We start from the raw sequence: 57,671 nt of genomic DNA, 5'->3' as shown, positions 1-57,671 counted from the left end.
AAGCAGTCGGTACGGTATCGAGGCTGCCAGTTGGGGCACCAGAGCGGGTTGGTGTGGCCCGGGGTCGGTGCCGTCTCGTGACATTGCAACAGCGAGGGCGATCAGGCAGTTCTTACTCGCCCACGTACGCCAGCGTGTCGCTCCCTCCGTCGTCCCACTTGATGTTCACGCTGTCTCCCGAACGCTTCAGCGTGGCCGCGAGGTAGTCGTCTTTCTTGGTGCCCTCGGTGCTCATGGGCTTGAGGACCATGCGGAAGGTGCCGTCGCTGCGGTCCATGCCGAGGCCGGTGAGGATGCCCTCGCCGCCGGGGTCGATGTAGGAGAGGGCGTATTTGCCCTTGTAGGAGCCGGAGTTGTACTTCTCGCCGATGGTGAGCGTTTTGTTGGCGTCGTCCTGCCACTGGCCCTGGAAGCCTGTGGCGGGGGCCGTGGCGGTGTCCTCGTCCGAGGAGTCGGAGGAGTCAGAGGGGGTCTCCGAGCTTTGGTCGGGCGCGTCGTCCGTCGGTGTGTCGGTCGCGGTTGCGGACTCGCTTGCCTGGGCCAAGGGCTTGTTGGGCTTGTCTCCGCCGTTTGTGGCGAGGTAGACGCCGCCGCCGATCAGGAGCACGGCCGCCGCGGCGCCGGACACGATGAGGGCCAGTTTCCTCTTGTGGCGGGCGCCGCCTCCGGGAGGTGGCGGTGGGGGTGGATAGGGGCCGTACTGGCCGCCTCCGCCGTACTGGCCCGCGCCGTAGGGTCCGCCGTAAGCGGGCTGTGTCGCGTACGGGTTGGGGACCTGCCCGGGGGCCTGGGCGGGGGGCTGTGGTGAGTACGGCCCCGGGTACGGCTGCTGCGGCGGTGGCCAGCCGGGAGGCTGCGTCATCTGGGAGTGTCACTCCTCGGATCGGGTCGGTCGGTCGGCGGGCGGACACCGGATCACGGGCACCAGCAACCAGCCGAATCCCCCGCCCCACACCCACCAGCTTTCGCCACACCGTCCGCCGCGCGCAAGCGTGTTCCCGTCCCGCTCCGGCCAACTGCCGCCCCGCTTCAGGGCCTTCGCCGAGACCCCGCACGATGCGCACCGTTCGGCCACAACCGAGGAGCCCGCCTCGCCGCGATGTCCTCGATCCAGCCGAGGGCGAGGATGGTCAGGGCGATCAGCGGCCAGACCAGGGCGAACATCCAGAGCATGTACGTGGCGTCCAGTGCCGCCACCGCGTGGTCACTCTGCATGAACGGGAGGTCGTACGCCTGGTCGATGATCGGGACCGTCGCCATGATCAGGAGGTTGTGCCACAGGTAGATGGTGACGGCGCGGTTGTTGGAGAGGGTGACGAGCTTGTCCCAGCGGCGCAGGCGGCCCGGCAGTTCCTGCCAGGACGGGGAGTACTGGAGGAGGACCACTACGAAGCCGAAGGACCAGCTCGCCTGGGCCAGGGGGATGTCGTTGAGGTCCCAGCCGTCCGGGCCCAGGTGGCCCGACGCCCACCACAGGGCGAAGGACATCAGCAGGGCCGAGGCGGAGACGGCCAGGTAGCGGGGAACGCGGCGCAGCACGCCCTCGTGGTGGGCGAAGCCGAGGACCCAGCAGCCGCCGTACACCGCGAAGTCGGTGACCGCGTTGCCCGTTTCGCCGGGGATGGTGAGCAGGCCGGTGCCCAGGACCGCCGTCAGGCCCAGAGGGGCCAGCAGCGTCGGCCACGGTGCCCTGCGGAACGCCCACAGCAGCAGCGGGGACGCCGCCACGAACCACAGGTACGCCCGCAGATACCACAGCGGACCCACCGCCTGCACCGCCCAACTGTCCTCCAGCAGGCCGGACTCGGAACCGATGTGCCAGGGGAAGGGAGGGGCGCCCACGGGGATCACGTAGTCCACCAGGCTCAGTACGCCCCAGGTGCCGCCGTTGTCCGGGTCCTTCACGGGGTTCCAGCCGCCCGCGAACAACAGCGCCAGCGCCAGCGCGCTGAACGCCCACAGCGGCGGGAGCAGTCTCCGTACCCTGTCCCGGATCACCTTCGGCGCCGGGCGGTTCAGGGAGCGGGCCATCAGGGAGCCGGCCAGAGCGAACATCACGCCCATGGAGGGGAACAGGACCGTCAGCCACGCCCATCCGAAGAGGTGGTAGACCACCACGCGGACCAGGGCGATCGAGCGGAGGAGGTCCAGGTAGCGGTCCCGGCCGACGGTCGGTTTCCGGGCGACGGAGGAGGGGGCGACGGCTTCCGTACCGGTCATGCCACCGGCCTCCGATCACTGCTGCTCGTGCCGGGCGTTCGCGGGCCCGGCACCTGGTCGCCTCCCGACGTCCGGCCGTCACCCGACGTCCGGCCGTCACCCGGCACCCGGCCGCCGCTCGGCGCCTCGACGACTCCCGTGCGCCGCAGTTTCTGCCAGCGCAGGCGGCCCCCGGTGAGTGCCGTGATCCAGGACCGGAGGAGTACGACGTACATGAGCTGGCGGTAGAGGATCTGCTGGAGCGGGAGCGAGATCAGGTGGGTGACGCGTTCGCGGTCCAGGCGGAAGGCATACGCGGCGCACACGGCCTGGACCGCCAGGACGCCCAGCCAGGCCGCGATCGTCCTCCGGGTGGGGCCGAAGACGATCCCGTAGAGGAGGAAGACGTCGATCAGGGGGGCCAGCAGCGGGGCGACCACCATGAACAGGGAGACCAGGGGCAGGCCCACCCGGCCGAAGCGACCCGAGGGGCCGCGTTCCAGCAGCGCCCGGCGGTGTTTCCAGATGGCCTGCATCGTGCCGTACGACCAGCGGTAGCGCTGGGACCACAACTGCTGGACGGACTCCGGGGCCTCGGTCCAGGCGCGGGCCTTCTCCGCGTACACCACCCGCCAGCCGTCCCGGTGCAGGGCCATCGTGATGTCGGTGTCCTCGGCGAGCGTGTCGTCGCTCATGCCGCCGACCCGTTCCAGGGCGGACCGGCGGAAGGCTCCGACGGCGCCGGGGATCGTCGGCATGCAGCGCAGGATGTCGTACATCCGGCGGTCGAGGTTGAAGCCCATCACGTACTCGATGTGCTGCCAGGCACCGATGAGCGAGTCCCGGTTGCCGACCTTCGCGTTGCCGGCCACCGCGCCCACCCGTGGGTCGCCGAAGGGCTGCACCAGTTCCCCGACCGTGGACGACTCGAAGACGGTGTCGCCGTCCATCATCACGATCAGGTCGTGACTGGCGTTCGCCAGGCCCCGGTTGAGCGCCGCGGGCTTGCCCGCGTTGCGCTGGCGGATCACCCGGACCCCGGGCAGGTCCATCGCCTCGACGATCCTGGCCGTGCCGTCGGTCGATCCGTCGTCGACGACGACGATCTCCACCGGGTGTTCGCTCGCCGTCAGGGAGCGGACGGTGTTCTCGATGCACTTGGCCTCGTTGTACGCCGGGACCAGCACCGACACCGGTTCGGTGACCGGCGGCCCCCAGCGGAAGCCGCGGCGGCGCACCCGGCGGGCGTGGGCGCCGGAGAGCAGGAACATGAGGACGAAGCGGCCGATGACCAGGGCGCCGACGACCGCGAGGCCGGCCACCATCGCGCCGGTGATGTCGTCGGAGGCCTGGACCAGGAAGATCCACGCCTTGCCCTTCCAGAGGTCGAGGCCGGTGACCGGGGTGTGGGCGCTGGGCGCGTTCAGGGCTTCGGTGAGGTTGTCGAAGGTGTAGCCCTGTTTCTGGAGCAGGGGCAGGAACCGGTCGAGGGCCTGGACCGTCTGGTGACGGTCGCCGCCCGAGTCGTGCATGAGGACGACCGCGCCCTTGCCGTGGTGCGGGGTGGCCCGGCGGATGATCTCCGCGACGCCGGGCTTGCGCCAGTCCTCGCTGTCGGTGTTGTTGACGACCGTGATGTAGCCGCGGGTGCCGATGTACCGGGTCACCGGCCAGGACCTGTCGTCCATGGCGTCGGCGAAGGAGGAGTACGGAGGGCGGAAGAGGGACGTACGGATGTCCGCCGCGCCCGTGATCGCCAGCTGGTTCTGTGACAGCTCCCAGTCGATGCGCTTCCTGGACTGGTAGGCGAGGTCCGGGTGGTTGAAGGTGTGCAGGCCGACCTCGTGGCCCTCGGCGACCATGCGCCGGACGAGGTCCGGGTAGCGGGAGGTCATGGTGCCGGTGACGAAGAAGACCGCGTGCGCGTGGTGCTTCTTCAGCACGTCCAGGACCTGCGGGGTCCAGGTCGGGTCGGGGCCGTCGTCGAAGGTGAGGACCAGGCGGTGGTCGGGGACGCGCAGGCTGGTGGTGCGGCCGCCGCGGGTGTCGATGACCGGGCCGCCGTCGAGGATCTTCTCCGGCACCTTGCCGGTGGAGGCCTCGGGGCGGATGCGGTGGTCGGCGAGGATCTCGCTGTGCACATAGCCGCGCAGCATCAGCATCGCGATCAGGGCGAGGAGCACGAGAAGGGGCAACAGCAGGCGCAGGGGCAGGCGGCGGCGCGGGCGGTCACGAGGGGTGGGCGCGGGTGCGGGTGCGGGTGCGGGCTCGGGCGCGGACTCGGGCGAGGATGCCGATGCGGGCTCGGGCGCGGATGCAGGCTCGGTTCCGGTTCCGGCTCCGGCTCCGGCTTCGGCTCCGGCTTCGGCTCCGGCTCCGGCTCCGGGACGGCGGATGCGGGGTGTCATCAGAGGTGCCGCCCCCGTCACACGGAGGTCGGGGAGGCGGCGGCCGGGGCCGGTCCGACCGGGCCGTCGGCGACCGTGCCCGTTCCGGTTCCGGTGCCTGTTCCGCCGCCCGGTCCCGTACCGATTCCCGTGCCCCCGTCGCCGCCCGTGGACGGCGACGGGCTGACGGAGCCGCCGGCCGGGCCGGTCGGGGTGGGCGGGGTGGTCGAGGGCGTCGGCGCCGTGGGCTCGGGGTCCGGGGAGGAGCCGCCCGCACTGCCCGCACCGGAGGTGGGGTTCGTCGCCGTCGGCTGCGGGTCGGCGGAGGCCCCCGGCTGCCTGGCGGTCCCCGTGGCGCCGGGTGCGGCCGCGCTGCCGCCCGGCGACGGGGCGGCGCCGCCGGGCACCCTCGGGCCCGTAGCGGGCGCGGCGCCGGTGCGGCCGGAGGGCCGGGCGGAGTCGGCGGGCGCAGGGGATATGTCCACCTGGCCGGCCGGCTTGTCCTCGTTCTGGCCGGGCACGGGCAGCCAGGGCGCGTCCGAGCTGCCGGAGAGGAGCGTGGCGACGATGACGACGGCGTAGACCGCGCAGGCGGTGCCGGCGAACATGCCGAGGCGGCGGAAGGTGCGCCTGCGGCGGCCCGACGCGTCGACGAAGACCGGCCCGCCGGAAGGGTCCTGGCCCCCGCCGCGCGGCGCACGTCCGTGCTCGGCGAGGCGTGTACGTTCGTCCGCGATCCGGTCGGCGTCGAGCTGGACGGTCACCTCGAGCGGGTCATGCGCGTGCGGGTCGTGGGCCGACGGCCCGGCCGTTCCGGTGACTCGCACCGCGGGCAGCATTTCGGTCGGCCCCGCGTCGGGCACCGCCCCGCCCGGGAGGACGTCCGTCGTTCCGGTCTCCGGGAAGCTCTGGATGTCGTTCCCGGTCACCGGCAGGCCCTGGGCCCCGAGTTCGGCATCGGGCCATTCCGTCCGGGTGTTTTCCGGCCACTTCTTCGCGCGCACCTGCGTTCCCCCCACGGGAGTGTTTCCGGGTGCGCATACGACTCCGAGCCCGCGCCGTCGGACCCGGCCCCCACCGGTCCGAGCGCCCCCCTGTCTCACCGTGCTCGGCTGTCCCGAACGTAGCGCCGACGCGGGTCGGGGACCTCGGAAGTTTCAATGGTGAACGGAAGTGACCGATTCAGTGATCGATTCATCGATGGCTGGAATCCATGCGCTTTCGGGTCGCCTCAACCACCCCCGTTCGGCGGCCAGTTCCGCCGCGGCCCGTCGAACCGCGTCGAACGCGGGATGCGCGAGCCCTCTGCGCCACACCAGCGACACGGGCGACAGCGGGACGGGGTCGACGAGCGGCCGCACCACCGTGCGCGGCAGGGCGGAGAAGCCGGTCACCGCGAGCACCGGGTTACCGGTCTTCGCCATGAGCCGCTGGAACTCCTCCTCACCCACGGCCAGCGGCGCCGGTGGCGCGACCTCGATGCCGCGTCCGGCGAAGAGGCGGTGGGCCAGGTCGGTCCACTCCGGCGTACGCGCGTTGCCCGCCCCGGCGTACACGGTCTCGCCCGCCAGCGCGTGCAGCGGTACCGCCGCCAGCGGCGCCAGCCGGTGCGCCTCGGGCAGCACGACCGCCATCGGCTCGTACCGTACGAGCTGCTGGTCCAGCCCGGCCCGCAGCGCCGGGTCCAGGCCCGCGAACCGGCCGAACGAGACGTCCAGACGCCCGGCGAGCAGCTCGGCCGCCGCCCCCGTGAGCCCGCTCTCGTAGCGGGCCATCAGCTCGTGGTCGGGGGCGAGTTCCCGCGCCCGGTGCAGCACGCGCCGGCCGGTGTCCAGGTTCGGGGAGTTGAGGTCGACCAGGAGGGGGCGGGCCTGTCCGAAGGCGGCGAGCAGGTCGTCCTGGGCGGCGAGGACCCGCCGGGCGAGCGGCAGCAGGCGCTCGCCGTCGGCGGTCAGCGCGACCTGCCGGGTGGTGCGGACGAACAGCTCGGCGCCCAGCTCCCGTTCGAGGCGCCGCACGTCACGGCTGAGGGCCTGCTGGGCGACGTACAGGCGGGACGCGGCGCGGGTGAAGTGCAGTTCCTCGGCGACGGTGGCGAAGGCGCGCAGGAGGCGGGGGTCGAGGTGGGCGGGAGTGGGCACCGGGCGAACTTACAACAGGGATGCGTGAATCGGTGGCAATCAGGTGTTGGACCCCGTGATCCACTCCGGGCGACGGTTGAGCCATGCCGCAATCAACCATCGAGGAAACCCCCGCGCCCGTCCGCCCCGGCCCCTACCGCCGCCTGTTCACCCACCCCGGCACCCGCGCCTTCACCACCGGCAACCTGATCGCCCGCCTGCCGATGGGCATGTTCGGTGTGAGCGCGGTCGTCATGATCGCCGGGTCACGGGGCTCGTACGCACTCGCCGGCGCCGTCACCGCGACCGGTCTCGCGGCGACCGGGGTGGCCGGGCCCTGGATCGCCCGGCTCGTCGACCGGTACGGGCAGGCCCGGGTCGCCGTGCCGGCCACGGTCACCGCCGTGCTGGGCGGCCTCGCCCTGCTGCTGTGCGTGCGCCTGGACGCACCGGACTGGACCCTGTTCGCCGCGTACGCCGCGACCGCCACCGTCCCCAACATCGGCGGCATGTCCCGGGCGCGCTGGGCCCACCTGCTGCGGGACGACCCCGAGGCCCTGCACACCGCGAACTCCTTCGAGCAGGCCGCCGACGAGCTGTGCTTCATGCTGGGCCCGGTCCTGGCGTCCTTCCTGACCGGCACGTTCTTCCCGGAGGCGGGCACGCTCGTGGGCGGGGGGCTGCTGCTGACCGGAGTGCTGCTGTTCGCGGCGCAGCGGTCGACGGAGCCGCCGCCGCGGGCGCGTACGAAGGCCGCGTCGCCACTGCGCACCCCCGGCATACCGCTGCTGCTGGCGTGCTTCGTGGCCACCGGCGCGGTGTTCGGCTCGATGGAGGTGGTCACGATCGCGTACGCCGACGCCCAGGGCCACCGCTCGGCGGCCGGGGTCGTGCTCGCGCTCCAGGCGGCGGGTTCCTGCGCGGCGGGGCTGCTGTACGGGGCGCGGAAGCCGGGCGGGCCTGCGGAGCGCCGGCTGCCGTGGTGTCTGCTGGCCATGGCCGCGCTGATGTTCCTGCCGCTGCTCGCCGCCCGCACGGCAGGCACGCTTCCGGCGCTCGCGGTGGCCCTGCCGGCGGCGGGCATGGCGACCGCCCCGACGATGGTGACCGCGATGACCCTGGTCCAGGACCGCACCCCCGGGGACCGTCTCAACGAGGGCATGAGCCTGGTCGTCACCGCCCTGCTCACCGGCATAGCCTGCGGCTCGGCGGCCGGGGGCTGGGCTGCCGAGCACACCACTCCGACGGCGGCCTTCGCGGCGCCGGTCGCGGCGGCCGTGACCGCCCTGTTGATCAATGCGGCGGGGAACGCTCTTCGTTCGCTCCGTCGAACCGCTTGCAGCAATTCCCGTCAGACCCATTGACGCTCCCGGAGCCCACACGTACCTTCCCCCGTCGAAGCGCTTCGACGCCACGCACAGAATCGATTCGACGAACCGCCGAGCCGATGAACGCTGCGTGGCACCGGACGACCGCACCCCGGCCGTCCGGCCCCGAGAACCATCCGACTCCGACTCCCCTGGAGGCACTGGATGTTGACGGCACGAAGGCGGGCGGCGGCCGCGGCGGTGGTCCTCTCCGGATCACTGGTCCTGGCCTCCTGCGGCGACTCGGACAGCGGCGCGTCCGACGGCAAGACGCTCCGGCTCTGGCACTACGAGGCGCCCGACAGCGCGATGGGCCAGGCCTGGAACGAGGCCATCAAGGAGTTCGAGGCCAAGCACCCGGGCGTGAAGGTGAAGTTCGAGGAGAAGGGCTTCGAACAGATCCAGAAGACGGCGCCCATGGTCCTGAACTCCTCGGACGCGCCCGACATCATGGAGTACAACAAGGGCAACGCGACCGCGGGCCAGCTGTCGAAGCAGGGCCTGCTGACCGATCTGACCGCCGAGGCCACCAAGCGCGGCTGGGACAAGAAACTCAGCGCCGGTGTGCGCACGACCAGCATGTACGACACCGACGGGGTCATGGGCTCCGGCAAGTGGTACGGCGTGCCGGACTACGCCGAGTACACGATGGTCTACTACGACAAGGACCTCTTCGAGAAGTACAAGATCGCCGAGCCGAAGACGTTCGACGAGCTCACGGCCGCCATGGACGCCTTCGTCAAGAAGGGCGTCACCCCGCTCGCCAACGGCGGCGCCGAGTACATCGCCCAGCAGTACCTCTACCAGCTGGCCCTCTCCAAGGCCGACCGCTCCTGGGTCGACACGTACGAGCTGTACAAGGGCAGGACCGACTTCCATGACGCGGCCTGGACGTACGCGGCGGAGACCTTCGCCGACTGGGTGAAGAAGGGCTACATCAGCGAGAAGTCCACCAGCACCAAGGCCGAGGACGCGGGCGTCTCCTTCATCCAGGGCAAGGCGCCGATCCTGTTCTCCGGCAGCTGGTGGTACGGCCGCTTCCGGACGGAGGCCAAGTTCGACTGGGACAGCACCCTGTGGCCCGGTTCGAACCTGACGCTGGGCTCCGGCGGCAACCTCTGGGTGGTCCCGAAGAACGCCAAGAACAAGGACCTCGCCTACGACTTCATCGACATCACCATGTCGAAGAAGATCCAGAACCTGCTCGGCAACAAGGGCGGCGTCCCGGTCGCGGCCGACACGTCCGCCATCACGGACCCGAAGTCCAAGGAGCTCATCACCGACTTCAACACGCTCAGCCAGAAGGACGGCCTGGCCTTCTACCCGGACTGGCCGGTGAACGGCTTCTACGACGTCCTGGTCTCCGAGACGCAGAAGCTGATGACGGGCAACGAGAAGCCGGACGGCTATCTCGACGCCTTGCAACAGGCGTACGACAAGGGCGCCCCGAAGCAATGACGGTCACCGTCGAACGGGGCACGCGGGCCGTCGGCAAGAGCAAGCACACCCACGCCGGCCCGCGCCGCCCCCGTACCCGCGACTCGTACGCTCTCTTCCTGCTCCCCGGGATCCTCGCCTTCCTAGCGGTCATCGTCGTGCCGTTCCTGATGAACACGGGCGTGAGCTTCACCGACTGGCAGGGCGTCGGCAGCCCGAAGTGGGCCGGGCTCGCCAACTACCGGGAGCTGATGGACGACTCGGAGTTCTGGGCGTCCTTCCGGCACAGCCTGTTCATGGTCGTCGCCATGGCGGCCGTACCGACGGCGCTCGGTCTCGTCCTGGCCGCCGCCCTGTTCGACTACATCGGCAAGCACTTCGGCAGCAAGGTCGCCGCGGTGCTGCGCGCCTGCTTCTACCTTCCGCAGGTGCTGCCCATCGCGGTCGCCGGGATCGTCTGGAGCTGGATCCTCGCCCCCGACAACGGCTCCCTCAACGAACTGCTGAAGGCGGTCGGCCTGGGATCGTGGCAGCAGGACTGGCTCGGCGATCCGGACATCGCGCTGTACAGCGTCATGGGCGTGATGGTGTGGGTGCAGATCGGCTTCCCGCTGGTCGTCTTCATGGCGGGGCTCCAGCGCGTCGACCCGCAGCTGTACGAGGCGGCCGAGCTGGACGGCGCCGGCTGGTGGCGCCGCTTCTGGCACATCACGCTGCCGCAGATCCGCCCGGAGACCTATGTCGTGCTGACCTGGTGCACGATCGCCGCACTGAAGGTGTTCGGCGCGGTGTACGTGCTGACCAAGGGCGGTCCGGGCGGGGCGACGGACGTGCCGTCGTACTTCTCCTTCTCCACCTTCTTCGAGAAGACCCAGGTCGGCTACGGCGCCGCGATCTCCACCGTCCTCACCGTGATCATCCTGGCCCTCTCCCTGATCGGCCTGAGACTCCAGACCCGTGCCGAGGACGCCGAGGAAGGGATCCGCGCATGACCGCCGTCCTACGCCGCTACCCGGTGCTGGTGGCCCTGTGCCTCGCCGCCCTGTTCATGGTGGTGCCGTTCGTGATCGTGGCCGTGAACGCGGTCAAGTCACCGGCCGAGTACTCCGCGCACGGCCCGCTCAGCCTGCCCGACGGCCTCTACCTGGACGGCCTGAAGGACTTCTGGCAGCGGGTCGACTATGGACAGAAGCTGGTCAACTCCGTGCTGATCAGCGGCTCGGTGGCCGTTCTCGCCGCGGTCCTGTCGGTGCTCAACGCGTACGCGATCGGCATCGGCCGGATCAGGGGCCGCACCTGGGTGCTGGCCTTCTTCGTCCTCGCGAACATGCTGCCGCAGGAGGCGCTGGTCTACCCGGTCTACTACCTGAGCAAGCAGATGGGCCTGTACGACACCCGGCTCAGCGTGATCATCGTGTTCACGGTGATCCAGGCGGCCTTCGGCACGTATCTCCTCTCCTCGGTCCTCGGGCAGTTCCCGCGCGAGATCATCGAGGCCGCCCGGATCGACGGCGCGAACAAGTGGCAGGTGCTGTGGCGGATCGTGGTCCCGGTCAGCCGCCCCACCCTCGGGGTCCTGCTGGTGTTCTTCTTCATCTGGACCTGGAACGAGTTCCTGCTCCCCCTGGTCATGCTGATCTCCAACGACAACCAGACCGTGTCGGTGGCGCTCGGCGTGCTCCAGGGCCAGCGCCTGATGGACGCCACGATGACCAACGCGGCGGCCCTGCTGGGCGTGCTGCCCGCGATCGTCTTCTTCCTCGTCTTCCAGCGGACGCTCACCCGCGGCATCGCCGTGGGCGCGGTCAAGTGAAGGCGACCAGCAAAGAGGAGTGCGCGTGAAGTTCACCGACGGCTACTGGCTGCTGCGCGAGGGTGTCACCGCGGCCCACCCGGTCGAGGTCCTCGACGTCACCGCCCCGGACGGCGGGCTGGAGATCCACGCGCCGACCCAGCCCATCCGCCACCGCGGCGACCTGCTGAAGGGACCGGTCGTGACGATCACCGCGCACACGCCGATGCCCGACGTCATCGGCGTGACCCTCACCCACTTCGACGGGGAGCAGCCGCACGGACCCGAGTTCGAGCTCACCGGGACGGAGGTCGCGGCCCACACCGAGTACGACGAGGAGCACGCGACCCTCACCTCCGGCGCGCTGTCGGTCCGGCTGGCCCGCACCGGACCCTGGCACGTCGACTTCCTCGCCCACGGCCGCGTCCTCACCTCCAGCGGCCCCAAGGGCATGGGCATCATGCGGGACGGGACCGGTGCCCACTACCTGCGGGAGCAACTGGGGCTCGGTGTGGGGACGAGTGTGTACGGCCTCGGGGAGCGGTTCGGGCCCCTGGTGAAGAACGGGCAGGTCGTCGACATCTGGAACGCCGACGGCGGCACGGCGACCGAGCAGGCGTACAAGAACGTGCCCTTCTACCTCACGGACGCGGGCTACGGCGTCTTCGTCGACCACCCGGGCAAGGTGTCCTTCGAGGTCGGCTCGGAGGCGGTGTCCAGGGTCCAGTTCAGCGTCGAGTCGCAGCAGTTGACGTACTACGTGATCCACGGGCCGACCCCGAAGGACATCCTGCGCAAGTACACCGCCCTCACCGGGCGCCCGGCTCTGCCGCCCGCGTGGTCCTTCGGGCTGTGGCTGTCGACGTCGTTCACCACGTCGTACGACGAGGAGACGGTGACGTCGTTCATCGACGGCATGCGGGAGCGGGAACTCCCGCTGTCGGTCTTCCACTTCGACTGCTTCTGGATGCGCGAGTTCAACTGGTGCGACTTCCGGTGGGACCCCCGGGTCTTCCCCGACCCCGAGGGGATGCTGGCCCGGCTGAAGGACAAGGGGTTGCGCGTCTGCGTGTGGATCAACCCCTACATCGCCCAGCGCTCCCCGCTGTTCGCCGAGGGCAAGGCGCTCGGGCACCTGCTGCGGCGGCCGGACGGCAGCGTGTGGCAGTGGGACCTGTGGCAGCCGGGCATGGCGCTGGTCGACTTCACCAGCCCGGCCGCACGCGACTGGTACGCGGCGAAGCTGGAGGCGGTGCTCGCGCAGGGCGTCGACTGCTTCAAGACCGACTTCGGCGAGCGGGTCCCGGTCGACGTGGCCTGGTCGGACGGCTCCGACCCGGAGCGGATGCACAACTACTACACCTACCTCTACAACCGCACGGTCTTCGAGGTGCTGCGCAAGCACCGGGGCGAGGGCGAGGCGGTGGTCTTCGCCCGCTCGGCGACCGCGGGCAGCCAGCGGTTCCCCGTGCACTGGGGCGGCGACTGCGAGGCCACGTACGAGTCGATGGCCGAGTCGCTGCGCGGCGGGCTGTCGCTCGGGCTGTCGGGGTTCGGCTACTGGAGCCATGACATCGGCGGCTTCGAGGGCACGCCGACGGCCGCGCTGTTCAAGCGGTGGCTGGCCTTCGGGCTGCTGTCCTCGCACAGCCGGCTGCACGGGTCCTCGTCGTACCGGGTGCCGTGGCTGTTCGACGAGGAGTCCGTGGACGTGCTGCGGCTCTTCACCCGCCTGAAGCTGAGCCTGATGCCCTACCTGTACGAGGCCGCCCGTGCCGCTCATGCCGAGGGCGTGCCGGTGATGCGGGCGATGGTGCTGGAGTTCCCGGACGATCCCGGGTGCGCGCACCTGGAGCGGCAGTACATGCTCGGGCCGGACCTGCTGGTGGCGCCGGTGTTCAGCGACGAGGGGGACGTGACCTACTACGTGCCCGAGGGCACCTGGACCCACTTCCTGAGCGGGCGGACGGTGACCGGGCCGCGCTGGGTGCGCGAGCGGCACGGGTTCTCGAGCGTGCCGCTGCTGGTCCGGCCGGGGGCGGTGATCCCGGTGGGGGCGGTGGCGGACCGGCCCGACTACGACCACGCCGACGGGGTCACGCTGCGGGCGTACGCGCCGGCGCGGGGCGCGCAGGTGACGGTGCCGGTCGGGGACGTGACCTTCACCGTCGTACGCGAAGGGGACACGCTGCGGGCCTCGTGCAGTGATCCGGTGGCGCCGTGGGCGCTGGCGGCCGGGGAGCGGACGGCTCGGGCGCAGGCCGGTACCGGGTTTCTCACGCTGGAGATGGGCTGATGGTGAAGATCACCGATGTGGCGCGGCATGCCGGGGTCTCCCCCAGCACCGTCTCCTACGCGCTCAGCGGCAAGCGCCCCATCTCCGAGGAGACCCGGCAGCGGGTCGAGGCGGCCATCCACGAGCTGGGCTACCGGCCGCACGCGGGCGCCCGGGCCCTGGCCAGCAGCCGGTCGAACGTCCTGGCGCTGGTGATCCCCTTACGGGCCGGCATCCACGTCCCGGTGGTCATGCAGTTCGCGGTGTCCGTGGTGACGACGGCGCGCCGGCACGACCATGACGTGCTGCTCCTCACGCAGGAGGAGGGCGAGGAGGGCCTGCGCAGAGTCGCGGACACGGCTCTTGTCGACGCCCTGATCGTGATGGACGTCCAACTCCACGATCCCCGGCTGCCGTTGCTGCGCTCGCTGGACCGGCCGTCCGTGCTGATCGGGTTCCCCGCCGAGGCGGACGGGCTGACCTGTATCGACCTCGACTTCAAGGCGGCCGGCGAGGCATGCGTGGAGCATCTGGCGCGGCTCGGACACCGGGTGGTGGCGTTGGTGGGGTCGCCGCCGGAGGTGTACGTGCGGGGGACGGCGTTCGCCCAGCGGGTCGTCCAGGGGTTCACGGCCGCCGCCGATCGCGGCGGGCTGTCGAGCTCCGTCCACCCGTGCAAGGCCTCGCCGGCGGCCGCCCGCCTGGTCGCCGAGCAACTGCTGCGGGAGCAGCCCGCGTTGACGGGGGTCGTCGTCCACAACGAGCCGATCCTGGAGCCGCTGATCGACGCCTTCGAGCAACTCGGCCTCCGTGTCCCCGGCGACCTCTCGATCACCGCCATCTGCCCGGACGAACTCGCCGAGTCCGTCCGGGTTCCCGTCACCTCCGTCGCCCTGCCCTCCGCCGAGGTGGGCGAGCGGGCGGTGCGGCTGCTGATGAAGAAGCTGGACGGAACCGCCGTACCCGAGGCGACACTGCTACCGCCCCGGATGACCGACCGGGCGAGCACGGCGCCGCGGGCGCTCGGGTGAAGAGTCGTCGGTCCTTGGTGCCGTCGAGGCGCTCTGTGTGCTGTACTTGGACGCAAGGAGGGCCCCCGCATCGGACCGGTAATCCGCGCGGAGGCCCAAGCTCAGCAGGAGCTTGCCGGATGCCCCCACCCTGTATGGGGACATCCGGCTACTTGCTGAGCCACCAGAGCAGCCACCTCCTCACGTGCCTTGCCGCCCGCTCCGGCAGGCGCCGGATCAGCCGGGTGACGAGAGTCGGCTCTTGCTCACGGTGACACCCCGTCTGGAGGCGTCTCCCTTCGACGTGAGGCGGCCTTACAGGGTCCCGGGACCGCTCTCGTCGGGCCGGGCCCCGAGGGGACGGGGCCCGGTGTGAAGGGAGGACGCACCCATCGGGCGCGTCACAACGCAAGGTTAGCGGATCGCACACCGCCGCCGTGACCGTCGGCGATCAGACCGCTACGCTTGGTCAGGCTGGCACGGCAGCGATCCGTGCGATTCGGCGCAGGGCCAGCAGGCCCCGGATCGTACGGATCCGCCAGGCCGTGAACGCGAGGATGACGACGCCGGTGAGGGTCGGCCACTCCCAGTTTCCGGAGCCGTCCTGGATGGCGGTGCTCGCGGAGGGACCGTCGACGCGGGCGGCCAGGGTGGCGCCGGGCTGCTTTTCGAAGATGCCTTCGACCGCGACGCTGCTGACGCCGACCGTGTGGTCGTCGGCCTCGAACGAGCCGTCGCGTGCGACCTCGGTGAGCCGGGCCCGGCACGCCTCGGCGATCCGGCGCAGCCAGCCCGGTCCGTCGGTTCCGAAGCGGCCGGGGTCGGTCTTCGACGCGGCGGCCCAGACCGTGGTGATCGTGTCGCCGGACAGCGGGGACCGGAGCAGCCGGACAGTGTCCTCCCACAGTACGAGCGCCTGGACGCCGGGGATGCGATAGCCGTCGGCGGTGACGGTCTGGTGGAGGAGTTCGGGCACCGGGACGCACCGCTCCCACATCGGGTCGAATTGCCGGGCGAGTTCGGAGAACCCGAAGTCTTCGTCGAAGAGACGCCGCGCGGCCTCCAGGGGCCGCCACACGACGGTGAGCCCCCCGTAGACGACCTGGAAGGGATGTCCGAACGGTTCGCCGAGGTCGCAGAACCTCTTGCAGCGCTCCTCCAGGACCGGCACGGCCGCCGTCTTGAGCGCGCGCAGATAGAGCCGGAACCCGAGATCGAGGTCGGCGCGGGTGGCGACCTCCTCGAGCGCCGGCGCCAGGCCGGGAAGTTCGCCGGCGGATGCCCGGATCTCCGCCAGGATCGCGTCCCGGACGGTTTCGACGGCCGGCAGGCGCCAGTACGACCACGTGGGGCCCGGTTCACGGCCCACCGCCGCCCGGGGCGGACGGGCCACGCAGGTCGCGTCCATCCGCGCGAGCCAGTCGCGCGCGCCGGTTCCGTGCGCCCACGGATCCCATACGCCTCCCGTGGCGGCGAGCCACACGGAGCGGAGCACCTCGTCGGACAGCGGGGAGTCCAGGAGCTTGCCCAGGTCCGCGCGGAGCTCCTCGGCGTACCCGAAGTCGTCGTGGAACACGTCGAACCCGAGGGTGTGGCGTTCGTCCTCGCCGAGCCGCTCGATGCCCGATTTGTCGACGGGCGTGTCGCACTCGTACTCGGCGAGCTTCTCCGTGACGAGTGCGAGTGCCGCCTCCGCCGTGCCGGGTGGCGTCGACAGGGCGAACGACTCGGTCAGGCCGCTGAACCCGAAGTCGGCGTCGTACTTCTCGAAGTAGGGGCCGGACTGCTGCCGCACGGTCTGGACGCCTCCGAAGTATGGGATCCATGAAGATGTACACGACAAAGACCCCGCCGCTCGAAAGCGACAGGGCCTTGGCCACATGGGATGAGTGGAGATGGCGGGAATCGAACCCGCGTCCAACGGTGCGGAATCAGGGCTTCTCCGTGTGCAGTCCGCTTCGATTTTCTCGGCCCCGGAGATCACGCGGACAAGTCTCCGACGGGCTCAGTCACTGTTTGGTTTCCCTCTTCACCCCGTGACCGGGATCAAGGTTTAGTCCCCTAGCTGATGCCAGGATCCGGGTCGGGAACAGCCCCGGGCTGACACTCCTGTGAGAGTTCGCTAGCTGCTAATTAGGCAGCGAGGGCGAACGAGGAGGAATCGCGCTTGGTGTTGGCGATTATTTTTTGCGACATATGGTTTACGAGATCATTGCCGCTTCCTCGACACGCTTCCCCTGCTTCGACAGCCGCTGTCGAAACCGATCATCCCCATGTTGATTTTTCAATCCCCTCCGTGGAGGGGGATGCGCACCCGCTGTGGAGTGCAGTGCCATCGTACGTGACCAACGCACGACGACGCCAGCTTATTCCCGGCGGCCGGGAAGGCTAGGCACCGCGCTGCTTGCGCTTCGCCGCAGCCACCGCCCGGTCCGACTCCCGCCGGTCCTGCTTCTCGCGCAGGGTCTGCCGCTTGTCGTACTCCTTCTTGCCTCGCGCGAGGGCGATCTCGGCCTTCGCACGGCCGTCCTTGAAGTACAGGGCGAGGGGCACGATCGTGTGACCCGTCTCCTGGGACTTGGACTCCAGCTTGTCGATCTCCTCGCGGTGCAGGAGCAGCTTGCGCCTGCGGCGCACGGAGTGGTTGGTCCAGGTGCCCTGGCTGTACTCGGGGATGTGGGCGTTGTGCAGCCACGCCTCGTTCCCGTCGATCTGGACGAAGCCGTCGGTCAGCGAGGCACGCCCCTGGCGCAGCGACTTCACCTCGGTGCCGGTGAGGACGAGCCCGGCCTCGTAGGTGTCGATGATCGCGTAGTCGTGCCGTGCCTTCTTGTTCTGCGCGACGATCTTGCGCTTGCCGTCCTTCGCCGTCTTCGCGGTCCCTCCGCCCTGCTTGGGCTGGGACTCCTTCGGTACGTACATTCCCTTGCTCATAGTGCAGACCATTTTCGCACCATGGAGGGGGTGGGAGGGAAGCGCATTAAGGCGAGCGGGGCTACGACGGGTCGCCCAGGCCCGTGAGGACCGTCTCCGCCCGCTGGAGCGCGTTCTGCCCGGCCTCCAGGTCGGGGGTGATGCCGCGGCCGTCGACGGCGCGGCCGGAGGGGGTGCGGTAGTGGCCGACGGTCAGCTCGGCGACGGAGCCGTCGGGCAGCTTGCTCGGCATCTGGACCGAGCCCTTGCCGAAGGTGCGGGAGCCGATGACGACCGCGCGGCCGCGGTCCTTCAGGGCGCCGGTGAGCATCTCGGCCGCGCTCATCGTGCCGCCGTCGACCAGGGCGACCAGCGGTCTCGCGGTGTCGCCGCCGGACGCGGCGTGCAGGGCGTGCTGCTTTCCGTCGACGTCGTAGGTGGCGACCAGGCCGCCGTCGAGGAAGGCGGAGGCGGCGGTCGTGGCCTCGGTGACCAGGCCGCCGGAGTTGCCGCGCAGGTCGAGGACGATCCGGCCGTCGGCCGGGGCCTCGCGGACGGCGGTGCGGACGGTGTCGCCGGAGCCCTTGGTGAAGGCGGCGACCTTGATGACGGTCACCCCGGCGGCGAGCTTGCGGACGGTGACGGAGTCGGTGGAGAGGCGGGCCCGGCGCAGTGTCTCGCTCCACGCGCGCGTGCCGCGCTCCAGGCCGAGCCGGACGGTGGTGCCGGCGTGCGCGTCCTGGGCGTCGCCGCGGAGTAACGAGACGACCTCGGTGACGGGCAGTCCGTCGACCCGCCGCCCGTCGATGCTGCGCAGCCGGTCGCCCTGGCGGATCCCGGCGCCGGCCGCGGGCGAGCCGGACTGCACCTTGGTCACCTCGATCCGCCCGTCGCGCTCGCGCCGCGCCGACAGGCCGACGCCGGTGTACTCGCCGTCGAGGGCCTCCTGGAACTCCTCGTACTCCCCCTCGGAGTACACGGCGCCCCAGCGGTCCCCGCTGCGGCTGACCGCGCGCTCGGCGGCCTCCATGGGGGACTTGCCGTCGGCCATGGCCTCGGCGGCGGCCCTCTCGACGTCGTCGTGCCCGGTGGCCGCGCGGGCGGCGCCCTGGGTGGTCTTCCGTCCGGAGGCACCCGAGTGATCGCCGTCCGGGAGGGCGCCGGTGGCGGCTCCGGCGGCGAGCACGCCCGCGAACACCAATGTCAGGGCGGCCCCGCGGCCGAAACGGCGGGGCTGGCAGAACAGGTCGCGGCCTGACATGCGGGTGAGTCTAGGACAACGCGAAGGGCCGTACGCTCGGTTGAGCGTACGGCCCTCTTGGCATGCGTCACACCTTCAGATACTTGCGCAGCGCGAAGAACGCGGCCAGCGACGGCATCAGCAGGCTTGTCGCCAGGATGAGCGGGAGCTTGGTCAACACGGCGTCCCAGCCGATGAAGTTGATCAAATTCAGCTTCTGCGACAGGGCCAGACCGTGGTCGATGATGAAGTACCGCGCGACGACCAGGAATCCGCAGGCCACCGTGCCGCCGATCAGCCCGGCGACCGCGGCCTCGGCGATGAACGGCGCCTGGATGTAGAAGCCGGAGGCGCCGACCAGCCGCATGATCCCGGTCTCCCGCCGGCGGCTGAACGCGGAGACGCGCACGGTGTTGACGATCAGCATCAGCGCGACCACCAGCATCAGCGCCATGACCATCCGGGCGGCCCAGTTCATGCCGTTCAGCAACCCGAACAGGTTGTCAAGGATGCCCTTTTGGTCCTGCACGGACTGCACGCCGTCGCGCCCGTCGAAGGCGGTCGCGATGACCTGGTACTTCTGCGGGTCCTTCAGCTTGATCCGGTACGACTCCTGCATCTGGTCCGGGGTGAGCGAACTGGCCAGCGGGGAGTCGCCGAACTGCTCCTTGTAGTGCTTGTACGCCTGGTCCTGCGACTCGTACGTCACCGTCTCGACGACCGTCATCTTCTTCAGGTCGACGAGGATCTGCTTCTTCTGGTCCTCGGTGACCGCACCCTTGGTGCACTTGGGGTCGGAGTCGGCATCGCTCTTGTTGCAGAGGAAGATCGAGACGTTGACCTTGTCGTACCAGTAGCCCTTCATCGTGCTGACCTGGTCGCTCATCAGCAGCGAACCGCCGAACAGGGCCAGGGACAGGGCGACGGAGACGATCACCGCGAAGGTCATCGTGAGATTGCGGCGGAGACCCACACCGATCTCCGACAGTACGAACTGGGCGCGCATGGCGTCTGGTAAGCCTTTCCGTGGATCCAGGACCTGGGGATCGTCAGTGCTGGTAGCCGTAGACGCCGCGTGCCTGGTCGCGGACGAGGCGGCCCTTCTCCAGCTCGATGACGCGCTTGCGCATCTGGTCCACGATGTTCTGGTCGTGCGTGGCCATCACGACGGTCGTACCGGTGCGGTTGATCCGGTCGAGCAGCTTCATGATGCCGACGGAGGTCTGCGGGTCGAGGTTGCCGGTGGGCTCGTCGGCGATCAGCAGCTTGGGCCGGTTGACGAAGGCCCGGGCGATGGCCACCCGCTGCTGCTCACCGCCGGACAGCTCGCCCGGCATCCGGTCCTCCTTGCCGCCGAGCCCGACGAGGTCGAGCACCTGCGGCACGGACTTGCGGATCTCGCCGCGGGACTTGCCGATGACCTCCTGCGCGAAGGCCACGTTCTCCGCGACCGTCTTGTTGGGCAGGAGCCGGAAGTCCTGGAACACGGTCCCCAGCTGGCGGCGCATCTGCGGCACCTTCCAGTTGGAGAGGCGCGCGAGGTCCTTGCCCAGCACGTGCACCTGTCCGTGACTGCACCGCTCCTCGCGGAGGATCAGCCGCAGGAAGGTGGACTTTCCGGAGCCGGAGGACCCCACCAGGAACACGAACTCGCCCTTCTCCACTTCCAGGGACACTTCCCTGAGTGCGGGGCGGGTCTGCTTGGGGTAGACCTTGGAGACATTGTCGAATCGGATCACGGATGCACCACGGGTCGCCGGGGGTAGATGTGCGTGACCATACGCGAAGCGGGTACGGAAGCGCAGTCGCCGGTCGAGGTTGTGGGGGGCTTGTGCGTTTTTGTGCCTGGTGATGTTTCCCCGGGCCACAGCCCCGGCTCGGCTCCGGCCCCGCAGGAACCGCCGGAACCTGTCACAGTGGAGGGGGAACGTTCCCGGTTCCGGAAACGTTATATGGGTGATGGCCGGCGCAAGGAGGGCGAGCGCATGACGTACGACCGGTTGGTGTGCGCGAACTGCGCGGCGCCCGTGAGTGAAGGCCGGTGCCCCGTGTGCCGCGCCAACCGCGAGCGGCTACAGCAGGAGAACTTCTTCGCGGGACTGAACCCGATGACGCTGATCGCGCTGCTGGCGGTGCTGATCGCCGCGGTGGCGCTGCTGGCGCACCAGACCGCGTGAGAATTCCCGCCCAGTACGCCTGAAGGGCCCGGAGCGCCAAGCTCCGGGCCCTTCTCGTCAAGCGGTGGGCACGCATCGTACCCGATCGGCTACCGTCAGGCAGCCGCACCGCCCCGGCCGCCGACGAGGCGCGGCAGGACGCGGAAGCCGACGCCACCGGCGATCATGGTGGCGGCGCCGATGATCAGGAACGCGGTCTGCCCGGCACCGGTCTCGGCGAGCTCGGAACCGCTGCCCTGGGCCTTGGCGCCGGAGCCCGTGGTGTTCGAGCCGGTGTCGGTGAGGGCGGAGGTGCCCTCCTCCTGGGCGGAGGTGCCGGAGCCCCCGTCGGGGTCGTTGTTGTTGCCGCCGCCGTTGCCGCCGTTGCCGTGACTGCCGCCCTGCGAGGGCTCGGAGGTGGCGGTGGGGTCCTGGGAGGGCTGGGCCGTCGTCGGGTCCGGGTCCTCGGTGGGCTCGGTCGGCTCCTCGGTGGGGTCCGTCGGCCCGTCGGTCGGGTCCGTCGGGACCGTGGTGGGGTCCGTCGGAATCGTCGTGGGGTCCGTCGGGATCGTGGTCGGGTCCGTCGGGCCCGGGTCCGGGGTCGGGTCCTCGTCGGCGCACAGCACGCCCAGCACGCAGTCCGACTCCGTGGCGGAGGCGGCGCCCGCGGCGGTCAGCGAGGCACCCGCGGCGATCACGGCACCGGCGGCTATCCGCGCGATCCGGATCCGCGTCTTCTTCGTCATATGGTTGCTACCCCCAGTAGCTGTAGGTCAATGAGCGGCGCATGGGGTCGGCCGTGATCGACGGAGGCAGCTGACGAAGTTCAAGTCACCGCGCGAGTCCCCCGGTTCACATGCGCCCCAGAGATACGCATGCCATGCTTCACCCTTCCCATTTTTCAAAGCAACGTCAAGGCGCCGTTGCGCGCAATGTCCACTGGTGGGCCGTATGCCGGGAGTTGCAGCGTGTGAGTGTGATGTAAAACCCAGACAAAACAGCAACTGCCGCCCGATGGGCGGCAGTTGCCAAGTCGACAAAGTTACTTCTCTTGCTGCTTGCGCCAGCGAATACCGGCCTCGAGGAACCCGTCGATCTCACCGTTGAACACGGCCTCCGGGTTGCCGACCTCGTGGTCCGTCCGCAGGTCCTTGACCATCTGGTACGGGTGCAGCACGTACGACCGCATCTGGTTGCCCCAGGAGTTGCCGCCGTCGCCCTTGAGGGCGTCCATCTTGGCCTGCTCCTCCTGCCGGCGCCGCTCGAGCAGCTTCGCCTGGAGGACGTTCATCGCGGTCGCCTTGTTCTGGATCTGCGACCGCTCGTTCTGGCAGGAGACGACGATGCCGGTGGGGAGGTGCGTGATGCGGACGGCGGAGTCGGTGGTGTTCACGCCCTGACCGCCGGGGCCGGAGGACCGGTAGACGTCGATCCGCAGCTCGCTCTCGTCGATCTCGACGTGGTCGGACTGCTCGACGACGGGCAGGACCTCCACGCCCGCGAAGGAGGTCTGCCGGCGGCCCTGGTTGTCGAAGGGCGAGATGCGCACCAGCCGGTGCGTGCCCTGCTCGACGGAGAGGGTGCCGTAGGCGTAGGGGATCTGCACGGCGAAGGTGGTGGACTTGATGCCCGCCTCCTCCGCGTACGAGGTCTCGTACACCTCGGTCTTGTAGCCGTGCTGCTCGGCCCACCGCAGGTACATGCGCTGGAGCCGCTCCGCGAAGTCGGCGGCGTCGACACCACCGGCCTCGGCGCGGATGTTCACGAGCGCCTCTCGGGCGTCGTACTCGCCGGAGAGGAGCGTGCGGACCTCCATCTCGTCCAGCGCCTTGCGGACGGCGGCGAGCTCGGACTCGGCCTCGGCACGGGTGTCCGGGTCGTCCTCCTCCTCGGCCATTTCAAAGAGCACGGCGAGATCGTCGATCCGTCCGCGCAGCGCCTCCGCCTTCCTGACCTCGGCCTGGAGGTGGGAGAGCCTGCTGGTGATCTTCTGCGCCTCGTCCGGGTTGTCCCACAGGGACGGCGCGGCCGCCTGCTCCTCGAGCACGGCGATGTCTGCCCTCAGCTTGTCGAGGTCCAGAACGGCCTCGATCGACTCCATGGTCGAGGAGAGGGACTTGATCTCTTCGGATACATCGACGACTGCCACGCCATCCAGCGTAACGGTTCCTTCAGGCATCCCCTGCCGGAAAGGGCGCCCGGCGCCGGTGCGGGGCCACGCCGGGGCTGCCGCCCCCGGACCCCCGCTTCGGCCTCAACGGCCTCGCCCTCGATCGCCGGACGGGCTCGTTCGCCTCACGGCGTCGACGAGGTGTGCGTGTTCTGCGGGGACGTTTCGGAGTCGTCGCCCGAGGTCGCCAGCCACGCGCCGACCCCGAGCGCGGCCGCGAGCGTGACTCCGGCCACTCCGAGGGTGATCTTGCGCCGCCTGGCGGCCGCCCGGTGCCGGGCCGAGCCGGGGCGGGGCGCTCCGGAGGCCCGGGGGGCGCGTGCGGTGCCCCGCGCGCCTCCGGCCAGCTCGTCCGGCCCCGGTACGCGCATCGAGGTGTGCGTGTCCCGGTTGGAGTCCGGCTTGGCTCCCGGCACCAGGGACACCGCGCCGCGCCGCCGTACCGGCTCGTCCCCGGGCGACGCCGGGTACGCCGGCTCCTCGGCCGCGGCCTCCTCGGAGAGCTCCGAGTCCGGCTCGTCCACCTCCAGCGGGGGCATCCCGGCCAGCAACGGCAGCTGCTCCCGCAGCCGGGCCGCCAGCTCCGACGCCCGCAGCCGCGAGGCCGGCGCCTTGGCCAGGCACTGCACGAGCAGTTGCCACAGCTCCTCGGGGATCCCGGGCAGCGGTACGACCGACTCGGTCACGTGCCGCCGCAGTACGGCCCCGGGGTGTCCGCCCCCGAAGGGGGTGAAGCCGGCCAGCAGCTCGTACAGCACCGTGGCCAGGGCGTAGATGTCGACCGAGGCGCGCGGCGGCAGGCCCTCCACGATCTCCGGGGCCAGGTAGTCCGGGGTGCCGATGATCTTCGTGGCCCGGGTCCGCTTGGGCGAGTCGATCAGCTTGGCCACACCGAAGTCGGTCAGCAGCGCCGGGTGCGCGCCGCCGGGGCCGAGCGGGCCCTGCATGTCCAGCAGCACGTTCTCCGGCTTGACGTCCCGGTGCACGACGCCGGCCGTGTGCGCCGCCGCCAGCCCGTCGGCGACGTCCGCGACGATCGCCACCGCCGCCTCGGGCGCGAGGCGCCGCTCACGTTCGAGCCGGGTGCGCAGGTCCGTGCCCCGGACCAGGTCCATGACGAGCGCGAGGTCGTTGCCGTCGACCACGAGGTCGCGCACCGAGACGACGTTCGGGTGCTCCAGGCCGAGCAGGGCCGTGCGCTCCTGCACGAAGCGTCCGACGAGTTCCTGGTCGGACGCGAGGTCCTCGCGCAGCAGCTTGACGGCGACGGGCCCGTCCGGTCCCTCGCCCAGCCACACCGTGCCGGCGCTGCCCCGGCCCAGGATCTGGTGGGCGGTGTACCGGCTGCCGATCTTCCGTGCCAAGGCTGCTCCTACTGACGCGTGTTGTCGTTAAAAGTACGCGTCCGAGGAGCCAACCTTCACCGCGGAGACGGAAATCACCCGTCAGATGTCGACAAATCCCCAACCCAGCGATCAGTTGCCGCCGGAACCCCCGAGGTCCCTGACCCATCCGGTCACCGTGCTGAACCAGTGCTTCAGCTCCTGGAAGTACCCCCGGCCCGTGCCGATCCAGTGCTGCAAGGGGCTCAGCTCCCAGATCAGCCAGCCCGCGACGAACAGGATGACGATCGTGAACAGGCATCCCTTCAGACAGCCGAGACCGGGGATCTTCATCGGGTTGGCGCTGCGCTGCCGCGGCTCCCGGGGCTCCCTCGCCGGCCGCCGGGGCTCCGCCGGAGCGGGCGGGGCGTACTGCTGCGGCTGCGGGGCGTACCGCTGGGGCTGCTGCTGCGGATGGCCGTACCCGGGTGGCGGGCCCTGCTGCTGACGCTGCCGGGCCTGGCGCGGCTGGGGCTGCTGCGGGCGCGCCTGCTGCTGGGGCTGCTGCTGGGGCCGGGCCACCTGGCGCTGCGGGCGGCGGCGCAGCGGGTCCTCGTTCGGGTCGAGGTACTGGACCTGGGTCTGCTCGTTGCGGTCGCGGGCGGCGCGCAGCTGGTTCTGCCAGGGGTGCGGCTGCTCCGGCTGCTGGCCCTGCTGCCCGGCACCGGGCTGGTTCTGCGGCACCGGGGGCATGACCGCGGTCGGGTCGGCGGCCCCCGTGTGCGGCAGTACGGCGGTGGGGTCGGCCGCGCCCGCCGGGCCGCCGGTGTGCGGCAGGACATTGGTCGCCGCGTTCGGGTCGTACGCTCCGGGCGCCGAGCCCGTGGGCAGCACCTGCGTGGGGTCGGCGGCCCCGGGCACGCCCGGTACGGCGGTCGGCGCCGGGTCGGGGGCGAGCAGTGCCCCGACGCCCTCGGCGGCGGCGATCTGCGCGCTGTTGGCGTGCACGCCGATGCCCTCGGCGACCACACGCAGGCCGCGCGCCAGGTTCTCGGCGCTGGGCCGTTCCTCCGGGTTCTTGCGCAGGCAGCGCTCTATGACCGTCCACAGCGGGTCGGGGACGGTCGAGGGGCGGCGCGGTTCGGCGCTCAGGTGCTGGTGCAGGACCTCCAGGGCGCTGCCGCCGGAGAACGGCGGGTGGCCGGTGACCAGCTCGTACAGCAGGATGCCGGCGCCGTAGATGTCGACGGCCGAGGTCTGCGGGCGGCCCTCGGCGCTCTCGGGGGCGACGTAGGCGGGTGTGCCGACGAACTCGTGGGTGCGGGTCAGGCCCGGGGAGTCGGCCAGGCGCGCGATGCCGAAGTCGGTCAGCAGCGGGTGCATCTGGCCGTCGTGCTGCCGGAGCAGCACATTGGCCGGTTTCAGGTCACGGTGGACGACGCCGTCGTCGTGGCTGGCGGCGAGCGCGTCGGCGATCTGCGCGGTCATCAGCGCGGCGGCGACCGGTGTGAGGGGCCCGTTCTCGCGCAGGTAACGGTGCAGGTCGGGGCCTTCGACGAGGTCCATGACCAGCGCCAGCAGGTCGCCCTCGACCACCAAGTCGCGCACCTGGACGATGTTGGGGTGGGTGAGCCGGAGCAGGACGGAGCGCTCCCGGAGGAACCGCATGACGACGTCGGGGTCGCTCGCCAGCTCCTCCTTGAGGACCTTGATCGCGACGGTCTCGCCGGGCTGGCCGGGCACGGCCGCCTCGGCGCCCGCGGTCTCACGCTGGCGGGCTCGCCAGACGGTGCCCGTGGCGCCGCGTCCGAGCGGCTCCTCGAGCAGGTACTTGCTGCCTACCGGCCGCACGTCATGCGCTCCCTGTTGCTTGCTTACCGTTTCCGCTTACCTTTTCCGACCCACTGTAGTGCCGCCCCCCAGAGCACTACGTAAGCGTTCCGGTGCACGTTCGAAGGAAAGACGCTCGCCTCGGTCTCCAGGTTGCCGCGGCCGGACGTGACCGATCTCAAGTGATCGCCGGTGTACTACTGGTCAGGCACTTTTAGGGACAGAGCTGACCAATCAAGATCACTTGACGCTGGGCGAGGGGCATGTTGTCAGTGGCGGGTGCGAGGATGCGTGCAGTACTGGCCGACGTGCTCGTGTGTGGTGGGGGGAAGTCCGCGCCCGCGCAGAAGGGACCGCTGACGGCGATGCAGATCCGGCTGACCGTCGTAGACCCGCTGGGCCCCTCCCCGCAGCGGGGCCGCGCCGCTAGCCGCGACGTGCTGGTCACGGCGCCCGCGGGCACGGCCCTGGCCGCGGTGGCGTCGGCGCTGGCCTCGGCGGTCGCCGGCGACGGGGGCCGGGAGACCGCCGGCGCCCCGGCCGTGCTGTACGCGGGCGTTGAGCGGCTGGACGCCGGCCGGACCACCCTGGGCGAACCCCCGCTGGTCGACGGCGCCGTGCTGTCCTTGGGCGCCCCCGCCGAACCGGAACCGCACCCCGAGCTGGACGACGCCCCGACCCAACTGCACGTGGTCGCGGGCCCGGACGCGGGCGGCGTCCACCTGCTGCACGGCGGCCAGGTCACCATCGGCCGCTCCGCCGACGCCGACGTCCCGCTGGACGACCCCGATGTCTCCCGCCTGCACTGCGCGGTCACGGTCGCCGCCGACGGCCGCGTCTCGGTCGCCGACATGGGCTCGACCAACGGCACAGCGCTGGACGGCGCGCGAGTGGGCGACCGGCAGGTGCGGTTCACCCCGGGGGCGCTGCTGCGGATCGGGGAATCGGCCTTGCGGCTTACTCCGTCCGGGGGGCCCGGGGCCCGGGTGGAGACGATGCCCGACGGGGAGGGATGCGTACGGGTCACCCCCGGGGAAGCGTCGGCTCCCGCGCGCGTGGGACGCGACGGCACGCCCCTGGGACACACGCAGCACGCCTACGGCTCGGCGGGCTGGGGCACCGCCGGCGCGACACCGGACGCCCGGGAACAGGGGTCCGCGGAGCCGGTCGTGCCCGGGCAGGGCGGGGCGCCCCGGATCGAGAGCCGGGACGGCGGGGACACGCACGCGGGCCCCTTCGGGGTCGGCGGGGTCGGCGGGGCCTTCGCGGCGCACGGCACGGCGGACGACCCCGCCGCGCCGGGCCGGGCCCCCGGCACCCGCAAGGCCACCCCTCTCCGCGGCACCGACATCCCGCAGGGCGTACGCAGGCGCGGCGGGCTCGGCGCGTGGGCGCGACGGCTGACCGGCGGACGCGGCGAGCCCGCGGCGGACCCTCGGGCGTACGACGAGCAGGGCGCCGACGAGACCGCCCCGCCCCCGGCCGGCCTCCTCCCGCAGCAGCCGGAGACCTGGCCGGACCCGGCGGCACTGCTGCTCACGGCGCTGGGCCCCGGGCCCCGACTGTGGGAGCGCGGGCCGGGCCACCCGGAGACCCTCACGGTCCGGCTCGGCACCGCCGACCGCGCCGTGCCGGACGGCTCGGGCCTGCTGCCCGCCGTCCCGGTGACCGCCGACCTGCGGGAGGCCGGGGCGCTCGGCCTGGCCGGACCGCGCACGCGGCTGTCCGGGCTGGCGCGCGCGGTGCTGGCCCAGCTGGCCGCGCTGCACTCCCCCGACACGCTGGAAATCGTCCTGCTCAGCCCGGACCGCGCCCGGCCCCTGGAAGAGCGCACCGCGGAGTGGTCCTGGCTCGGCTGGCTGCCCCACGTACGGCCCGGCCACGGCCAGGACTGCCGTCTCCTGCTGGCCTACGACCGCGAACAGGCGGCGGCCCGCACCGAGGAGCTCCTGCGCCGCCTCGACGACCCGGCGATCCGGCAGACATCCGGCACGGGGCCGGCGGCGGCCGACAGACGCCCGGCCCCTGACACCGGCACCGGCACCGGCACCGGCACCGACGGGTATGCCGCACCGGAGGCCGCGGGCGCGGCAGACCCTGCCGCCCACGCCCCTTCCGCCCACGCCCCTTCCGCCCACGACTCTTCCGCCCACACCCCGGCCTCCGACTCCCGCCGCCCGGCCCGGCGACCCTCCTGGGCGCGGGACGACCTCGGCGCGGCCCCCGGCGGCTTCCCCGGGCCGTTCACCGTGGTCGTCGTGGACGGCGATCCCGGAGGCGCCACCCTGCGGGAGTCGGTGGCGCGACTGGCCCTGGAGGGGCCCCGGGCCGGGATCCATGTGGTGTGCCTGGCCGAGACGGCACCGGCCTCGCCCGCCTCACCGGTGACGGACACGTACGAGGCTGCGTGCGCGGCGGCGCCGACGTTCCGCGCCTGCGGGGCCGTGGCGCTGCTCAGCGGCGATGTCGCCACCGCCCTGCGGCTGACGCGCGTCGCCCGGGCCGACACTCCCACCGTCGCCGCCGGACCGGTGGGCCCCGGCACGGTCGCCGCCGTCGACGCGGTCTCCGCCGCCTGGGCGGAGCGGTTCGCGCGGGCGCTGGCGCCGCTGCGGACGGACGGCACGATCGGTGAGGGGCACGCACGCGTGGCGGCACCGCTGCCCCAGTCGGCGCGGCTCCTGGACGAACTGGGCCTCGCCCGGGCGACCCCCGCCTCCCTGATGGCGCGCTGGGCGGACGCGGCCGACGACACGGAGTCGCTCGGCGGGCGGGCCTGGGCGGTGCTCGGCGCAGGGCCGCGCGGGCCGCTCTGCGCGGACCTGGTCGCCGAGGGGCCGCACCTGCTGATCGAGGGACCGCCCGGCAGTGGCCGTACGGAGCTGCTGCGGGCCGTCGTCGCCTCGTTCGCCGCCGCCGAGCGCCCCGACCGCCTGGGCATCGTCCTGATCGACGGCCGGGACGGCGTCGGCACCGGCGGGGCGCACGGTGACGGGCTGCGCACCTGTACGGACATACCGCACGTCACCACCCATCTCACGGCCAACGACCCGGTCCGCATGCGGGAGTTCGCCCAGTCCCTGAGCGCCGAGCTGAAGCGGCGGGCCGAGCTGCTGGGGCGGGCCGACTTCGCCGAGTGGCACACGCACCGCGAGGTCTCCGGCAGGATCGTCGCGCAGCGCACACCCTCCGGGCGGCCCGCGTCCGGGCCCGGCGGGACCAGCGGGACCGGGGACCTGGAGGCACCGCCGAGCTCGACCATGCGACTGCGGCCGGGGGCTGCCTCCCGGCGGCAGGCCGAGGCGACACCGCCGCCGCTGCCCCGGCTGGTGGTGGTCGTGGACGACCTCGACGCGCTGGTCTCCCCCGCGCTCGGCTCACCGGGCCGGCCCGCCGCGGGCTCGGTGATACGCGCGCTGGAGGCGGTGGCGAAGGAGGGCGAGCGGCTCGGCGTCCACCTGGTGGCCGCCACCGGCCCCGGCGGCCGCACCGCGGAGTCGGAACCGGCCCGCCGGGCCACCCTCCGCGTCACCCTGGACGCGCCGTCCTCAGGGCCGGACGAACCGGCGCCGGGGCGCGGGCGGCTGGCCCACGCCGACGGGCGCATATCCCCCTTCCAGGGCGGCCGGGTGACCGGCCGCATCCCCCGCACCGCCACCCAGCGCCCCACGGTCGTCCCCCTTGACTGGCACCGCATGGGCGACCCGCCGACCCGCCGTCCCGTCCGCGAACTGGGCAACGGCCCGACGGATCTGGCCCTGCTGGCGAGTGCGGTGGAGCGGGCGGCGCGGCAAGTGGCGGCCGCGGAAGTCCCGTCGCTTCTGTAGCTCTCCGTAATGCGCATACGGGCCTGATCACGAGCCGGTCACGATCTCCCGGTCGACACCGCAGGCGCTCTTGCCGCCTTCAAGTCACCCGGCGTAGACCGGACGCCACGGGACAGTGCTCATACGTTCAACGAAGAACGAAGAACGGGGCAGTGATGCGTAGCAACACCAACACCATCCGGACAAACAGGGCCGTCACGACATGCGCCGCCCTCCTCGCGGGCGCGCTGGCGCTCACCGCCTGTAGCGGCAGCGACGACAAGAAGGACGACGGCGGCAGCAGCAGCGGGGCGAGCGCGAGCGGCTCCACCGTCTCCCTGCCGAAGCTGAACGGCGCGAGCCTGGAGGTCGCCGCCGTCTGGACCGGCACCGAGCAGAAGAACTTCAAGCAGGTCCTCGCGGAGTTCGAGAAGCGTACGGGCGCCAAGGTCACCTTCGTGCCCGCGCAGGACCCGATCATCAACTTCCTCGGTTCGAAGATCGCCGGCGGTCAGCCGCCGGACATCGCGCTGCTGCCGCAGCCCGGCGCCATCAAGCAGGCCGTGGACAAGAAGTGGGCCAAGCCCCTCGGCGCGGACGCGGTCAAGGAACTCCAGAAGAACTACTCGCAGGGCTGGCAGGACATCGGCAAGGTCGGCGGCAAGCAGTACGGCGTGTACTACAAAGCCGCCAACAAGTCGCTGATCTGGTACAACGTCAAGGCCTTCGAGAACGCGGGTGCCAAGGAGCCCAAGACCTGGCAGGAACTGCTGACGACGGCGCAGGCGGTGTACGACTCCGGCGTGACCCCGTTCTCGGTCGGCGGCGCCGACGGCTGGACCCTCACCGACTGGTTCGAGAACGTCTACCTCTCCCAGGCGGGCCCGGAGAAGTACGACCAGCTCGCGCAGCACAAGATCAAGTGGACCGACCCCTCGGTGAAGCAGGCGCTCACCACGCTCGCCCAGGTCTGGGGCAAGAAGGACTATGTCGCGGGCGGCGCGAACGGGGCGCTCCAGACCGAGTTCCCGGCCTCCGTCACCCAGACCTTCACCGGCGGCGACCAGCCGAAGGCGGCCATGGTCTACGAGGGCGACTTCGCTCAGGTCAACATCGGTGACACCAAGGCGAAGGTGGGCACGGACGCGAAGGTCTTCCCGTTCCCGGCGGTGGGCTCGTCCGCGCCGGTGGTCTCCGGCGGTGACGCGGCCGTCATCCTGAAGGACTCCAAGGCGGCCCAGGCGCTGGCCACCTTCCTGGCCTCCCCGGACGCGGCGTCGATCCAGGCCAAGCTCGGCGGCTACCTGTCCCCGAACAAGAACGTGCCGAACTCGGACTACCCGAACGAGGTGCAGCGCACGATCGCCAAGGCGCTGATCGCCTCCGGCGACGACTTCCGCTTCGACATGTCCGACCAGGCCCCGCAGGCCTTCGGCGGCACCCCCGGCAAGGGCGAGTGGAAGGACCTGCAGGACTTCCTGAAGAACCCGAAGGACGTCACGGGCACGCAGGCGAAGCTGGAGAAGGACGCGGCGGCGGCCTACGGGAACGGGAGCTGATCCGGTCATGTCGTCGGCAGCGGCGGCCGGGGCCCCACCGGGCCCCGCCGCACCCAAGAGCCGCAAGAGCGTGACCGGCACCCGCAGAACCGTGGCAGCCCTCTTCCTGCTGCCCGCCCTGGTGCTGCTCGGCGCGCTCGTGGTCTACCCGATCGGGTACTCGGTCATCCGCAGCTTCTACAACGCGAACGGCGACGGCTTCGCCGGAGTCGACAACTACAAGGCCCTGTTCACCGACGACGGCATCCGCACCGCCCTGAAGAACAACATCATCTGGGTGGTGTTCGCGCCGACGGTCTCCACCGCGCTCGGTCTGATCTTCGCGGTGCTGACCGAACGGGTGCGCTGGGGCACGGCGTTCAAGCTGGTCGTCTTCATGCCGATGGCGATCTCGATGCTGGCGGCCGGGATCATCTTCCGGCTGGTGTACGACCAGGACCCGGACAAGGGCGTCGCCAACGCGGTGTGGGTAGGCGTCCACGACACCTTCGCCCAGTCGTCGGCGTTCCCGAAGGCGCACACGGGCCGCGAGTCGCCGCTCAAGGCGGACGGGGGCGGCTTCATCACGTCGGCTCCCGTGCACACCGGCCAGGTCGTCACCCTGCCGCTGGTCGGCGTGGCCCCCGACCAGATGCCGGACAGCGCGAAGAAGGCGGTGGCGGCGAAGTCCGAGCCGGGGAAGATCACCGGTACGACCTGGCAGGACTTCACCCGCGGCAAGGGCGTCGGCAAGCTGGGCGCTCCCGACCCGTCCGAGCTGGGCTACTCGGGCATGCGGATCGAGGCGGTCAAGGACGGCAAGGTGGTGGCCTCCACGAAGGCCGCCGACAACGGCACGTTCACCCTGCCCGCCACGGCGGACGGGGCCCAGCTGCGGCTGCCCGCGAGCAACTTCAAGGAGCCGTACAACGGCGTCGACTGGCTCGGCCCGTCGCTGGTCACCCCGGCCATCATCGGGTCGTACGTCTGGATGTGGGCGGGCTTCGCGATGGTGCTGATCGCGGCCGGGCTCGCGGGTGTGCCCCGGGAGCTGCTGGAGGCCGCCCGGGTGGACGGGGCCAACGAGTGGCAGGTGTTCCGCAAGGTCACCGTCCCGCTGCTCGCACCGGTCCTCGCGGTCGTCGTCGTCACCCTGATGATCAACGTGCTGAAGGTCTTCGATCTGGTCTTCATCATCGCGCCGGGCTCCTCCCAGGACGACGCGAACGTGCTCGCCCTGGAGCTGTACCGGAAGGGCTTCGCGGAGAGCCAGCCGGGCATCGCGAGCGCCATCGCGGTGTTCCTGTTGCTGCTGGTGATCCCGGTGATGCTGTTCAACGTTCGTCGGCTGCGGCGGGAGGTGCGGCGATGACCACGCACGCCGGGAGCATCGGCAAGGTGACGCCCGTCGAGACCGTGAAGGCCAGGCAGTCGCTGGGCTCCAGGCTCGTGGAGAAGCTCGGCGGCGGACTGGTCCGCGTCTTCCTGATCGTCGTCGGCCTGTTCTGGCTGGTGCCCACCATAGGGCTGCTCATCTCCTCGCTGCGCGCACCGGAGGACATGAGCGCGACCGGCTGGTGGCACGTATTCAGCAAGCCGTCCCAGCTCACCTTCGACAGCTACCAGAAGCTGCTGGAGAACAGCGACATCACCAGCTCGCTGTGGAACACCGTCCTGATCACGGTCCCGGCGACCGTTCTGGTCGTGGTCATCGGCTCCCTCGCGGGTTACGCCTTCGCGTGGATGGAGTTCCCGGGCCGCGACTGGTGGTTCCTGGGCGTGGTGGGCCTGTTGGTGGTGCCGGTGCAGGTCGCGCTGATCCCGATCGCCGAACTGTTCGGCAAGCTCGGCCTGTTCGGGACGATCCTCGGGGTGGTCCTGTTCCACGTGGGCTTCGGTCTGCCCTTCGCCGTGTTCCTGCTGCGGAACTTCTTCGCGGAGATCCCCCGCGAGCTGCTGGAGGCGGCCCGGCTGGACGGCGCCGGTGAACTGCGCCTGTTCGCACGGGTGGTGATGCCGCTGGGCGGGCCGGCCATCGCCAGCCTGGGCATCTTCCAGTTCCTGTGGGTGTGGAACGACATGCTGGTCGCGCTGGTGTTCACCAAGTCCGGCAGCCAGCCGATCACGGTCGCGCTCCAGACACAGGTACGCCAGTTCGGCAACAACATCGACGTCCTGGCACCCGGCGCGTTCATCTCCATGGTGATCCCGCTGGCCGTGTTCTTCGCGTTCCAGCGGCAGTTCGTGACGGGCGTGATGGCGGGCGCGGTCAAGTAGGCGCCTGACAGCCCTGTTCGTAGGGGCGGGCCGGGACACCGGCCCGCCCTGTCACGTTCATCGGGATGTCCCCCAGATGCCGTACAAACCGTAACCAGGTCACTCCATTGGCCGTTCCCGGGCAGAACGCCCGCGCCGACCGACCCATGGATGCCCCTTGCCCAGGTTCAGTGTCATTGTCCCCGCGTACAAGGTCCAGGCGTACCTGCCCGAGTGCCTGGACTCGGTGCTCTCGCAGTCGTATCCCGATCTCGAGCTGATCGCCGTGGACGACCGCTCGCCGGACGCCTGCGGGGCGATCATCGACGAGTACGCGGCCCGGGACGCGCGCGTGCGGGCGGTGCACCTGCCCGAGAACCAGGGTCTGGGCCGCGCCCGCAACGCGGGCCTGGAGCAGGCCAGGGGCGACTACCTGGTGTTCCTGGACGGCGACGACACCCTCACCCCGGACGCGCTGCGCGCGATCGCCGACCGGATCAAGGCGACCAGGGAGCCGGACGTCCTGGTCTACGACTACGCGCGCACGTACTGGACGGGCGAGGCGGTCCGCAACAAGGTCGCGAGCCTGCTGACCGAGCAGGGCCCGGCCCCCTTCCGGCTGGAGGACCGCCCGGGACTGCTGAAGGTGCTGATGGTGGCCTGGAACAAGGCCTGCCGGCGGGAGTTCGTCGAGCGTGAGGGCTTCCGCTTCCCTCCGGGCTACTACGAGGACACCCCCTGGACCTTCCCGGTGCTGATGACAGCCGGGGCGATCGCCACGCTCGACCGGGTGTGCGTGCACTACCGGCAGCGCCGGCAGGGCAGCATCCTGCGCACCACCAGCCGCAAGCACTTCGACGTCTTCGAGCAGTACGACCGGGTGTTCGCCCACGTCGAGGAGCGGCCGGAGCTCGCCCGGTGGCGGCCGGAGCTGTTCCGCCGCATGGCCGACCACCTCGTGACGGTGTACACCCGCGGCGACCGGCTGCCGCGCGGCACCCGCGCCGAGTTCCTGCGCATGGCCCGCGCCCATCTGCGCCGCTACCGCGCCCCCGGCGCCCCCGCCCCCCTGCGGGTCCGTCTCCGCCACACGCTGGTCCGCCTGGGCCTGCACCGCACCTACCGCGCCCTCCAGTTGGCCGGTTCGGCGGTCCGCCGCACGCGCAAGGCCGCCGCCAAGTCCGCCCGTGCCGTGCGGGCCGCCGCGCTCCGGCTGCACTACCGGGTCCAGTTGCGCCTTCCGCTGCGCGCCGACCGCGCGGTGTTCGCCGCGTACGGGGACCGCGGGCACGGCTGCAACCCGGGCGCCCTGGAGGCCGCGTTCCGCACGCACGCCCCGCACGTCCGCACCGCCTGGATCGCCCGTTCCGAGCACCAGCACACCGTCCCGCCGGGCACGCGCCGGCTGCGCCCCGGCACCGCCGCCTACTGGACGGCGCTGGCCCGCTCCAAGTACCTGGTCAACAACGTCAACTTCGACCGCCGCCTGGTCAAGCGCAGCGGCCAGGTGTTCGTGCAGACCCAGCACGGCACCCCGCTGGGGCACATGGGCCTCGACCTCCAGGAGCGTCCGGCGGCCGCCCGGGACACGGACTTCGAGGAGTTCCTCGAAGGCGTCGACAAGTGGGACTACGTCCTGTCCGCCAACCGCCACTCCACCCTGACCTGGGAGCGCGTCCACCCCGGCCGCTACACCACGCTGGAGTACGGCTGTCCGCGCAACGACGTCTTCCAGCGGGCCACCTCCGCCGACGTGACCCGGCTGCGCGAGTCGCTCGGCATCCCTCAGGGCGCGGTCGCGATCCTGTACGCCCCCGTCCACCGCGACTACCGCCGCACCCAGCGCCCCGCCCTCGACCTGGAGCGGATCCTGCACCGCCTGGGCCCGCGCCATGTGATCCTGGACCGCGGCCACGACCGGCACGGCGGGGCTCCGGGCGAGGGCGGCCGGGTCATCGACGTCAGCGGCCATCCGAGCGTCGAACAGCTCTGCGTCGCCTCGGACGCGCTGCTCACCGACTACTCGTCGATCATGTTCGACTACGCCAACCTCGACCGGCCGATCATCGTGCACACCGGTGACTGGGAAGCGTACGAGGCGGCGCGCGGCACCTACTTCGACCTGCGCGCCTTCCCGCCGGGCGCCGTCGCGCGCACCGAGGACGAGCTGATCGACATCTTCGCCACCGGCCACTGGCGCGGCTCCCGCTCCACCCAGCTGCGCGCCGCGTTCCGGGAGCGCTTCTGCCCGCACGACGACGGACGGGCCGCCGAGCGGGTCGTACGGCACGTCGTGCTGGACGAGCCGGCGGGGCTGCCGAGGGTCGTGCCGCTGGAGCAGCGAAACCCGGTGCCGTCGGCAGTGTCGGTGCTCGCGCGCTCCCCGCTCGCCACCGTGCCGCAACCTTCCGGCCCCCTCCCCGTCACCGAGAGCCACTGAACACCGTTTGTCCTTCCGGGAGTTCCCATGCCCCGCAGCACCTCGCGGCCCACTCCGTCCCGGCCGTTCACCTGGCGGCCGGCCGGGCGGCCCGGCCGCACCCGTACGGCCTGAGCCCAGGACGGCAAGGACTGGCGCCAGGACAGACAACAGAGAGAGCAGAATGCCCCGCTTCAGCATCATCGTCCCGTCCCATGGGGTCGCCGGCCGGCTGTCCCAGGCACTGGACTCGGTCCTCGCCCAGTCCTTCGGCGACCTGGAGCTGATCCCGGTCTGCGACGGGCCCGACACCCCGGCAGCCGATGTCGCCGCCGGATACGCCGAGCGGGACTCCCGGGTGACCCCGGTCCACTCGCCGCCCTCGGCCGGCCGCGGCGGGGCGCGCAACACCGGGGCGCGGGCGGCGACCGGCGCGTATCTGCTGTTCCTCGACGGTGACGACGTCCTCGTACCCGGGGCGCTGGCCACGCTCGACGCGCGGCTGGCGGAGACGGGGGACGTCGACGTGCTGTACTTCGAGCACCTGCGGACCCCCTGGTGGGACGGCGAGCCGAGCAACCCGGCGCAGCCGCTGCTGGCGAGGGCTCCGGAGGGGGCCTTCGCCCCGGACCGGGCACCGCAGGTCACCGGCGTGCAACTGCCGCCGTGGAGCGCCGCCTACCGTCACTCCTTCGTCACCGGGCGGGGACTGGCCTTTCCCGAGGGCCACTTCACGGACCTCGGCTGGGGCGGGCTGACCACGCTCGCCGCCGAGCGGATCGCGGTGCTGCGCCAGGTCGTGCTGCGGCACCGGCTGCGGCGGCAGGGCAGCCGGCTCAACCTGCCGGGGCCGCACCAGCACGACCTCCTCGACCAGGTCGAGCTGGTGCTGACCGGGGCAGCCGAGCGGGAACTGCCCGCCGAGCGGATGCGGGCGCTGTTCGAGCAGCTCTTCGCGGTCGTGCTGAAGACGGCCTCCCGGCCCGAGCGGCTGGCCTCCGGGCGCCGGGTCTTCTTCCGCCGGGCGTGCCGCCTGTACCGGCGGCACCGTCCGGCCGGCTTCCGGGTGCCGGGCGGCAGCCTGGGCGTGCAGCACCGGCTGCTGGCGGCGGGGGCGTACACGGCGTTCCGCGCGCTGCGCGGCGCCAACCAGGGGGTGGTGAGGGCCGTCGAGGGCGTACCGCGCCCCCGCGCGCTGCGCACGCGCCTGCGGTACGCGCGTGACCTGCGCCGCCCGCTGGACCCGCACCTCGCCGTGTACTGCGCCTACTGGGGCCGCGGCTACGCCTGCAATCCGGCCGCGATCCACGCCAAGGCCCGGGAACTCGCCCCGCACATCCGCTCGGTGTTCCTGGTCGAGCCCGGCCAGGAACACGCCATGCCCGGGGACGTCGACCACGCGGTGATCGGCAGCCGCCGCTACTGGGAGGTGCTGGCCCGCGCCAAGTACCTGGTCAACAACGCCAACTTCGCCGAGGGCGTCGTCAAGCGGCCGGGCAGCGTGCACGTGCAGACCCAGCACGGGACCCCGTTGAAGAAGATGGGCGTGGACCAGTCGACGTACCCGGTGGTGGCCGCGCAGACCGGCAGCTTCGCCAAGCTGCTCGGCCGGGTGGACCGCTGGGACTTCAACCTCTCCTCCAACCGCCACTCCACACAGATGTGGGAGCGTGCCTTCCCCGGTTCGTACGAGGCGCTGGAGTACGGCTATCCGCGCAACGACGTCTTCTACACGGCGACCGGCGAGGACGTCACCCGGATCCGGCGCGAGCTGGGTGTCCCCCAGGACGCGATCGCCGTCCTGTACGCCCCCACCCACCGCGACCACCACACCGGCTTCGAGACCGGCCTCGATCTGGAGGCCTTCTGCGAGGCGGCGGGTGAGGACGTGGTCGTGCTGCTGCGCGCCCACTACTTCTACGACCGGGGACTCGGCGGGAGCAGCGGCCGGATCATCGACGTCACCGCGCACCGCTCCTCGGAGGACGTGTGCCTGGCCGCCGACGCGCTGGTCACCGACTACTCGTCGATCATGTTCGACTACGCCAACCTGGACCGGCCGATCGTGGTGTACGCCGACGACTGGGAGGTCTACCAGGAGACCCGGGGCGTCTACTTCGACCTGATGGCCGCGCCGCCCGGTCCGGTCGCCCGTACGCCCGAGGAGCTGGCCCGGGTCTTCCGGGACGGCTCCTACGCGGGGCCCGAGTCCAGGAAGCTGCGGGCCGCGTTCCGGCGGCGGTTCTGCGAGTTCGACGACGGCCGGGCCGCCGAGCGCGTCGTACGGCGGGTACTGCTCGGCGAGCCGCCGGAGACGATCCCGCCGGTGATCCCGCTCGCGGAGCGCATCCCCGCCCCCGCCGCCGCGACCCTCGTGAGGAGCTGACCCGCCGTGCCCCGCTTCAGCGTCATCGTGCCCTGTTTCAAGGTGCAGGGATTCCTGCGCGAGTGCCTCGACTCGGTTCTGGATCAGTCCTTCCGGGACCTGGAGCTGATCGCCGTGGACGACCGCTCGCCGGACGGCTGCGGCGCCATCCTCGACGAGTACGCGGCCCGGGACCCGCGCGTGAAGGTGCTGCACCTGCCGGAGAACGTCGGCCTCGGCCGCGCCCGCAACGCCGGACTGCCCCATGCGACCGGCGACTTCCTCTTCTTCCTCGACAGCGACGACACCCTCACCCCCGGTGCGCTGAGCGCCATCGCCGACCGCCTGGCGGAGTCCGGCGACCCGGACGTGCTGGTCTTCGACTACGCGCGCACCTACTGGTGGGGCGGGACGCGCCGCAACGTCCTTGCCCACCTGCTCACGGAGGCCGGGCCGGGCACCTTCACGGCGGCCGAGTACCCGCAGATCCTCGACCTGCTGATGGTGGTGTGGAACAAGGTCTACCGACGGGACTTCGTCGAGGAGAACGGCTTCGAGTTCCCGCCGGGCTACTACGAGGACACCCCCTGGACCTTCCCGGTCATGCTCAGCGCCGCGCGGATCGCGGCCCTCGACCGGATCTGCCTGAACTACCGCCAGCGCCGCCAGGGCAACATCCTGTCCACCACCAGCCGCAAGCACTTCGACATCCACGACCAGTACGAGCGGGTCTTCGCGTTCGTCGGCTCCCGCCCCGGGCTCGCGGCCTGGCGGCCCTATCTGCACCGCAAGATGGGCGAGCACTGCCTGGACATCCTGGCCAAGCCGGACCGGCTGCCGCCCTCCGACAAGGCGGAGTTCTTCCGCCGCACGGCCCGGATGTTCGCCGGGCACCGGCCCGCGGGCGCCCGGGTCGACGGGGAGGTCCGCCTGCTGACCGGCACCTACGCGATGTACCAGGTCAAGCGGCAGGCGGGACGGGCCGGCCGGGAGCTCGGGCGGCGCGGTCTGGAGGCCCGCAAGGCGGTGGCCGGGCGGGCCAGGCGGGGGCTGGCCGGGCTGCACGCCCGCCGCCCGCTGGACGCGGACCTCGCCGTGTACTCGGCGTTCTCCCACAAGGGGGTGCTCGGCGACCCGGCGGCCGTGTACCGTGCGGCGCGCGAGTTCGCGCCGCACATCCGGGGGGTGTGGGTGGTCGGGGACGCGGAGGAGGCGCGGCAGCTGCCCCCGGACGTCGAGTACGTGCTCGTCGACTCCCCGCGCTACCTGGACGTCACCGCGCGGGCGAAGTTCTTCGTCAACAACGTCAACTGGCCCGGCACCCTGGTCAAGCGGGCCGGCAGCGTGTACATCCACACCCATCAGGGCACCCCCCTCAAGTACATGGGCGCCGACCTGCTGGGCAAGCCCGGTGCCCGGCACGGCTTCGACGTGCCGCAGATGCTGCGCCGGGCCGACCGCTGGGACTACAGCCTGGTCGCCAACCGCCACTCCGAGCTGGTGTGGGAGCGGGCCTACCCCTGCCACTTCACCTCGGTCCGCACCGGCAGCCCGCGCAACGACGCCCTCGTCAACGCAACGCTCGGCGACGGGGCCGGGTTCCGGGTCCGGCACGGCATCCCGGAGGAGCACACGGTCGTGCTGTACGCGCCGACCCGCCGCGACTACCGCCGGGGCGGCCACGTCGACCGCGTGAACCTGGCCCGGTTCGCCGCCGACCTCGGCGAGGGCCACACCCTTGTGGTCCGGCTGCACCCCACCGTCGCCACGGGTCCCGCGCGCGGGCTGGGTCTCGCCGAACTGCACCGGCGGGGCGTGCTGGTGGACGCGACGGACGAACCGCACGTGGAGGAGGTCATGCTCGCCTCCGACGCGCTGGTCACCGACTATTCGGCCCTGATGTTCGACTACGCCAACCTCGACCGGCCGATCGTCGTGCACGCCGACGACTGGCCGGCGTACGTGGCGAGCCGGGGCGCCTACCTCGACATCACGGCGGAGGCGCCGGGCCATGTGTCGTGCTCCTACCGGGAGTTGGCGTGGCTATTCGCCTCGGGGTCGTGGCGGGACGAGGAGTCGGCTCGGCTGCGGGCGGACTTCCGGACCCGGTTCTGCGAGTTCGACGACGGGCGGGCCGCCGAGCGGGTGGTACGGACGCTGATGCTGGGGGAGCCGACGCCGGAGCTGGAGGCCGCCCTGGTGCCCGGTCCGGCCGCCGGTCACGACCTGCTCGCGTCGACATGAGGCCGCGCACCTGGGTCCTGGTCCTGGGCGCCGTGTTCGCGCTGTTCCAGCTCGCCGACGTCACCGGCCGGGACACCCCCGACTCGAAGAGCTACGTCTCGTACGCGTTGAGTCTGCGCGGCGAGGACAAGCGTGCGGCGGCCGCTTCCACCATCGACTGGGTGTGCGAGGGCCGGGCGTCCCTGGCGCGCCGGGGCCAGAGCGTGAACGTGGTGCGCTACCACCGGCCGGACCCCACCCGGCAGGTGTTCACGGAGTGCCGGGCCGAGGAGTGGCGGCTGGTGGACCGGCGGCTGCGGGCCGGGCAGACGGACGGACACATCGCGCCGTTCGTGGGCCCGCGGCTGCGCCGGTTCTTCGAGGTACGGCCCGGCTATCCGGTGTTCCTGGTGCCGTTCGTCACGGTGTTCGGGGTGACCTGGGGGGTGTGGGCGGCGGGTGTCGTCGTCACGGTCGCGGGCGGGGTGCTCGTCTTCCTGACCTTGCGCGCCCTGTCCGTCCCCGTGTCGCTCGCCCTGACCGGCCAGGTGCTGTTCTACGTGCTGCCGTGCGGTTCGACCGCCATGCGCCCGATGACCGAGGGCCTGCTGCTGGCGCTGACCCTGGTCGCGCTGTGGGGCTGCGCGCTGGCCCTGACCGGCCGGGCCCGGGCCGGGGTGGCGCTGGCCGCCGGTGCCCTGCTCGCGCTGTTCCCGGTGAAGCACTCGCAGGCGCTCTTCCTCGGGGCATGCCTGGCCGTCGCGGGCGCGGCGGTCGCGGTACGGCGCCGACGGCGCGGGCGGGCTCCGGGGCGCGGGGTGACGGCGATCGCGGTCGCGGGCTGCTGCTCCGCTCTGGGGACGGTGCTGCTGGCCCGGATGCTGCACTACCCGTCCGAATCGGAGAGCATCCAGGACCTGCTCACCGGCCACTTCTCCCGCCCGGACCGGGTCCGCCCGTGGCGGGACCTGGAGCATCTGGAGGCCGGCTTCTGGCTGGAGTGGATCCGGCGGCAGCTGTGGGAGCCGCTGTTCCTGGCGGCGCTGGCGGCCGGGGCGCGGGGCGCGCTGCGGCGGCGCGCGTTCGGCTGCTTCCTGCTGGCGGCCGCGAGCACCGGGATCCTCACCCAGGCCGCGCACCCCGACATCAACATCTGGGGCGACCGGCTGATCGTGCTGGCCTGGCTGCTGCCGGTGGTCGGGGTGCCGCTGCTGCTGGAACCTCTCGTCCGGCGTGCGCTGCCGGTGCCCGCGCAAGGGCACGCCGGGCGAGAGGTTCACTCGATGAGGTGACCGGGGTTACTCGATGACGAGGTCGACCTCGACGTTGCCGCGGGTGGCGTTGGAGTAGGGGCAGACCTGGTGGGCGGTCTCCACCAGCTTGCGGCCGGTCGCCTCGTCCACGGTGTCGGGCAGTTCGACGCGCAGCGTCACCTTCAGGCCGAAGCCCTCGCCCTGCTTGCCGATGCCGACCTCGGCGGTCACCGCGGCGTCGCTGACGTCCACCTTCGCCTGGCGGCCGACCAGACCGAGGGCGCTGCCGAAGCAGGCGGCGTAACCGGCGGCGAAGAGCTGCTCGGGGTTGGTGCCCTCGCCGTTGCCGCCCAGCTCCACCGGCGGGGCCAGCTTGAGGTCGATCTTGCCGTCGGAGGACACGGCGCGACCATCGCGGCCGTGGGTGGCGGTGGCGACAGCGGTGTAGAGCGCGTCCATGGATGACCATCCCTCTCGAAGTCATGTTCCGGCGGCTCCTCGGTGGGCCGCCTCACGGCCACAAGTAGAGCACACAACTCAATTGCGCACAACTGAATTACCCGCAAGAGCTATATCCTGGAGCCATGACCGCCACCCCGTCCCCTGCCCCTGCCCCTGCCCCCGAGGCCGACTGGCTCCACCTGGACCGCCAGATCTGCTTCTCCCTGCACGCCGCGTCCCGCGCCTTCAACGGCGTCTACCGCGTGGCCCTCAAGGACCTCGGCCTCACCTACCCGCAGTACCTGGTGATGCTGGTGCTGTGGGAGCACGGCGACCTGCCGGTCAAGAAGCTGGGCGAACACCTGCGCCTGGACTCCGGCACGCTCTCACCGCTGGTCAAGCGGCTGGAGGCGGCCGGCCTGGTCCGCCGGGAGCGCAGCGCCCGCGACGAACGGTCGGTGGAGGTGCGGCTGACCGAGGAGGGCGCGGCGCTGCGCGAGCGGGCCTTCCAGGTGCCGCGCCGCATCGCCGAGGCGACCGGCTTCGACCTGGAGGAGATCAGCGAGCTGCGCACCCGTCTCGACCGGCTCACCACCGCCCTGGACGCAGCCGCACTGGACGGGCCAGGCTGCCCGTAGCCAGGGTCCTGCGGACGTAGAGCCGCAGCACCACACCGTCGCGCGCCCGTTCCTCCCGCAGCGCGAACAGGCCCTGCACGAGGCCCAGTTTCGCCCGGTCGGTGGGGTCGCCGGGGTACCAGGGCGAGCGGACGAAGCGCCGCTCGGCGACGACCCAGACCCGGTCGAGCCCGGCCAGCCTGCGGCGCAGCAGGTCCGGGTCCACCTCACGCCCGTACAGCGTGCCGGACGCGGGCGCGCCCGCCGCGAGCGCCACGTCCCGGACGCCGCGGAAGCCCGCCGGGTAGGCCAGCGCGGTGCTCCGCGCGTGCGACGGCAGAAAGAGCACGGGGTCGCCGGGGCGCAGTTCGCGGGCGGCGTCCGTGGACATGGCGGCGAGGTTGTCGGGGCGGTGGTCCGGGGAGCGGTCCTGGCGGAGGACGGGCAACTGGTGGGTGAAGGCGAGGGCGACGGCGAGGACGCCGGCGAGGGTGAGGAGGGGGGAGGGGACGCGCAGGTTCTGGAGACGGATGCGTCCCAGCGGTCCGGCCGTACGGCGGATGCGTCCCAGCGGTCCGGCCGTACGGCCGATGCGTCCCAGCAGTACGGCAGTACGGCCGATGCGGCCCAGCAACTCGGCCACCCGGTCCGCCCCGGCCGCCACCAGCAGCGGCGCCCCCGCGAGCGCGTACAGCACGTACCGGTCGACGTAGAGCGGGGTCAGGCGCGAGGCCAGCATGAGGACCGTCGGCGGCACCACCGCCAGCGGCAGCGCCACCCCCGCACACGTCAGCTCCCCGCGGCCGCCCACGAGCCGCGTCAGCCCGAGGGCCGCCAGGGCCAGGCAGGCCCAGTACACGCCGGAGGTCGGTCCCGCGAACTCCCGCAGCAACGCCCCCGCGGTCTCCATCGTCGGCTCCCGCACCCAGGCCAGCTGCGCGGACTGGGCGTGCGAGATCACCACCATCGGCAGCAGTGTCAGCGTCACGGCCCCGGCCGCGCGGCCCCAGCCCCGCCACACCCCGGCCGGCACCCGGGCCAGCGCGAGCGTCCCGGCGTGGGCGAGCAGCAGCAGGATCGCGAGTTCGTGCAGCCAGCAGGTGACGCCGAGGACCGTGCCGTACGCCCACCAGGCCCGGCCGCCGGCCGGCACCGCCCGCACCAGGAGCAGGGTGGCCCCCGCCGCGCCGGCCGCGACCAGGGCGTAGGAACGGCCCTCCTGTGCGTAGTGCCCGACCATCGGCGTGACCGCGTACAGCAGCCCGGCCCACAGTCCGACGCGGAGCCGGGCCAGCCGGGTGCCGAGCGCGGCGACCAGGCCCGTGGCCAGTGCCGCCGCGCACACCGACGGCAGCCGGAGCAGGACCTCGCCGGGGTGGAGGGCGAGGACGGCGTGCATGAGCAGGTAGTACACGCCGTGCACCGCGTCGACCCCGTGCAGCAGGCGCCAGATCTGCGGCACCGTGCGCCGTGCCACCTGGAAGGTGACCGCCTCGTCGCGCCACATGCCGCCGCGGTCGAGCCCCCACAGTCCGAGCACGAGCATCACGGCCGTGGGAACGGCCACCGCCGCCCCGCGACGGACACGACTCGACTCCGGGTTGACCAGGGGACGAAAGTTCACCACGGCCCGATCTTTTGCGATTAGCCAATGTTTGGTGAGTATTGACGGCGTATCGACATGAATAGTCCATCCTCGCGGCTTACGCTCCCAGGGATGAACCGCCGACTGCTCTCCCTCGCCGTCGTCTGGCTGACCACCCGTGCCGCGATGCTGTGGCTGCTCGCCCACAACTCCGCTCTCCTCCTGGGGCGGGGCTCGGTGGCGCGCGAGGTGTGGCGGCTGTACTTCAACTGGTACGAGACCCTGTCCCGGGGCGCCTTCCCGGCGCACGACAAGCTGTGGCAGTACCCGCCGGGCGCGGGCGCGGTGCTGCTGGCGCCGGGGCTGCTGCCCGGGCTGACCTATTTCCAGGCGTTCGTGGCCCTCACGCTCGCCGCCGACGCGCTGATCGCACTGGCGCTGGCCCGCGCGGGTACCCGGCCCGGCCGCAGCCTGGGCGGGGCGGCGCTGTGGGTCGGTGCCCTGCCGCTGCTGCTGCACGTGCCGCTCGCGCGGTACGACGTGCAGGTCACGGCATTCGCCGTCATCTCCCTGTTGGCGTTGTCGCGCTCCCCGCGCGGGGGCGGGGTGTTCGCGGCGCTGGGCGGGCTGGTGAAGGTGTGGCCGGCGCTGGTGCTGCTCGGGGTGCCCAGGGGGCGTGCGACGCGGTCGGCGTGGACGTGGGCGGCGGGTGCGGGGGCGCTCGTCTTCGGGATCCTCGCCGGATTGTTCAGCAATCCCCTGGCCTTTGTGCGCCAGCAGGGGAACCGGGGCGTCCAGATCGAGTCCCTCGGCGGGACCGCGCTCAGCCTCGCCACCCACGCGGGCTGGCCCGGCCGGGCCCGCTACCGGTACGGCGCGGTCGAGCTCCTCGGCCCGCACGTCTCCGCCGTTGCCGACGCCTCCCTCGCGCTCACGGCGGTCGCCTTCGCGCTGCTGGTGCTGTGGCGGGTACGGGCCCGGCACTGGACCGAGGCGACGCCCTACGACGCCGCGCTGTGCGCCGTACTGCTGTTCACCGTCACCAGCCGGGTCATCAGCCCGCAGTACATGATCTGGCTGATCGGACTGGCCGCCGTCTGCCTCACCTCCCGGCACACCGTCCAGCGCCCGGTGGCCGCGCTGGTGGTGGCGGCGAGCGCGGTCAGTGCCGTCGCCTATCCCACGCTCTACCGCGAGGTCATGGGATGCACCTGGACGGGCTGCCTGCTGATGCTGCTGCGCAACGGGCTCCTCACGACGGCCGCCGTGCTCTCCCTCACCCGGCTGTGGCGCTCCACCCGGCCCCCGGTCGCGGAGATCCCGCCCCTGACTGAACCCCGCTCCTCCTCCGGTCGTCTTCCACATCGAGCGCTGAGCCCCCATTAGCGGATGAATACCCATCGTTCCTATGATTCCGTTACATGTCCGCCATACCCCCGGACCTCGCGCAGCCCCCACAAGTCGGCGTGGTCGTCATCGGGTACAACGACGCCGGCCGTGTGACGGACGCGGTGCGTTCCGCGCTCGCCCAGGGGCCGGCCGTACGTGAGGTCCTGGCCGTCGACGACTGCTCGACGGACGGCAGCCCCGAGGTGCTGGCCCGGCTGGCCGCCGGGGAGCCGCGGCTGAGGGTGCTGCGCCGCCGGGTCAACAGCGGCGGATGCGGCAGCTCGCGCAACACGGGGCTGGACGCGGTCACGGCGCCGTACGTGATGTTCCTCGACAGCGACGACGTACTGCCGCCCGGCGCGGTCGACGTGCTGCTCGCGGCGGCGACCGGGGCGCGCGCGGAGGTGGCGAGCGGGCTGTGCGTGCGCCGGGAGCTTCCCTCAGGGCGCGAACAGCCATGGCAGGCGCGCCTGCACAAGGCGCACTCCGTCCTCGCGCGCCCGTCCGAGCGCCCCCGCCTGGTCCACGACACGCTCTGCGTCAACAAGCTCTACCGCACCGGTTTCCTGCGCGAACACGGCATCCGCTTCCCCGAGGGCCGCTTCCTCTACGAGGACTTCGTCTTCACCGCGCGCGTGCTGGCCGCCGGGCCGCGCATCGCCCTGGTGCCGGACCCGGTGTACGTGTGGCACGTGCGCCGTTCGGCCGACCGGCTGTCGCTCTCCCTGGACCGGGCCGGCATCGACAACTGGCGGGCGCGGACGGCGGCCTGCGCGCTGGCGTACGAAATCCTGCTGGGCGCGGGGCAGAAGGAGCTGGCCCGGGCGGCCCGCGCCAAGTTCCTCGACCACGAACTGCGCATGTACGCGGGCGAGCTTCAGGAGCGGGACGCGCACTACCGGCGCGCGTGGTGGGCGCACACGCGGGCGTACCTCGCCGCGTACGACGCCGCCGACTGGGAGCGCGGCCCGGCCGCGCCCGGCCGGCTGATCGCACGAGTCGTCCTGGAGTCCCCCGAACCCCGCGACCTGCCCCGCCTCAGGGAGCTCGCCGCCCGCCCGGCCCGCCTGCTCCCTCCCTACGCCCGGGCCCCGGACGGCACCCCGGTCTGGTCCGCCGGCCTCCCGCAGATCACCCTGGCCCCCTTGCTCACCTGCCCGGTCCGGCTTCTCCCGTTCGCCGTCGACGCGGAACTGCGCCCCCGCGCGCGGGAGACGCGTGTGCGGTTGCGGCTGCACGACCTGTACGGCCGGGTGGCGCACGCCGGGCCGGAGGCGGTGGACGTGGAGTGGCTGCGGCGGGAGGACGGGCGCCCGGCCCAGCGCCGTACCTCCGCGCTCGTACCGGCCGCGGGCGGCGCCTCCTGGACGGCGGAGGCGTCCGTCGACGCGGGCGCGCTCGGTCCGGGCACGTGGGACCTGCGGCTGCGTGTGCGCTTCACCGGCGGCGCCCACCGCGAGGTGACGGCGCACGCCGTCGCGGGCGCCGGTCCGCTGCGCCCGCGCGCCCTGCCGAGCGTCCGGCACGGCCTGCTGCTGGTGCGGCCGTACGCCACGCGCTCCGGAACGCCGGCACTGCTCGTGATCACGGGCATACGGGGAGCTTTCGGGCTTTTCCGCGAACGGCTGCGTCGCCTGCTTCACTGAGAAGTGGCGCCGGGCGGGCGGGCGACCGACGCACCGCCACGGGCCACGGAACGAGGGGACGGCCACATGACCTGGTTGATCACCGGCGGCGCCGGTTACATCGGGGCGCACGTCGTGCGGGCGATGACGGAGGCGGGGGAACAGGCCGTGGTGTACGACGACCTGTCCAGCGGCATCGCCGGCCGCGTCCCGGAAGGGGTCCCGTTGGTGGCGGGCTCCACGCTGGACGGCGTCCGGCTGGCGCGCACCCTGGCCGAGCACTCCGTCACCGGGGTCGTCCACCTCGCGGCCAAGAAGCAGGTGGGCGAGTCGGTGGACCGCCCGCTGCACTACTACCGGGAGAACGTGGAGGGCCTGCGGGTCCTGCTGGAGGCGGCGACGGCGGCCGGAGTCGCGTCCTTCGTGTTCTCGTCCTCGGCGGCCGTGTACGGCATGCCGGACGCCGCGCGCCACGGGGAGCTGGTGACCGAGGAGACGCCGTGCGCGCCGATGTCCCCGTACGGCGAGACCAAGCTGGCCGGTGAGTGGCTGGTGCGGGCGACGGGCCGGGCCACGGGGCTGTCCACCGCGTCGCTGCGCTACTTCAACGTGGCGGGCGCGGCCGGCCCGGAGCTCGCGGACGCGGGCGTCCACAACCTCATCCCCATGGTCTTCGAGAAGCTCTCGCAGGACGCCTCGCCGCGCATCTTCGGCGACGACTACCCGACCCCGGACGGCACCTGCGTCCGCGACTACATCCACGTGGTGGACCTGGCCGAGGCCCATGTGGCCACCGCCCGTGCCCTCCAGTCCTCCCCCGGCATCGACTTGACCTTCAACATCGGCCGCGGGGAGGGAGTGTCGGTCCGCGAGATGATCGACCGCATCAACGCGATCACCGGCTACAACCGCCCCCCGACGGTCGCCCCCCGACGCCCCGGCGACCCCGCCCGCGTCGTCGCCTCCGCCGACCGCATCGCCGTCGAACTCGGCTGGGAGGCCAAGTACGACGTCGAGGACATGATCAGCTCGGCCTGGGAGGGCTGGCTGCGACTGCACCCGGAGGCGGCCCGCTCCTGAGGGCCCACCTAACGGCCGACACCCTTACGCTGCCCGGGTGACCGATTCCCTCCGCGCCGAGCGCGCCGAGCGCGTCGAGCGCGTCGAGCGCGCGGCCGGCGCCGTCGTCGGCTCCGCCGTCGGCGACGCTCTGGGCGCCCCCTTCGAGTTCCGGCCCGAGGGCGCCTTCTCCGCCCGCTTCCCACAGGCCGGGCAGGGCGGCGAGATGTGCGGGGGCGGCGGCTGGGACCCCGGCGAGGCGACCGACGACACGCAGATGGCCGTGCTGGTCGCCGAGTCGCTGCTGGAGCTCGGCGGACTGGACCTCCCCGACGTGTTCCGGCGGTTCCAGCGGTGGGCCGCCGCCGATCCGAAGGACATCGGCCTCCAGACGGAGGCGGTGCTCGGCAGCGGCGACCCGTGGGACCTGGCGGCGGCACTGCATTTCCAGAGCAGTGGGCGTGCGGCCGGGAACGGGGCGTTGATGAGGGCGGCGCCTTCCGCCGTGCGCTTCGCCGCCCTGGGGCGGGAGGCGACGATGGACGCCGCCCGCCGTCTGGCCGCGCTCACCCACGGGGACCGGGCGGCCTGGGAGGGCACGGCCGTCTTCCACGAACTGGTGCGGGTCGCCCTGGACGGAGGCGATCCGCTCGCCGCCGTACCGGAGGCACTGCGGTCGGTCCACCCCGATCACCGGGAGCGGTACGCCGTCGTCCTCGCCCCCGGCTGGCACCCGGATCTCGCCACCGAGTTCAACGGAGCCGTCTGGCCCTGCCTCGGCTCCGCCGTCCGGGCGCTGCGGACCACGTCCACGTACGAGGACGCGGTGCGCGCCGCCGTCGACCTGGGCGGCGACACGGATACCGTGGCGGTCGTCACCGGCGGCCTGGCCGGAGCCGTCCACGGCATCCACGCCGTACCGACCCGCTGGACCGAGGTCCTGCACGTGCCGCTGCCCGGGTTCGACGGGCGGGTGCTGAGCGCGGCGGACCTGGCGGGACTGGCCCAACGCCTCGTCATAGGTCCGGCGCAGGTGAGCGTGTGACTCAAAGGGCCTTGAGGGCCGCCGCCGTCGCCTTGGCCAGTGCGGGCAGGTAGCCCTTGGGGAGTCTCGGGCTGCGGATGACGACGGAGCGCCAGTACAGGGGGCCGGAGATCAGGTCGAGGGCCAGTTCGTCGTTGATGCCCGGGCGGAGTTCGCCGCGCTGTTCGGCCGCCGCGATGATCTTGCTGGCGACGCCCTCCTGACCGTCCCGCAGGGCCTTCTGCATGGCCTCGGCGATGTCGGGGTTGCGGGCCGCCTCGGCCTGGAGGTCGGGGATGATCTGCGAGGCGACGGGGTGGCGCAGCGCGCGGGAGGTCAGCTCGTACAGCAGCCGCAGGTCGCCCTCGAGGGAGCCGGTGTCCGGTACGGGCAGGCCCATCACGGCGAGCGCCGAGACGACGTCGAGGACGAGGTGCAGCTTGGAGCGCCAGCGACGGTAGACGGCGGTCTTGCCGACACCGGCGCGGCGCGCGATGCCCTCGATGGACATGCGCGCGTAGCCGCTGGCCGCCAGTTCCTCGAAGACGGCCGCCCGGATCGCCTCGGTCACGTCCTCCCGGAGTACGGCGGCCCCGGCGGGGGTCCGTCGGCGCGGACGCGTCTGGGGCTCGTCGGCGTTCGTCGTCATACCGTCCAGCATAGGGCGTTGCGACGAAACGGTTGCGTTCCGACGTCGATTGGGCCTACTCTCACGTTGCGACGATACGGTCCCGTCCCGACGTAAGAAAACGTGAAGAGACGCGTAAGGAAACGCCAGGCGACGCGGACCCGGCAGCCCGGACGCACGCACCCCCCTCCCCCCGAACGAAAGCAGCGGATGTGAGCCAGGTTCTCCACACACCGCCCGCGACCGCGGTCCCGGCCGACGACGACCTCGCGGCCCTGGCCGCCCGGCACGGCCTCACGGTCAGCGGCGCCCGCCCCTCCCTGCCCGAGTACGTCCGCCAGCTCTGGGCCCGGCGCCACTTCATCGGCGCCTTCGCCACCGCCAAGCTCACCGCCCAGTACAGCCAGGCGAAGCTCGGCCAGGTCTGGCAGGTCATGACCCCGCTGCTCAACGCGGCGGTCTACTACTTCATCTTCGGTGTGCTCCTGGGCACCAAGCACGGGGTCCCGGACTACGTCCCGTTCCTGGTCACGGGCGTGTTCATCTGGACGTTCACGCAGAGCTCGATCATGTCGGGCACCCGGGCCATCTCGGGCAACCTCGGCCTCGTACGGGCACTGCACTTCCCGCGGGCCGCGCTGCCGATCTCCTTCTGCCTCCAGCAGCTCCAGCAGCTGCTGTTCTCGATGGCCGCGCTGGTCGTCATCCTGCTCTGCTTCGGCATCCCGGTCGCCGCCTCCTGGCTGCTGGCGATCCCGGCACTGTGCCTCCAGTTCACGTTCAACGCGGGCATGTCGATGATCATGGCCCGGATGGGCGCGAAGACCCCGGACATCGCACAGCTGATGCCGTTCGTGCTGCGCACCTGGATGTACGTCTCCGGCGTCATGTGGAGCATCGACAAGCTCACCAACAAGGACCACCTCCCGCACATCGTGACGGTCCTGCTGGAGACCAACCCCGCCGCGGTCTACATCGACCTGATGCGCTTCGCGCTGATCGACAGCTTCCACGCCCACCAACTGCCCCCGCACGTGTGGGTGGCGGCCACGGGCTGGGCCCTGCTCGCCGGGGTCGGCGGCTTCATCTACTTCTGGAAGGCTGAGGAGACGTACGGCCGTGGCTGACAACGTGAACGACACCCGCATCCCCACCGTCATCGCCGACGGGGTCGACATCGTCTACCGGGTCAACGGCACCGGCGCCGGACGCGGCACCGCCACCGCCGCCCTCAACCGAATGCTGCGCCGCAAGCAGGCCGAGAAGGCGTCGGGCGTCCGCACGGTGCACGCGGTCAAGAACGTCTCGTTCGTCGCGTACCGGGGCGAGGCGATCGGGCTCATCGGCACCAACGGCTCCGGCAAGTCGACGCTGCTGAAGGCCGTGGCCGGTCTGCTCCCGGTGGAGAACGGCCACATCTACACCGACGGCCAGCCCTCCCTGCTCGGCGTCAACGCCGCCCTGATGAACGACCTGACCGGCGAGCGCAACGTCTACCTCGGCGGACTCGCCATGGGGATGACCCGCGAGCAGATCAAGGAACGGTACGACGACATCGTCGACTTCTCCGGCATCAACGAGAAGGGCGACTTCATCACCCTCCCGATGCGCACCTACTCCTCCGGCATGTCCGCCCGCCTGCGCTTCTCCATCGCCGCCGCCAAGGACCACGACGTGCTGCTGATCGACGAGGCCCTGGCCACCGGCGACGCCGCCTTCCGCAAGCGTTCCGAGGAACGGATCCGCGCGCTGCGCGAGCACGCCGGCACGGTGTTCCTGGTCAGCCACAACAACAAGTCGATCCGCGACACCTGCGACCGGGTGCTGTGGCTGGAGCGCGGCGTGCTGCGCATGGACGGGCCGACGGAGGAGGTCCTCGAGGAGTACGAGGCCTTCACCGGCGACAAGAAGCCCAAGGCCGCGCCGAAGAAGAAGAACCCGGAGCCGAAGGTCTCCCTCCCCTCCTGAGCTCCCCCGGCCGGCGCAACCAGGTCCGCACCTTTCATCCCATTGGTGGGACTATGAACTGAAAAGTGCGGCCCCGGTGACGTCGAGGCGAAGGAGTCCCCCGCGATGCCCGAGCTCAGCGTCATCGTCTACGGGCCGAACACCCAGGGACACCTGACGGCACTCCTCGACTCCCTGGACGCCCACCCGCTCCCGGACGCCGAGGTGATCGTGGCCGCGGTCGGCGACTGGGCCCGGGAGACCGCCGAGGGGCACTCCCCGGAGACGGTGGTGCTGCCCCTGCCGGCCGGGACGGGCGACGCGGCGGCCCGGGCGGCGGGCGCCGCGCGGGCGTCCGGACGCTGGCTGCACTTCGTCCACGCCAAGGACGGCCTGCCCGCCGGCGCCCCCCGCATGGTCGCCGAGCGCGCCGCCGAACTGCCCGACGAGGTCGACGTCCTCCTCTTCGACCACACCACCAGCACCTGGCAGACCTCCGGCAGACCCTCCGGCGGCGGCCACCTCCTGGCCCGGGCGGGCCGCGCCGAGCTCCCTCTCGACGAGGCCCCCCACCTGCTGCGCCTGACCCCGCTGCTCGGCAACCGCGCCCTGCGCGCCGGCTTCTGGCGGGCCCACCAGAAACAGCTCGGCACCGACGACGAGCCCTGCGCGGCGTACGCGACGCTGCTGCACGCCGAACGGATCGCCTGCCTGAACCAGGTGGCGTACGACGACCGCCGGCTGCGCGCCGAGAGCCTGCCCCCCGTGGCCCCCGAGGACCGCTACGCCCTCGTCGACCGCTACGAGACGCTGCTGACCCTGGCCAAGGACCGCCCCGACACGCGCGCGGTCCTCTACGACCTCATGGTCCGCGAGCTGCTGCGCACCTTCGCCCGCGAGCCCCTGCCCGAGCCGGTGGCCCGGGAGTTCTTCCGCCGGGCCTCCCTGGCGGCGGTCCGCTGGCGCACGCCGGACCACCGCCGCCCGGCCGGCCTGGAAGGCGTCCGCCGCGCCCTGCTCGAGGAGGGCGCCTACACCCGCTACCGCGCCTTCCAGGCCGCCAACCGCACCCGCCGCGCGACGAAGGCGACGCTGCGGAGCCGAAGGCGGCAACTGGGCGCCAAGCTCCGCGACCACCAGTACCGCCGGGCCCTCGGCCGCCCGGTCGACCCCGGCCTGGCGGTGTTCGCCGCCTACTGGAACCGCGGGGTGGCCTGCAACCCGGCCGCGATCGCCGCGAAGCTCGCCGAACTCGCCCCCCACATCCACCCCGTGTGGGTGGTGACCAAGGAGAACGTGCCGCTCCTGCCACCCGGCACCGACCACGTCGTCCCCGGCACCCGCCGCTACTGGGAGGTGCTGGCCACGGCCAGGTACCTCACCAACAACGTCAACTTCCCGGGCGCGGTGGTCAAACGGCCCGACGCGATCCACCTCCAGACCCACCACGGCACCCCGCTCAAACGCATGGGCCTGGACCAGATGGAGCATCCGGCCGCCGCCCAGGGCATGGACTTCGCCGCCCTGCTGGCCCGCATCGACAAGTGGGACTACAGCGTCTCCGCCAACAGCCACTCCACCCGCATGTGGGAGCGCGCCTACCCCTCGCGGTACACCTCCCTCGACTACGGCTATCCGCGCAACGACGTCTTCCACACCTGCGACGCCGAGGGCGTACGGGCCGTCCGGGACCGCCTGGGCATCGCGCCGGGCCGGCGGGCCGTCCTGTACGCCCCCACGCACCGCGACTACGAGGCCGGCTGGACCCCCCGCCTGGACCTGGCGACCCTGGCCGACCGCCTCGGCGAGGACACCGTCCTGCTGGTGCGCGGCCACTACTTCTACGGCGGCTCGGCCTCCCCGCTGGCCGGCCTGCGCCGCACCGGGAGGGTCGTCGACGTCTCGGCGTACGACCCGGTCGAGGACCTGTGCCTGGCGGCGGACGCGCTGGTCACGGACTACTCGTCGATCATGTTCGACTACGCCTGCCTCGACCGCCCGATGGTGGTCTACGCCGACGACTGGGAGACCTACGCGACGACCCGCGGTGTCTACTTCGACCTGATGGCCGAACCGCCGGGCCAGGTGGCCCGCACCCAGGAGGAACTGGCGGAGATCCTCACCACGGGCGCCTGGCGGGACGAGGGCGCGGCGAAGGCACGGGCCGCCTTCCGGCGCCGTTTCTGCGAGTACGACGACGGGCGCGCCGCCGAGCGGGTCGTGCGGCGGGTCTTCCTCGGCGAGAGCGAGGAATCGCTGCCGCCGGTGATCCCCGTCGAGGAGCGCACACCGGCGCCGACCCCCGAGGAGGCGGCTTCATGACCCCCGTTGTCCCCCGGTACCCCGACCGTCCCGATGCCACGGTGACGGTGATCGTCCACAACGACGCGGCGCGCCTGCCCCGGGCGGTCGCCTCGCTGCGGCGGCAGACCCACCCCGGCATCGAGATCATCATCAGCGACGACCACTCGACGGACGGCACGCCGGCGGTGGCACGGCGACTGGCGGCCGAGGACCCCCGTATCCACTACCTCCGGCTGCCGGAGAACAGCGGGGGGTGCAGCGCCCCGCGCAACCGCGCCCTGGAGATCGCCCGGGCGCCGTACCTGATGTTCCTGGACAGCGACGACGAACTGCCCGCGAACGCCGTCGAACTGCTCCTGGCCGCGCACCGAGAGCGCCGGATCGACTTCGCGATGGGCGCGGTGCGGCGCATACGGGTGGACAACGGGCGCCGCTCGACCTGGATGCCGCACCTGGTCGCCGAGCGCCGCACGCTGCGGGGCATCGAGGCGGACCCCCGCCTCCTGTTCGAGCACCTGGCGACCAGCAAGATGTACGCCCGCTCCTTCCTGGACCGGCACGGCTTGCGCTTTCCCGAGGGCATCCACTACGAGGACCAGTTGTTCTCGGCGCAGGCGTACTGTCTGGCGAAGTCGTTCACGATCATCCCGCAGCCGGTCTACCACTGGTACATAGACCCGTACGCGGACGCCGGCGCCGCCTCGATCTCAAACCAGCGGCACAAACTCACCAACGTCCGCGACCGCGTCCACGTCCAGCGGCTGATCGACGAGTTCCTCACCGAGAGCGGGCACGAGTCGCTGCGGGAGGACAAGGACTACAAGTTCCTCAAGCACGACTTCCGGATGTACGCCGGGGACCTGCCGTACCGGGACGAGGAGTGGCTTGCGTCCTTCGCCCGGATCGTCACCCCGTACCTCGACTCGCTCGAGCCCGGCGCGTACGCCCGCCTCCCGCGCCCGGAGCGCGTCGTCCTCCAGCTCGTCCGCGACGGCCGCCTGTCCGAGGCCCGGGAAGCCGCACGCGGCCTGGGCCACGCGGTCGCGCCGAGACAGGTGACACCCGGTCCCGAGGGCGACGCCACGTACTGGGGCGACCGCGTCCCGGGGACGATCCGGGCCCGCCGCGAGCTGGACGTGACCGATCTGGACCTGGACGCGCGTCCCTTCCCCAGCGCCCTGTTCCGCCATGAGATCACGCAGCTCACCCCCGGCCCCGGCGCGTCGCTCGACCTGACGATCCGCACCTACGACCCGGGACTGCGCCTCCCCGTCGGCCCGCAGCGCGCCGCCCTCCTCCTCAGCCCCGGCCGGCGCCGGCTCACCCTTCCCTTCCGCCTCGACCCGGTGCGCCCCGGTGTCTTCGAGGGACAGGTCCGCTTCGACCTGGCCGCCGCGCCGCTGCCCCTGCACGGCTTCGACGGCATCCGTCACCCTGTGCTCCGCATCGGACAGCAGGGCCTCGCCCACACGGGCGTCCTGCTGGCTCCCCCGGCCTTTCCCTCCCTGACCACCCGTACCGCCCACCACCGTCTGACGGTGGAACCGGAGGGCCGCGGCCCGGGCCGCCTCCAGGTGCGCTGGCGGCCGGCCGGCGTCACCGCTCACCTGATCCGCCCGGTCGCCCGCAGGATGGCCCGCCCGACGGTGCGACGGGTGGCGCGGCTGGTGGCCGGCGTGCTGAGGTAGACCCGGCCGGGCCGGGCGACGCCGCGCTCCCCCGTTCCGGGGCCGTACGCCACAGCCGGTCGAGTGCCAGCGGCACGCCGATCACGGGGATCAGCCACACCGGGACGTACAGCCGGTCCAGTTCGATCGCGAGCGGGTGCGCCACCGTCGTCGCGAACCCGGTGAGGCCCATGGCGATCACGCACAGGGCGACCGGCACCGAGCGCCGCCACACACCCCAGGCCCCCACCGCGAGCAGGAAGAGCAGCATGGGTGCCAGGCCCTCCTTCTGGAGCCACTGCCACCAGTAGTCGTAGTCGAGGCGGGCGAGGGCCCGCCACGGATCGGCGATCTCGGGCCGGGTCCAGTGCAGGGTGAAGGTGTCCTGGAGCGAGTCGGCGATACCGGGCAGGTCCAGGAGCACGCCCAGGGCCGGCGCGGCCAGTGCGCCGGCCGCCGAGAGCCCGGCCAGTCCGTAGGTGCCGCGGTGCCGGGTGCGGCGGACGAAGATCAGCGAGGCGCACGCGGCGGCCGCCAGGAAGGGGGCCACCAGCAGGAAGCTGGAGTACTTGACGGCGAGTCCGAGTGCGAAGGCGCCGGTGAACAGCGCGGCTCCGGGCAGGACGCGGCGTTGCAGCAGCCACACCGAGGCGAGCAGCAGCGCGGTCATCAGGGCGAGCGCCGGGCCCTCGGTGAGCGGCCGGCCGCCCCAGGAGGCGAGTGGGGTCACGTAGTAGAGGACCTGGCCGAGTACGGCGGCGGGAGGCGGCGCCCGCAGTGCGCGCAGCAGCAGGTACACGAGGAATCCGGCGAGCGTGGTGAACGCGAGTGCGACCAGGGTGAGTCCGGGCTTGGCGCCGAGCAGCGCCACGAAGGGGGCGGCGATCAGCGGGTAGGCGGGCCGGGTGTGGAAGATCTGCTCGTAGCGCGGGTCGGTGGGCGCGAGGCCGCCCGCGTACTTCTTCTCGCACGCGGCCGCGTACTCGGCCTCGCGGCCCGGTCCGCGGAACTTCAGCTGGTCGAGCATGCGGTTGCGGTGGACCAGCTTGGCCGTGTCCTCGCAGTAGGCGGCGACGGCCTTCCGGGTGGCCGTGTGCGGGGAGTCGCCGAGGAACTCGTACGCCTCGCGGGCGTAGCGGTAGGAGTCGTTGGAGAAGCGGGTCGCCGGGTAGCCGAAGACGTGCAGCAGCACGAAGGCCGCCGCGACCAGCGCCGGGACCGCCCGGAGGTGCGCTGTCACACAGCAGACCTTAGTCCGAAATGCCCCGATCAGCAGGGGGCGCCCCGAGCCGGGTCCGGCTCGGGGC

At 72.0% G+C, this 57,671-nt stretch carries 42 protein-coding genes and 1 other RNA gene; 24 read left to right on the top strand and 19 right to left on the bottom strand.

Features of this window, described 5'->3' with window-relative positions; translation table 11 throughout:
- Window positions 1-112 precede the first annotated feature (112 nt).
- The 5 genes from ACWGJM_RS12060 to ACWGJM_RS12040 form a co-directional block, all read right to left on the bottom strand.
- Window positions 113-862, bottom strand: a complete 750-nt coding sequence (locus ACWGJM_RS12060) for a hypothetical protein (protein ID WP_453411551.1) — start codon at window positions 860-862, stop codon at window positions 113-115.
- A 167-nt stretch (window positions 863-1,029) separates the two neighbouring features.
- Window positions 1,030-2,220: an acyltransferase family protein gene (locus tag ACWGJM_RS12055; protein ID WP_453411550.1), complete on the bottom strand. Its 1,191-nt coding sequence runs from the start codon at window positions 2,218-2,220 to the stop codon at window positions 1,030-1,032.
- Window positions 2,217-4,361: a glycosyltransferase gene (locus ACWGJM_RS12050; RefSeq protein ID WP_453411758.1), complete on the bottom strand. Its 2,145-nt coding sequence runs from the start codon at window positions 4,359-4,361 to the stop codon at window positions 2,217-2,219. The genes ACWGJM_RS12055 and ACWGJM_RS12050 overlap by 4 nt, the downstream gene beginning before the upstream one ends.
- A gap of 263 nt (window positions 4,362-4,624) precedes the next feature.
- Complete coding sequence (locus tag ACWGJM_RS12045; RefSeq protein WP_453411549.1) at window positions 4,625-5,590, bottom strand: translation initiation factor IF-2; 966 nt, start codon at window positions 5,588-5,590, stop codon at window positions 4,625-4,627.
- 153 nt (window positions 5,591-5,743) lie between these two features.
- Window positions 5,744-6,727, bottom strand: coding sequence for a LysR family transcriptional regulator (locus tag ACWGJM_RS12040; RefSeq protein WP_453411548.1), 984 nt, complete (start codon window positions 6,725-6,727; stop codon window positions 5,744-5,746).
- Window positions 6,728-6,810: 83 nt separating this feature from the next.
- Between ACWGJM_RS12040 and ACWGJM_RS12035 the strand changes: the two genes are divergently transcribed.
- The 6 genes from ACWGJM_RS12035 (at window position 6,811) to ACWGJM_RS12010 (ending at window position 14,608) form a co-directional block, all read left to right on the top strand.
- Window positions 6,811-8,070 carry an MFS transporter gene (locus ACWGJM_RS12035; protein WP_453411547.1) on the top strand — a complete coding sequence of 420 codons (1,260 nt, stop codon included), beginning with the start codon at window positions 6,811-6,813 and terminating at the stop codon, window positions 8,068-8,070.
- A 168-nt stretch (window positions 8,071-8,238) separates the two neighbouring features.
- Window positions 8,239-9,531 (top strand): ABC transporter substrate-binding protein, encoded by a 1,293-nt coding sequence (locus tag ACWGJM_RS12030; protein ID WP_453411546.1) that lies wholly within the window; start codon window positions 8,239-8,241, stop codon window positions 9,529-9,531.
- Entirely contained in the window at window positions 9,528-10,502 is a 975-nt protein-coding gene (locus ACWGJM_RS12025; protein WP_453411545.1) for a carbohydrate ABC transporter permease, read from the top strand. The genes ACWGJM_RS12030 and ACWGJM_RS12025 overlap by 4 nt, the downstream gene beginning before the upstream one ends.
- Complete coding sequence (locus ACWGJM_RS12020) at window positions 10,499-11,323, top strand: carbohydrate ABC transporter permease (protein WP_453411544.1); 825 nt, start codon at window positions 10,499-10,501, stop codon at window positions 11,321-11,323. The genes ACWGJM_RS12025 and ACWGJM_RS12020 overlap by 4 nt, the downstream gene beginning before the upstream one ends.
- A gap of 25 nt (window positions 11,324-11,348) precedes the next feature.
- On the top strand, window positions 11,349-13,598 hold the full coding sequence (gene yicI / locus ACWGJM_RS12015) for an alpha-xylosidase (RefSeq protein ID WP_453411543.1): 2,250 nt from the start codon (window positions 11,349-11,351) through the stop codon (window positions 13,596-13,598).
- Window positions 13,598-14,608, top strand: coding sequence for a LacI family DNA-binding transcriptional regulator (locus ACWGJM_RS12010; protein ID WP_453411542.1), 1,011 nt, complete (start codon window positions 13,598-13,600; stop codon window positions 14,606-14,608). The genes yicI and ACWGJM_RS12010 overlap by 1 nt, the downstream gene beginning before the upstream one ends.
- Before the next feature lie 448 nt (window positions 14,609-15,056).
- Here the strand turns inward: ACWGJM_RS12010 and ACWGJM_RS12005 are convergent, their stop codons facing one another.
- The 6 genes from ACWGJM_RS12005 to ftsE form a co-directional block, all read right to left on the bottom strand.
- Window positions 15,057-16,382 carry a hypothetical protein gene (locus tag ACWGJM_RS12005; RefSeq protein WP_453411541.1) on the bottom strand — a complete coding sequence of 442 codons (1,326 nt, stop codon included), beginning with the start codon at window positions 16,380-16,382 and terminating at the stop codon, window positions 15,057-15,059.
- Between the two features lie 92 nt (window positions 16,383-16,474).
- Window positions 16,475-16,860, bottom strand: a transfer-messenger RNA (tmRNA) gene (ssrA, locus tag ACWGJM_RS12000).
- Between the two features lie 115 nt (window positions 16,861-16,975).
- A complete protein-coding gene (gene smpB, locus ACWGJM_RS11995) occupies window positions 16,976-17,509 on the bottom strand; it encodes an SsrA-binding protein SmpB (protein WP_453411757.1) in 534 nt (177 codons plus the stop codon).
- Window positions 17,510-17,582: 73 nt separating this feature from the next.
- Window positions 17,583-18,761, bottom strand: a complete 1,179-nt coding sequence (locus ACWGJM_RS11990) for a S41 family peptidase (RefSeq protein WP_453411540.1) — start codon at window positions 18,759-18,761, stop codon at window positions 17,583-17,585.
- 67 nt (window positions 18,762-18,828) lie between these two features.
- Window positions 18,829-19,746 carry a permease-like cell division protein FtsX gene (gene ftsX, locus ACWGJM_RS11985; protein ID WP_453411539.1) on the bottom strand — a complete coding sequence of 306 codons (918 nt, stop codon included), beginning with the start codon at window positions 19,744-19,746 and terminating at the stop codon, window positions 18,829-18,831.
- Between the two features lie 43 nt (window positions 19,747-19,789).
- Window positions 19,790-20,479, bottom strand: a complete 690-nt coding sequence (gene ftsE / locus ACWGJM_RS11980) for a cell division ATP-binding protein FtsE (RefSeq protein WP_132851613.1) — start codon at window positions 20,477-20,479, stop codon at window positions 19,790-19,792.
- Between the two features lie 246 nt (window positions 20,480-20,725).
- Here ftsE and ACWGJM_RS11975 point away from each other — a divergent pair, with 246 nt between their 5' ends.
- Window positions 20,726-20,917, top strand: a complete 192-nt coding sequence (locus ACWGJM_RS11975) for a hypothetical protein (protein ID WP_361795938.1) — start codon at window positions 20,726-20,728, stop codon at window positions 20,915-20,917.
- A gap of 95 nt (window positions 20,918-21,012) precedes the next feature.
- Here ACWGJM_RS11975 and ACWGJM_RS11970 read toward each other — a convergent pair whose 3' ends face one another.
- From ACWGJM_RS11970 to ACWGJM_RS11955, 4 genes are all read right to left on the bottom strand, one after another.
- Window positions 21,013-21,642, bottom strand: a complete 630-nt coding sequence (locus ACWGJM_RS11970; protein WP_453411538.1) for a hypothetical protein — start codon at window positions 21,640-21,642, stop codon at window positions 21,013-21,015.
- A gap of 296 nt (window positions 21,643-21,938) precedes the next feature.
- Entirely contained in the window at window positions 21,939-23,045 is a 1,107-nt protein-coding gene (prfB, locus tag ACWGJM_RS11965) for a peptide chain release factor 2 (protein ID WP_453411537.1), read from the bottom strand.
- A 146-nt stretch (window positions 23,046-23,191) separates the two neighbouring features.
- Entirely contained in the window at window positions 23,192-24,430 is a 1,239-nt protein-coding gene (locus ACWGJM_RS11960) for a serine/threonine-protein kinase (protein ID WP_453411536.1), read from the bottom strand.
- A 111-nt stretch (window positions 24,431-24,541) separates the two neighbouring features.
- Window positions 24,542-26,239: a serine/threonine-protein kinase gene (locus tag ACWGJM_RS11955; protein ID WP_453411535.1), complete on the bottom strand. Its 1,698-nt coding sequence runs from the start codon at window positions 26,237-26,239 to the stop codon at window positions 24,542-24,544.
- Between the two features lie 344 nt (window positions 26,240-26,583).
- Between ACWGJM_RS11955 and ACWGJM_RS11950 the strand changes: the two genes are divergently transcribed.
- The 8 genes from ACWGJM_RS11950 to ACWGJM_RS11915 all read left to right on the top strand — a co-directional run bounded on the left by ACWGJM_RS11950 (window position 26,584) and on the right by ACWGJM_RS11915 (window position 42,117).
- Window positions 26,584-30,045 carry an FHA domain-containing protein gene (locus tag ACWGJM_RS11950; RefSeq protein ID WP_453411756.1) on the top strand — a complete coding sequence of 1,154 codons (3,462 nt, stop codon included), beginning with the start codon at window positions 26,584-26,586 and terminating at the stop codon, window positions 30,043-30,045.
- A 155-nt stretch (window positions 30,046-30,200) separates the two neighbouring features.
- Entirely contained in the window at window positions 30,201-31,583 is a 1,383-nt protein-coding gene (locus tag ACWGJM_RS11945) for an ABC transporter substrate-binding protein (protein ID WP_453411534.1), read from the top strand.
- A gap of 7 nt (window positions 31,584-31,590) precedes the next feature.
- The gene (locus ACWGJM_RS11940; protein WP_453411533.1) at window positions 31,591-32,934 is read left to right on the top strand and encodes a carbohydrate ABC transporter permease; all 1,344 of its coding nucleotides are present in this window, start codon (window positions 31,591-31,593) and stop codon (window positions 32,932-32,934) included.
- On the top strand, window positions 32,931-33,839 hold the full coding sequence (locus tag ACWGJM_RS11935) for a carbohydrate ABC transporter permease (protein ID WP_453411532.1): 909 nt from the start codon (window positions 32,931-32,933) through the stop codon (window positions 33,837-33,839). The genes ACWGJM_RS11940 and ACWGJM_RS11935 overlap by 4 nt, the downstream gene beginning before the upstream one ends.
- Before the next feature lie 157 nt (window positions 33,840-33,996).
- Complete coding sequence (locus ACWGJM_RS11930; protein WP_453411531.1) at window positions 33,997-36,258, top strand: bifunctional glycosyltransferase/CDP-glycerol:glycerophosphate glycerophosphotransferase; 2,262 nt, start codon at window positions 33,997-33,999, stop codon at window positions 36,256-36,258.
- 163 nt (window positions 36,259-36,421) lie between these two features.
- Window positions 36,422-38,623, top strand: coding sequence for a bifunctional glycosyltransferase/CDP-glycerol:glycerophosphate glycerophosphotransferase (locus ACWGJM_RS11925; RefSeq protein ID WP_453411530.1), 2,202 nt, complete (start codon window positions 36,422-36,424; stop codon window positions 38,621-38,623).
- A gap of 6 nt (window positions 38,624-38,629) precedes the next feature.
- Entirely contained in the window at window positions 38,630-40,846 is a 2,217-nt protein-coding gene (locus ACWGJM_RS11920; RefSeq protein ID WP_453411529.1) for a bifunctional glycosyltransferase/CDP-glycerol:glycerophosphate glycerophosphotransferase, read from the top strand.
- Window positions 40,843-42,117 carry a hypothetical protein gene (locus ACWGJM_RS11915; protein WP_453411528.1) on the top strand — a complete coding sequence of 425 codons (1,275 nt, stop codon included), beginning with the start codon at window positions 40,843-40,845 and terminating at the stop codon, window positions 42,115-42,117. Before ACWGJM_RS11920 ends, ACWGJM_RS11915 begins: the two co-directional genes overlap by 4 nt.
- A gap of 6 nt (window positions 42,118-42,123) precedes the next feature.
- On the opposite strand, the gene ACWGJM_RS11910 is transcribed toward ACWGJM_RS11915, so the two are convergent.
- A complete protein-coding gene (locus ACWGJM_RS11910) occupies window positions 42,124-42,537 on the bottom strand; it encodes an organic hydroperoxide resistance protein (RefSeq protein ID WP_453411527.1) in 414 nt (137 codons plus the stop codon).
- A gap of 125 nt (window positions 42,538-42,662) precedes the next feature.
- On the opposite strand from ACWGJM_RS11910, the gene ACWGJM_RS11905 reads away from it, so the two are divergent.
- The gene (locus ACWGJM_RS11905; protein ID WP_453411526.1) at window positions 42,663-43,157 is read left to right on the top strand and encodes a MarR family winged helix-turn-helix transcriptional regulator; all 495 of its coding nucleotides are present in this window, start codon (window positions 42,663-42,665) and stop codon (window positions 43,155-43,157) included.
- Here ACWGJM_RS11905 and ACWGJM_RS11900 read toward each other — a convergent pair.
- Window positions 43,108-44,682, bottom strand: coding sequence for a glycosyltransferase family 39 protein (locus ACWGJM_RS11900; RefSeq protein WP_453411755.1), 1,575 nt, complete (start codon window positions 44,680-44,682; stop codon window positions 43,108-43,110). The genes ACWGJM_RS11905 and ACWGJM_RS11900 overlap by 50 nt on opposite strands.
- A gap of 171 nt (window positions 44,683-44,853) precedes the next feature.
- On the opposite strand from ACWGJM_RS11900, the gene ACWGJM_RS11895 reads away from it, so the two are divergent.
- The 4 genes from ACWGJM_RS11895 (at window position 44,854) to ACWGJM_RS11880 (ending at window position 49,839) form a co-directional block, all read left to right on the top strand.
- Entirely contained in the window at window positions 44,854-46,107 is a 1,254-nt protein-coding gene (locus ACWGJM_RS11895; protein WP_453411525.1) for a glycosyltransferase 87 family protein, read from the top strand.
- Between the two features lie 35 nt (window positions 46,108-46,142).
- Window positions 46,143-47,756 (top strand): glycosyltransferase family 2 protein, encoded by a 1,614-nt coding sequence (locus tag ACWGJM_RS11890; protein ID WP_453411524.1) that lies wholly within the window; start codon window positions 46,143-46,145, stop codon window positions 47,754-47,756.
- A gap of 66 nt (window positions 47,757-47,822) precedes the next feature.
- Entirely contained in the window at window positions 47,823-48,815 is a 993-nt protein-coding gene (gene galE / locus ACWGJM_RS11885) for a UDP-glucose 4-epimerase GalE (RefSeq protein WP_453411523.1), read from the top strand.
- Window positions 48,816-48,852: 37 nt separating this feature from the next.
- A complete protein-coding gene (locus tag ACWGJM_RS11880; RefSeq protein ID WP_453411522.1) occupies window positions 48,853-49,839 on the top strand; it encodes an ADP-ribosylglycohydrolase family protein in 987 nt (328 codons plus the stop codon).
- 1 nt (window position 49,840) lies between these two features.
- Here the strand turns inward: ACWGJM_RS11880 and ACWGJM_RS11875 are convergent, their stop codons facing one another.
- Entirely contained in the window at window positions 49,841-50,467 is a 627-nt protein-coding gene (locus tag ACWGJM_RS11875; RefSeq protein ID WP_453411521.1) for a TetR/AcrR family transcriptional regulator, read from the bottom strand.
- Between the two features lie 191 nt (window positions 50,468-50,658).
- On the opposite strand from ACWGJM_RS11875, the gene ACWGJM_RS11870 reads away from it, so the two are divergent.
- From ACWGJM_RS11870 to ACWGJM_RS11855, 4 genes are all read left to right on the top strand, one after another.
- A complete protein-coding gene (locus tag ACWGJM_RS11870; protein WP_453411520.1) occupies window positions 50,659-51,573 on the top strand; it encodes an ABC transporter permease in 915 nt (304 codons plus the stop codon).
- Entirely contained in the window at window positions 51,566-52,414 is an 849-nt protein-coding gene (locus tag ACWGJM_RS11865; protein WP_453411519.1) for an ABC transporter ATP-binding protein, read from the top strand. The genes ACWGJM_RS11870 and ACWGJM_RS11865 overlap by 8 nt, the downstream gene beginning before the upstream one ends.
- Before the next feature lie 105 nt (window positions 52,415-52,519).
- Window positions 52,520-54,715 carry a CDP-glycerol glycerophosphotransferase family protein gene (locus ACWGJM_RS11860; protein ID WP_453411518.1) on the top strand — a complete coding sequence of 732 codons (2,196 nt, stop codon included), beginning with the start codon at window positions 52,520-52,522 and terminating at the stop codon, window positions 54,713-54,715.
- Window positions 54,712-56,385: a glycosyltransferase family 2 protein gene (locus ACWGJM_RS11855; protein ID WP_453411517.1), complete on the top strand. Its 1,674-nt coding sequence runs from the start codon at window positions 54,712-54,714 to the stop codon at window positions 56,383-56,385. The genes ACWGJM_RS11860 and ACWGJM_RS11855 overlap by 4 nt, the downstream gene beginning before the upstream one ends.
- Here ACWGJM_RS11855 and ACWGJM_RS11850 read toward each other — a convergent pair.
- Window positions 56,294-57,604 carry a hypothetical protein gene (locus tag ACWGJM_RS11850; RefSeq protein WP_453411516.1) on the bottom strand — a complete coding sequence of 437 codons (1,311 nt, stop codon included), beginning with the start codon at window positions 57,602-57,604 and terminating at the stop codon, window positions 56,294-56,296. The two genes, ACWGJM_RS11855 and ACWGJM_RS11850, sit on opposite strands and share 92 nt — an antisense overlap.
- Window positions 57,605-57,671 lie beyond the last annotated feature (67 nt).

The organism is Streptomyces sp. NPDC054834 (genome assembly GCF_053611185.1).
The sequence above is the reverse complement of the archived record's forward strand: the minus strand, read 5'-3'. Positions and strand labels throughout refer to the sequence as shown.

What these genes read in the sequence shown, in the direction of transcription:
- ACWGJM_RS12060 (WP_453411551.1), bottom strand. Translation starts at nt 862, where the DNA reads ATGACGCAGCCTCCCGGCTGGCCACCGCCGCAGCAGCCGTACCCGGGG.
- ACWGJM_RS12055 (WP_453411550.1), bottom strand. Translation starts at nt 2,220, where the DNA reads ATGACCGGTACGGAAGCCGTCGCCCCCTCCTCCGTCGCCCGGAAACCG.
- ACWGJM_RS12050 (WP_453411758.1), bottom strand. Translation starts at nt 4,361, where the DNA reads ATGCTGATGCTGCGCGGCTATGTGCACAGCGAGATCCTCGCCGACCAC.
- ACWGJM_RS12035 (WP_453411547.1), top strand. Translation starts at nt 6,811, where the DNA reads ATGCCGCAATCAACCATCGAGGAAACCCCCGCGCCCGTCCGCCCCGGC.
- ACWGJM_RS12030 (WP_453411546.1), top strand. Translation starts at nt 8,239, where the DNA reads ATGTTGACGGCACGAAGGCGGGCGGCGGCCGCGGCGGTGGTCCTCTCC.
- ACWGJM_RS12025 (WP_453411545.1), top strand. Translation starts at nt 9,528, where the DNA reads ATGACGGTCACCGTCGAACGGGGCACGCGGGCCGTCGGCAAGAGCAAG.
- ACWGJM_RS12020 (WP_453411544.1), top strand. Translation starts at nt 10,499, where the DNA reads ATGACCGCCGTCCTACGCCGCTACCCGGTGCTGGTGGCCCTGTGCCTC.
- ACWGJM_RS12010 (WP_453411542.1), top strand. Translation starts at nt 13,598, where the DNA reads ATGGTGAAGATCACCGATGTGGCGCGGCATGCCGGGGTCTCCCCCAGC.
- smpB (WP_453411757.1), bottom strand. Translation starts at nt 17,509, where the DNA reads ATGTACGTACCGAAGGAGTCCCAGCCCAAGCAGGGCGGAGGGACCGCG.
- ACWGJM_RS11990 (WP_453411540.1), bottom strand. Translation starts at nt 18,761, where the DNA reads ATGTCAGGCCGCGACCTGTTCTGCCAGCCCCGCCGTTTCGGCCGCGGG.
- ftsX (WP_453411539.1), bottom strand. Translation starts at nt 19,746, where the DNA reads ATGCGCGCCCAGTTCGTACTGTCGGAGATCGGTGTGGGTCTCCGCCGC.
- ACWGJM_RS11975 (WP_361795938.1), top strand. Translation starts at nt 20,726, where the DNA reads ATGACGTACGACCGGTTGGTGTGCGCGAACTGCGCGGCGCCCGTGAGT.
- ACWGJM_RS11970 (WP_453411538.1), bottom strand. Translation starts at nt 21,642, where the DNA reads ATGACGAAGAAGACGCGGATCCGGATCGCGCGGATAGCCGCCGGTGCC.
- ACWGJM_RS11950 (WP_453411756.1), top strand. Translation starts at nt 26,584, where the DNA reads ATGCAGATCCGGCTGACCGTCGTAGACCCGCTGGGCCCCTCCCCGCAG.
- ACWGJM_RS11945 (WP_453411534.1), top strand. Translation starts at nt 30,201, where the DNA reads ATGCGTAGCAACACCAACACCATCCGGACAAACAGGGCCGTCACGACA.
- ACWGJM_RS11940 (WP_453411533.1), top strand. Translation starts at nt 31,591, where the DNA reads ATGTCGTCGGCAGCGGCGGCCGGGGCCCCACCGGGCCCCGCCGCACCC.
- ACWGJM_RS11935 (WP_453411532.1), top strand. Translation starts at nt 32,931, where the DNA reads ATGACCACGCACGCCGGGAGCATCGGCAAGGTGACGCCCGTCGAGACC.
- ACWGJM_RS11925 (WP_453411530.1), top strand. Translation starts at nt 36,422, where the DNA reads ATGCCCCGCTTCAGCATCATCGTCCCGTCCCATGGGGTCGCCGGCCGG.
- ACWGJM_RS11915 (WP_453411528.1), top strand. Translation starts at nt 40,843, where the DNA reads ATGAGGCCGCGCACCTGGGTCCTGGTCCTGGGCGCCGTGTTCGCGCTG.
- ACWGJM_RS11910 (WP_453411527.1), bottom strand. Translation starts at nt 42,537, where the DNA reads ATGGACGCGCTCTACACCGCTGTCGCCACCGCCACCCACGGCCGCGAT.
- ACWGJM_RS11905 (WP_453411526.1), top strand. Translation starts at nt 42,663, where the DNA reads ATGACCGCCACCCCGTCCCCTGCCCCTGCCCCTGCCCCCGAGGCCGAC.
- ACWGJM_RS11900 (WP_453411755.1), bottom strand. Translation starts at nt 44,682, where the DNA reads ATGCTCGTGCTCGGACTGTGGGGGCTCGACCGCGGCGGCATGTGGCGC.
- ACWGJM_RS11895 (WP_453411525.1), top strand. Translation starts at nt 44,854, where the DNA reads ATGAACCGCCGACTGCTCTCCCTCGCCGTCGTCTGGCTGACCACCCGT.
- ACWGJM_RS11890 (WP_453411524.1), top strand. Translation starts at nt 46,143, where the DNA reads ATGTCCGCCATACCCCCGGACCTCGCGCAGCCCCCACAAGTCGGCGTG.
- galE (WP_453411523.1), top strand. Translation starts at nt 47,823, where the DNA reads ATGACCTGGTTGATCACCGGCGGCGCCGGTTACATCGGGGCGCACGTC.
- ACWGJM_RS11875 (WP_453411521.1), bottom strand. Translation starts at nt 50,467, where the DNA reads ATGACGACGAACGCCGACGAGCCCCAGACGCGTCCGCGCCGACGGACC.
- ACWGJM_RS11860 (WP_453411518.1), top strand. Translation starts at nt 52,520, where the DNA reads ATGCCCGAGCTCAGCGTCATCGTCTACGGGCCGAACACCCAGGGACAC.
- ACWGJM_RS11855 (WP_453411517.1), top strand. Translation starts at nt 54,712, where the DNA reads ATGACCCCCGTTGTCCCCCGGTACCCCGACCGTCCCGATGCCACGGTG.